General features: G+C 72.4%; 46 protein-coding genes and 3 pseudogenes (1 of these 49 cut by a window edge). 20 read left to right on the top strand and 29 right to left on the bottom strand.

Annotated features, from left to right (window positions below; genetic code table 11):
- Window positions 1–141: 141 nt before the first annotated feature.
- Window positions 142–975: pseudogene (locus tag AC0699_RS18680) on the bottom strand (lysozyme); the annotation flags it as partial.
- A 205-nt stretch (window positions 976–1180) separates the two neighbouring features.
- Here AC0699_RS18680 and AC0699_RS18685 point away from each other — a divergent pair.
- Window positions 1181–1672, top strand: a complete 492-nt coding sequence (locus tag AC0699_RS18685) for a MarR family winged helix-turn-helix transcriptional regulator (protein WP_453664371.1) — start codon at window positions 1181–1183, stop codon at window positions 1670–1672.
- Window positions 1673–1801: 129 nt separating this feature from the next.
- On the opposite strand, the gene AC0699_RS18690 is transcribed toward AC0699_RS18685, so the two are convergent.
- Complete coding sequence (locus tag AC0699_RS18690; RefSeq protein ID WP_478661306.1) at window positions 1802–2584, bottom strand: protein phosphatase 2C domain-containing protein; 783 nt, start codon at window positions 2582–2584, stop codon at window positions 1802–1804.
- A 359-nt stretch (window positions 2585–2943) separates the two neighbouring features.
- Here AC0699_RS18690 and AC0699_RS18695 point away from each other — a divergent pair, with 359 nt between their 5' ends.
- The 5 genes from AC0699_RS18695 to AC0699_RS18715 are packed head-to-tail and all read left to right on the top strand — an operon-like array spanning window position 2944 to window position 8824.
- On the top strand, window positions 2944–6039 hold the full coding sequence (locus AC0699_RS18695; protein ID WP_478661307.1) for a sensor histidine kinase: 3096 nt from the start codon (window positions 2944–2946) through the stop codon (window positions 6037–6039).
- On the top strand, window positions 6036–6518 hold the full coding sequence (locus tag AC0699_RS18700; RefSeq protein ID WP_478661310.1) for a roadblock/LC7 domain-containing protein: 483 nt from the start codon (window positions 6036–6038) through the stop codon (window positions 6516–6518). The genes AC0699_RS18695 and AC0699_RS18700 overlap by 4 nt, the downstream gene beginning before the upstream one ends.
- The gene (locus AC0699_RS18705; protein WP_478661312.1) at window positions 6515–6928 is read left to right on the top strand and encodes a DUF742 domain-containing protein; all 414 of its coding nucleotides are present in this window, start codon (window positions 6515–6517) and stop codon (window positions 6926–6928) included. Before AC0699_RS18700 ends, AC0699_RS18705 begins: the two co-directional genes overlap by 4 nt.
- Entirely contained in the window at window positions 6909–7532 is a 624-nt protein-coding gene (locus AC0699_RS18710; RefSeq protein ID WP_478661314.1) for a GTP-binding protein, read from the top strand. The genes AC0699_RS18705 and AC0699_RS18710 overlap by 20 nt, the downstream gene beginning before the upstream one ends.
- 47 nt (window positions 7533–7579) lie before the next feature.
- Window positions 7580–8824 carry a styrene monooxygenase/indole monooxygenase family protein gene (locus AC0699_RS18715; protein WP_478661317.1) on the top strand — a complete coding sequence of 415 codons (1245 nt, stop codon included), beginning with the start codon at window positions 7580–7582 and terminating at the stop codon, window positions 8822–8824.
- Window positions 8825–9151: 327 nt separating this feature from the next.
- On the opposite strand, the gene AC0699_RS18720 is transcribed toward AC0699_RS18715, so the two are convergent.
- From AC0699_RS18720 to AC0699_RS18755, 8 genes and pseudogenes are all read right to left on the bottom strand, one after another.
- Window positions 9152–9415: a hypothetical protein gene (locus AC0699_RS18720; RefSeq protein ID WP_478661320.1), complete on the bottom strand. Its 264-nt coding sequence runs from the start codon at window positions 9413–9415 to the stop codon at window positions 9152–9154.
- A gap of 186 nt (window positions 9416–9601) precedes the next feature.
- Window positions 9602–10501: a neutral zinc metallopeptidase gene (locus AC0699_RS18725; RefSeq protein ID WP_478661323.1), complete on the bottom strand. Its 900-nt coding sequence runs from the start codon at window positions 10499–10501 to the stop codon at window positions 9602–9604.
- Between the two features lie 80 nt (window positions 10502–10581).
- Window positions 10582–11298 carry a coiled-coil domain-containing protein gene (locus AC0699_RS18730; protein WP_478661325.1) on the bottom strand — a complete coding sequence of 239 codons (717 nt, stop codon included), beginning with the start codon at window positions 11296–11298 and terminating at the stop codon, window positions 10582–10584.
- A 133-nt stretch (window positions 11299–11431) separates the two neighbouring features.
- Window positions 11432–14227, bottom strand: a complete 2796-nt coding sequence (locus AC0699_RS18735) for an outer membrane protein assembly factor BamB family protein (protein ID WP_478661326.1) — start codon at window positions 14225–14227, stop codon at window positions 11432–11434.
- Window positions 14228–14264: 37 nt separating this feature from the next.
- On the bottom strand, window positions 14265–14540 hold the full coding sequence (locus tag AC0699_RS18740; RefSeq protein ID WP_478661328.1) for a hypothetical protein: 276 nt from the start codon (window positions 14538–14540) through the stop codon (window positions 14265–14267).
- 26 nt (window positions 14541–14566) lie between these two features.
- Window positions 14567–15310, bottom strand: a complete 744-nt coding sequence (locus AC0699_RS18745; protein ID WP_478661330.1) for a TetR/AcrR family transcriptional regulator — start codon at window positions 15308–15310, stop codon at window positions 14567–14569.
- A gap of 95 nt (window positions 15311–15405) precedes the next feature.
- A pseudogene (locus AC0699_RS18750) lies at window positions 15406–15561 on the bottom strand (LLM class flavin-dependent oxidoreductase); the annotation flags it as partial.
- Window positions 15562–15727: 166 nt separating this feature from the next.
- Window positions 15728–16099 carry a winged helix-turn-helix transcriptional regulator gene (locus AC0699_RS18755; RefSeq protein WP_478661332.1) on the bottom strand — a complete coding sequence of 124 codons (372 nt, stop codon included), beginning with the start codon at window positions 16097–16099 and terminating at the stop codon, window positions 15728–15730.
- A gap of 91 nt (window positions 16100–16190) precedes the next feature.
- Between AC0699_RS18755 and AC0699_RS18760 the strand changes: the two genes are divergently transcribed.
- On the top strand, window positions 16191–17030 hold the full coding sequence (locus AC0699_RS18760; protein WP_478661335.1) for an SDR family oxidoreductase: 840 nt from the start codon (window positions 16191–16193) through the stop codon (window positions 17028–17030).
- A 485-nt stretch (window positions 17031–17515) separates the two neighbouring features.
- Here AC0699_RS18760 and AC0699_RS18765 read toward each other — a convergent pair whose 3' ends face one another.
- Window positions 17516–18451 carry an AurF N-oxygenase family protein gene (locus tag AC0699_RS18765; protein ID WP_478661337.1) on the bottom strand — a complete coding sequence of 312 codons (936 nt, stop codon included), beginning with the start codon at window positions 18449–18451 and terminating at the stop codon, window positions 17516–17518.
- Between the two features lie 131 nt (window positions 18452–18582).
- Between AC0699_RS18765 and AC0699_RS18770 the strand changes: the two genes are divergently transcribed.
- Entirely contained in the window at window positions 18583–19689 is a 1107-nt protein-coding gene (locus AC0699_RS18770; RefSeq protein ID WP_478661341.1) for a ferritin-like domain-containing protein, read from the top strand.
- Window positions 19690–19799: 110 nt separating this feature from the next.
- On the top strand, window positions 19800–20408 hold the full coding sequence (locus tag AC0699_RS18775) for a Uma2 family endonuclease (RefSeq protein WP_478661343.1): 609 nt from the start codon (window positions 19800–19802) through the stop codon (window positions 20406–20408).
- A gap of 69 nt (window positions 20409–20477) precedes the next feature.
- On the opposite strand, the gene AC0699_RS18780 is transcribed toward AC0699_RS18775, so the two are convergent.
- From AC0699_RS18780 to AC0699_RS18805, 6 genes are all read right to left on the bottom strand, one after another.
- Window positions 20478–20942: a DUF3291 domain-containing protein gene (locus tag AC0699_RS18780; protein WP_478661346.1), complete on the bottom strand. Its 465-nt coding sequence runs from the start codon at window positions 20940–20942 to the stop codon at window positions 20478–20480.
- A gap of 132 nt (window positions 20943–21074) precedes the next feature.
- Window positions 21075–22538 carry a penicillin-binding transpeptidase domain-containing protein gene (locus AC0699_RS18785; protein WP_478661348.1) on the bottom strand — a complete coding sequence of 488 codons (1464 nt, stop codon included), beginning with the start codon at window positions 22536–22538 and terminating at the stop codon, window positions 21075–21077.
- On the bottom strand, window positions 22535–23929 hold the full coding sequence (locus AC0699_RS18790; RefSeq protein ID WP_478661350.1) for an FtsW/RodA/SpoVE family cell cycle protein: 1395 nt from the start codon (window positions 23927–23929) through the stop codon (window positions 22535–22537). Before AC0699_RS18790 ends, AC0699_RS18785 begins: the two co-directional genes overlap by 4 nt.
- A gap of 26 nt (window positions 23930–23955) precedes the next feature.
- On the bottom strand, window positions 23956–25383 hold the full coding sequence (locus AC0699_RS18795) for an ATP-binding protein (RefSeq protein WP_478661352.1): 1428 nt from the start codon (window positions 25381–25383) through the stop codon (window positions 23956–23958).
- On the bottom strand, window positions 25380–26084 hold the full coding sequence (locus AC0699_RS18800; RefSeq protein ID WP_478661355.1) for a hypothetical protein: 705 nt from the start codon (window positions 26082–26084) through the stop codon (window positions 25380–25382). The genes AC0699_RS18795 and AC0699_RS18800 overlap by 4 nt, the downstream gene beginning before the upstream one ends.
- A 708-nt stretch (window positions 26085–26792) precedes the next feature.
- The gene (locus tag AC0699_RS18805) at window positions 26793–28925 is read right to left on the bottom strand and encodes a HEAT repeat domain-containing protein (protein WP_478661358.1); all 2133 of its coding nucleotides are present in this window, start codon (window positions 28923–28925) and stop codon (window positions 26793–26795) included.
- Between the two features lie 161 nt (window positions 28926–29086).
- Here AC0699_RS18805 and AC0699_RS18810 point away from each other — a divergent pair, with 161 nt between their 5' ends.
- The gene (locus AC0699_RS18810) at window positions 29087–29899 is read left to right on the top strand and encodes a nuclease-related domain-containing protein (RefSeq protein WP_478661450.1); all 813 of its coding nucleotides are present in this window, start codon (window positions 29087–29089) and stop codon (window positions 29897–29899) included.
- A gap of 79 nt (window positions 29900–29978) precedes the next feature.
- Here the strand turns inward: AC0699_RS18810 and AC0699_RS18815 are convergent, their stop codons facing one another.
- Genes AC0699_RS18815 through ligD form a run of 3 tightly spaced genes read right to left on the bottom strand, consistent with a single transcriptional unit; the run spans window position 29979 to window position 32277 of the window.
- On the bottom strand, window positions 29979–30410 hold the full coding sequence (locus AC0699_RS18815; protein ID WP_478661359.1) for a nuclear transport factor 2 family protein: 432 nt from the start codon (window positions 30408–30410) through the stop codon (window positions 29979–29981).
- A gap of 59 nt (window positions 30411–30469) precedes the next feature.
- Window positions 30470–31396, bottom strand: coding sequence for an ATP-dependent DNA ligase (locus tag AC0699_RS18820; RefSeq protein ID WP_478661362.1), 927 nt, complete (start codon window positions 31394–31396; stop codon window positions 30470–30472).
- A complete protein-coding gene (gene ligD / locus AC0699_RS18825; protein ID WP_478661364.1) occupies window positions 31393–32277 on the bottom strand; it encodes a non-homologous end-joining DNA ligase in 885 nt (294 codons plus the stop codon). The genes AC0699_RS18820 and ligD overlap by 4 nt, the downstream gene beginning before the upstream one ends.
- 50 nt (window positions 32278–32327) lie before the next feature.
- Between ligD and ku the strand changes: the two genes are divergently transcribed.
- Window positions 32328–33440 carry a non-homologous end joining protein Ku gene (gene ku / locus AC0699_RS18830; protein ID WP_478661366.1) on the top strand — a complete coding sequence of 371 codons (1113 nt, stop codon included), beginning with the start codon at window positions 32328–32330 and terminating at the stop codon, window positions 33438–33440.
- Window positions 33441–33472: 32 nt separating this feature from the next.
- On the opposite strand, the gene AC0699_RS18835 is transcribed toward ku, so the two are convergent.
- Window positions 33473–34048 (bottom strand): TetR/AcrR family transcriptional regulator, encoded by a 576-nt coding sequence (locus AC0699_RS18835; protein WP_478661368.1) that lies wholly within the window; start codon window positions 34046–34048, stop codon window positions 33473–33475.
- Between the two features lie 54 nt (window positions 34049–34102).
- Here AC0699_RS18835 and AC0699_RS18840 point away from each other — a divergent pair.
- The 6 genes and pseudogenes from AC0699_RS18840 to AC0699_RS18865 all read left to right on the top strand — a co-directional run.
- Window positions 34103–34422: pseudogene (locus tag AC0699_RS18840) on the top strand (DUF2867 domain-containing protein); the annotation flags it as partial.
- A gap of 164 nt (window positions 34423–34586) precedes the next feature.
- Entirely contained in the window at window positions 34587–35852 is a 1266-nt protein-coding gene (locus tag AC0699_RS18845) for an ABC transporter substrate-binding protein (protein WP_478661370.1), read from the top strand.
- Complete coding sequence (locus AC0699_RS18850; RefSeq protein WP_478661373.1) at window positions 35849–36844, top strand: carbohydrate ABC transporter permease; 996 nt, start codon at window positions 35849–35851, stop codon at window positions 36842–36844. The genes AC0699_RS18845 and AC0699_RS18850 overlap by 4 nt, the downstream gene beginning before the upstream one ends.
- A complete protein-coding gene (locus AC0699_RS18855; protein ID WP_478661375.1) occupies window positions 36844–37674 on the top strand; it encodes a carbohydrate ABC transporter permease in 831 nt (276 codons plus the stop codon). The genes AC0699_RS18850 and AC0699_RS18855 overlap by 1 nt, the downstream gene beginning before the upstream one ends.
- On the top strand, window positions 37671–38393 hold the full coding sequence (locus tag AC0699_RS18860; RefSeq protein WP_478661377.1) for an amidohydrolase family protein: 723 nt from the start codon (window positions 37671–37673) through the stop codon (window positions 38391–38393). The genes AC0699_RS18855 and AC0699_RS18860 overlap by 4 nt, the downstream gene beginning before the upstream one ends.
- The gene (locus AC0699_RS18865) at window positions 38390–39142 is read left to right on the top strand and encodes an amidohydrolase family protein (protein WP_478661379.1); all 753 of its coding nucleotides are present in this window, start codon (window positions 38390–38392) and stop codon (window positions 39140–39142) included. The genes AC0699_RS18860 and AC0699_RS18865 overlap by 4 nt, the downstream gene beginning before the upstream one ends.
- Before the next feature lie 104 nt (window positions 39143–39246).
- Here AC0699_RS18865 and AC0699_RS18870 read toward each other — a convergent pair whose 3' ends face one another.
- On the bottom strand, window positions 39247–40230 hold the full coding sequence (locus AC0699_RS18870) for an LLM class flavin-dependent oxidoreductase (protein ID WP_478661381.1): 984 nt from the start codon (window positions 40228–40230) through the stop codon (window positions 39247–39249).
- Between the two features lie 82 nt (window positions 40231–40312).
- On the opposite strand from AC0699_RS18870, the gene AC0699_RS18875 reads away from it, so the two are divergent.
- A complete protein-coding gene (locus AC0699_RS18875) occupies window positions 40313–41278 on the top strand; it encodes a dihydrodipicolinate synthase family protein (RefSeq protein WP_478661384.1) in 966 nt (321 codons plus the stop codon).
- A 125-nt stretch (window positions 41279–41403) separates the two neighbouring features.
- Here the strand turns inward: AC0699_RS18875 and AC0699_RS18880 are convergent, their stop codons facing one another.
- Genes AC0699_RS18880 through AC0699_RS18890 form a run of 3 tightly spaced genes read right to left on the bottom strand, consistent with a single transcriptional unit; the run spans window position 41404 to window position 44083 of the window.
- Window positions 41404–42138 carry an amidohydrolase family protein gene (locus tag AC0699_RS18880; protein WP_478661387.1) on the bottom strand — a complete coding sequence of 245 codons (735 nt, stop codon included), beginning with the start codon at window positions 42136–42138 and terminating at the stop codon, window positions 41404–41406.
- Entirely contained in the window at window positions 42138–42950 is an 813-nt protein-coding gene (locus AC0699_RS18885) for a hypothetical protein (RefSeq protein WP_478661389.1), read from the bottom strand. Before AC0699_RS18885 ends, AC0699_RS18880 begins: the two co-directional genes overlap by 1 nt.
- The gene (locus AC0699_RS18890) at window positions 42947–44083 is read right to left on the bottom strand and encodes a DegT/DnrJ/EryC1/StrS family aminotransferase (RefSeq protein ID WP_478661391.1); all 1137 of its coding nucleotides are present in this window, start codon (window positions 44081–44083) and stop codon (window positions 42947–42949) included. Before AC0699_RS18890 ends, AC0699_RS18885 begins: the two co-directional genes overlap by 4 nt.
- A gap of 131 nt (window positions 44084–44214) precedes the next feature.
- On the opposite strand from AC0699_RS18890, the gene AC0699_RS18895 reads away from it, so the two are divergent.
- Window positions 44215–45450, top strand: a complete 1236-nt coding sequence (locus AC0699_RS18895) for a hypothetical protein (protein ID WP_478661395.1) — start codon at window positions 44215–44217, stop codon at window positions 45448–45450.
- Window positions 45451–45525: 75 nt separating this feature from the next.
- A complete protein-coding gene (locus tag AC0699_RS18900; RefSeq protein WP_478661398.1) occupies window positions 45526–46611 on the top strand; it encodes a mandelate racemase/muconate lactonizing enzyme family protein in 1086 nt (361 codons plus the stop codon).
- 65 nt (window positions 46612–46676) lie between these two features.
- Here AC0699_RS18900 and AC0699_RS18905 read toward each other — a convergent pair whose 3' ends face one another.
- The 4 genes in view from AC0699_RS18905 to AC0699_RS18920 are tightly spaced (at most 7 nt apart) and all read right to left on the bottom strand, a layout consistent with a single transcriptional unit that may run on beyond the window.
- Window positions 46677–47906: a cytochrome P450 gene (locus AC0699_RS18905; RefSeq protein WP_478661401.1), complete on the bottom strand. Its 1230-nt coding sequence runs from the start codon at window positions 47904–47906 to the stop codon at window positions 46677–46679.
- Entirely contained in the window at window positions 47903–50002 is a 2100-nt protein-coding gene (locus AC0699_RS18910; protein WP_478661404.1) for a beta-ketoacyl synthase N-terminal-like domain-containing protein, read from the bottom strand. Before AC0699_RS18910 ends, AC0699_RS18905 begins: the two co-directional genes overlap by 4 nt.
- On the bottom strand, window positions 49999–53535 hold the full coding sequence (locus tag AC0699_RS18915; RefSeq protein ID WP_478661406.1) for a non-ribosomal peptide synthetase: 3537 nt from the start codon (window positions 53533–53535) through the stop codon (window positions 49999–50001). Before AC0699_RS18915 ends, AC0699_RS18910 begins: the two co-directional genes overlap by 4 nt.
- 7 nt (window positions 53536–53542) lie before the next feature.
- Window positions 53543–57457 carry the 3' portion of a non-ribosomal peptide synthetase gene (locus AC0699_RS18920; RefSeq protein WP_478661410.1) on the bottom strand. It continues 195 nt past the right edge of the window, so 3915 of the gene's 4110 nt are visible here — the last part of the coding sequence; its start codon lies off the right edge, out of view; the stop codon is at window positions 53543–53545.

A 57457-nucleotide genomic window follows, 5' to 3' on the forward strand; every position in this document is an offset into this window, starting at 1 on the left:
TGAAACCGACGCCACCACAGGCTGCCCCACCCTTTCCCCCCCCCCCCCCCCGCCGCTCCCTTCCCCCCCCCCCCCCGCCCCCCCCGCCCCCCCCCCCCCCCCCCCCCCCCCCCTCGGGTCCCTGTCGTCGTATGTGGGCCAGCCGTTCGCGAGGGCCACCACCCGATCCAGCGCTCCATTGAACTTGTTGTGGTCGCCGACGATCGGGCCCGTCGAGGTGTACTGCCACATCGTGTAGTAGGCCCAGCCCGCAGGGAGCGTGCCCGGGGTGGTGTTGTAGCGGGCGATCCAGAGGGGGTTGGTCGCGGCGAAGCCGCTGTAGTTGCCGGTGCACTCGGTCCACCAGCTCGTCGCCGTGTAGATGACGGCGTCACGGCCGGTACGGGACTTGTAGCGGTTCAGGAAGTCGCGGATCCAGGTGACCATCGCGGACCGGGACTTGCCGTAGCAGGACGCGCCGTACGGGTTCCACTCGATGTCCAGCACGCCCGGCAGGGTCTTGCCGTCGCGGGACCAGCCGCCGCCGTTGTTCACGAAGAAGTCCGCCTGCGCGGTGCCGGTCGTGGTGTCCGGGGTGGCGAAGTGGTACGCGCCACGGATCATGCCGATGTTGTACGAGCCGTTGTACTGCTGCGCGAAGTAGGGGTTCTCGTAGTACGTGCCCTCGGTGGCCTTGACGTAGGCCCACTTCACGCCGCTGCTCCAGAGCGAGGACCAGTTGACGTTGCCCTGGTGGCTGGAGACGTCGACGCCTTCGGTCTGGACGGCGCGGCTGTCGCGCGGCAGACCGCCCTGGCCGTCGTGCGCGACGACGCCCGTGCCCATACGGGCCGAGCCGCGAGCCGGCGCGTCCGCGGCGGAAGCCGCGCCGGGGAGGGTGAGGAGGAGGGCCAGGACCGCGAGCAGGATGCCTGCCACGGTCCAGCGGGTGGTGGCCCGTCCGGGTCTGGTCGTTCCGGATCTGTGCACGGACATTGCGTGCCTCCGAAAGGCCTCGGTGGGGGAAGACCGGCATGGTGTGGACATGCCATAAATGAAGCTAAGGACCGGGAACCCACCGGCGGAAGAGGGGCCGGTCCCTGCCGTTGGTCTACGCCTGCGAAATACTGGGCGAGCTGCGACAACGGCAGCCGCAGAAAGAAACTTTCATCGACGGAGAAAGCGCGCGAGGGGTGCTGACGTGCACGGAAGCGGTACGGGGAGTGAAGCCGACCCGAAGGGTGGGAATGGTGTGGACCACGAGTTCCATGAGTTCCTGGCCCTTGAGCGCGAGTTGGCCGTCTTCCTGCGCCGCGCCCGTGCGTCGTCCGGGGAGATGGCCCGCGAGGTTCACCCGGAGCTGGAGCCCGCCGCGTACGGACTGCTCGTACGGCTGGAGGAGTCGGGCCCGCAGCGCGCGACCGACCTGGCCGCGTACTTCGGCGTCGGCAAGGCGACCATGAGCCGCCAGCTCCACGCGCTGGAGCAGCTCGGCCTCGTCGCCCGGGAGCCCGATCCGGCCGACGGGCGCGCCTCGCTCGTGCGGCTCACCGACGAGGGGCTGGCTCGCTTCCGCAGCGTGCGCAACGCCCGCCGCGACCGGTACGTACGGAAGCTGGCCGACTGGGACCGTGGCGAGGTCGCCGAACTGGCCCGGCTGCTGCACCAGCTCAACATGCGAGCGGAAGGCTGACCGTCGCGGGCTCGCAGGCCGACAGCTCCGCGGAGGCCGACCGTGCGCGGCCACCCGCCCGTGGGCACGGACAATCCGTGGGCGCCGACCTGCGGGCGCCCACTGCAGGCAGCCACCCGCGGCGCGCGGTTACAGCTCCGCGTAGACCGCCGTCGCGTCGTCGTGCGTCTTCCAGCGCAGGCTCCCGCCGCGCGCCGCGTCCGCGTTCTCCAGCGCCCGCACCCGCGCGACGAGCCCGTGCGGCCCCTCCTTGCGCAGCAGACCCATCAGGGCCGCCCAACCGCCCTCCTCGAAGAGGTCGGTCCAGCGGGACGCCCCGTCCGTGAGCGCCGCCATCGCCCGTACCTCCGGGCGCGGGGTGCGTCCCGTCACCGCGCGCTGTGCCACTTCGGGGTCAGCGGCCGCCGTGAAGAAGCCACCCTCCTGGTTGCGCAGGGCATCGGTGGCACTGAGCGAGCGCAGCACCTCGCGCGGGATCCGGTCCAGCCGGTCGTCCAGCACGGCTCGGACGACACCGTCCGGCGACTCCAGCAGCAGCGTCGAATCGGAGAGCACGAGATGCTCGACCGACTCCTCGTCCCACCGCGCGACGACCACCGTTGCCTGAGGCGTGCGCACGTGAGAAAGGTCACAGCTGTCGCGGTGGGCGTCCGCGGTGCGCCGGATGGACAGTGCAAGGATCTCGGCCAGGGGTATATCCCGCCGTGAACCGGACAGTTCGATCAGCGCTCCGCCGAGGCGCGCGGTGAACCACGGCACCCCGTGCTCACAACCGTCGTTCCCCTCGGGAGGGGTCACCCCGTCCAGGACGACCAGGGATCCTCCCTGGCCCGAGGCCGGGAGGGCGACGGAAGCCCAGTCTTCGTCGGGGCGTTCGGGGGCGCCGGGCACGCTGACGAGTTCGAAGCGCATGATCCTCAGTCTGCAGCACCTCGCACGAGTCCTTCACGAAGCCCGCCAGAACCTCAAATTGTTCTGTACCACCCGCGCGACCAGCAGCCTTTCGGGGAATGGCCGACTCCGGCGGGCTGCGGGCGCGCATCCTGCCAAAGCCCGCGCGGAAGGTCCAACCGACGCCCGGCGGGGGCGGGAGACGTACGGGCGAACGAGTTGTTCGCCAACTCCTGAGTGATGTTCACTCGTTCGTGTGGCGGAGCGGCCGATGCGCGTCTCCCTCCCATAAGCGCTGGAATGGTCATAGGCCGTGCCAGGGGTGGGGGCTCTCGTGATGACCGGCCATCACCTCTGCTTCAAGGGTGGACGAGTCAAGAATGCGAGCACCGGTGCAGAAGAAGCGGCCTCGGGGCAAGGGCGGCATGGGCGGTACGGCGTCTTCGGGGTCATCGGCACCTCTTCCGCCCCCGGCGCCCTCAGGGCTTTCCGGCGCAGGGCTTTCCGGACCTTCCGCGCAGTCTGCGCCTCCCGAGCCGGCGGCCGCACTGCCTTCAGCGCCCTCCACGCCTTCGCATGAGGCGCGCGCTGCCTCCGACCCCTCACTCGTCCCCGGCGGACGTCCCGTGCGCGTACGCCGCCGGCTCGTCGCCGGTGTCGCGGCCGTCTCCCTCACCGTCCTCGCCGCGGGCGCCCCGGCGATCCTCATCGCCTCCGACGAGCTGACGGAGTCCCAGCGACTCGTCACCCTCGCCGAACTCAATCTGCAGGCGGTCACCCTCGCCCACTCCCTCGCCGACGAACGCGACGAGGTCACCGCGTACATCGCGGCCGGCCGCGAGGAACAGCAGGGCGAGCAGAAGAACCGCCGCAAGATCTCCGGCAGCCGCAGTGCCCGCGTCGACCGCCAGATCGACGAGATCCGCGGCAACGTCCCGTCCGGCCACGCCGACCTGAGCCGCGACCTCGCCTCCGTGCCGTCCGTCCGGCGCACCGCGCTGACCGGCAAGGGCAACGCCTTGGAGGCGTACAAGGCGTACACCGAGATCATCACCGGGCTGCACGCGCTGGCCGACGAGCTTGCCGAGAAGACCCCGGCCCGCGCCGCCGACGGCACGCGTGGGCCCACCGCCCTCGGTCTCGCCGTCGAGCAGGCCTCCGCCGCCCGCGGGCTGCTGCTCGCCGCGCTCTCCGTACCCGCCCCGGCGAACGACGGCCCGTCCGTCGACCCGGTCACCGGGCTGCCCGTCGAGGCCGAGGACGACGAGAAGGCCGAGGCGGCCCGTAACGTCCTCAGTGCCGCCGCCCAGCAGGCCCGCGTCCGCGAACTCGCCGCGCTCGCCGACTTCGACCAGGCCGCGAGCAGCGAGGCCCGGAGCCGTCTCACCGCCACCGTCACCGGTCCCGACGTCAAGACCGCCGAGGCCTACCTCGCCCGCCTCACCGACCAGCCCGAGCTCTCCGAGAAGGACCGCAAGTCCAACCGCGAGAAGCTCGAGTCCTCGCTCTCCGCCCGGATCGAGCAGATGCGGGGTGTCGAGTCCTCGCTCGCCGCCGCCCAGGTCGAGCGGCTTGAGCAGCTCCGTGACGACGACGTCACCGCACTGGAGCTGCGCATCGCGCTGCTCGGCGGCTGTCTGCTCGTCGCCATCGGCATCTCCGCGGCCGTCGCCCGCACCCTCACCCGCCCGCTCGCCGTGCTGCGCATCGGCGCGGCCCGGCTCGCCGCCGCGCCCGAGGCCGAGGAGCCCATCCGCTTCACGGGCCGCAACGACGAGTTCGCCCAGGTCGTACGGTCCCTGAACACCCTGCACGGCAAGCTGCTCGACCTCGGCACCCGGACGCAGCGGCTGGACGCCGACCGGGGCGAGCTGACCGCCGCCCGCGAGGAGCTGGCCGCACAGCGCGCGGAACTCGAGGAGCGCACCGCCGAGGTCACCGAGCAGCTGGAGAAGCTGCGGCGCACCGTCAGCCACACCTTCGTCAACCTCGCCCTGCGCACCCTCGGCCTCGTCGAGCGCCAGCTCGGCGTCATCGAGAACCTGGAGGAGCGCGAGCAGGACCCGGAGCGGCTCGCCACCCTCTTCAAGCTCGACCACATGGCCACGGTCATGCGCCGCCACAGCGAGAACCTTCTGGTGCTCGCCGGCTCCGAGCACGGGCACGGCCACGCGGGCCCGGTGCCGCTCGTCGACGTCATGCGCGCCGCCGTCAGCGAGATCGAGCGGTACGAGCGTGTCACCATCCAGTCCCTGCCGCCGCACGCCCACATCGCCGGGTTCGCCGCGGACGACCTGAGTCATCTCGTCGCCGAACTGCTGGAGAACGCCACGTCCTTCTCGCCGCCGGACGCGCAGGTCCAGCTCTCGGGCTGGCTGCTGGAGAGCGGCGAGGTGATGCTCTCCGTGCAGGACGAGGGCATCGGGATGACCTCCGCACGGCTGGAGGAGCTGAACGCCAGGCTCGCCGACCCGAACCCCGAGGGCGCCGACACCGACCTCGACGTCGAGGGGGAGGGCCTGGGGCTGCGGGTGACCGCGCTGCTGGCCCGCCGCCACGGCGTACGCGTCCAGCTGCGCGAGCAGAAGCAGGGCGGCGTCGCCGCGGTCGTCGTCCTTCCGCAGGCTCTGCTGCCCACCGGGTCGCCGACCGCGGCCCCGCAGACGTCGCCCGTTCCGGGTGCCGCCCCTACGCAGAACCTGCCGGGCTCGGTCGCGGAGGCCAACTCCAACGCCCTCCCGGGCCGGTCGGCCGCCCGCGACCCGCTGGTGGCGGCGGCGGAGGAGGCGTTCCGACAGGCGGAGGCCGAGCCGCAGCCGGACGCCGATGTCGAGGCCGAGCCGCAGTCGGACGCCGAAGCCGAGGCAGCGCCGGACGCCGAAGCCGAGGCAGCGCCGGACGTCGATGCCGAGGCAGAGCCGGAGCCCGAGGCCGAGGGCGAGGCCCACGAGCCGCAGGACGAGGCGCGCGTGCCGCAGGACGAGGCGCGCGTGCCGCAGGCCCGGCTCGAGGCCCACCCCGAGCCCCGGCCCGAGGCCCAGTCCGAGGCCCAGTCCGAGCTCTCGGCGGCCCCCGCGCCCGCGCCCGCCCCCGAGACCACCCTCCAGGTCCGCCTCCCGCATCCCCCGCCGGAGCCCGACGCCCACGAGCGCAGCGAAGTGGGGGTTCCCTCGGGCCGAAGGCACTGGGGGAGCGTCGCCGACGGAGGCGATGCCGAGGAGCCGGTCACCGACAAGGGGCTGCCCAAGCGCACCCCCAAGGTCGTCGCGCCTGCCGCCGCGCCCAAGGAGCGCGCGTCTTCCATCGACGCCGAGGCGCTGCGCCGCCGGCTCGGCGGCTTCCACCAGGGAGCCAAGGACGGGCGCCGCGACGTCGAGGCGGAGCTGGCCGAGGCCACGCAGACGACGCAGCACATCAAGGAACAGAAGGCACAGAGCGAGGAATCGGGGGACACCGTCGAGGAGGCACGCCATTGACCGCGACCGGCACATTCGGGCTGAGCAGCGAAGCACGTAATCTCCACTGGCTGTTGGGCAACCTCGTGGAGGAGGCACCAGGAGTCCGCTCCGTCGCCGTCGTCTCGTCCGACGGACTCCTGCTGCTGTCGTCGGACCCCGCGCAGAACGCCGTCCCGACCGTCCCGCGGCGGCAGGACGGCCCGCGCGGCTCCAGCGCCGACCTCGCCACCATCGTCTCCGGCATCGCCAGCCTCACCATCGGCGCGGCCAAGCTGATGGACGGCGGCGGCATCAAGCAGACCATGGTCGCGATGGAGGAGGGCAGCGTCTTCGTCATGTCGATCAGCGACGGCTCGCTGCTCGGTGTGCACGCCACCCCCGACTGCGACATGAGCGTCGTCGCGTACCACATGGCGCTCTTCGTCGGCCGCGCCGGACACGTACTCACCCCCGAACTCCGCAGTGAGCTGCGCAAATCGATGGAGAGCACCCAGTGACGTCCGCCGCACAGCCCGCCCCCCGGCTCCCCGTGCGCGGCGAGGGCAAACGCCCCGCCCGGGTCCGGCCGTACTCGCTCACCGGCGGCCGCACCCGCTTCGGTCACGTCCTCCTCGTCGAGACGTTCGTCGCCGCGCTCGAAGCGGCCGACGAGCGCAAGGAGCTGACGAACGGAAACCTGGTCGCCCGTGTCATGCCGGAGATGCGGGCGATCGTCGAGCTCTGCCGCCGTATGCGTACCGTCGCCGAGATCTCGGCGCTGCTGAAGATGCCCCTGGGCGTCGTCCGGGTGCTTCTCAGCGACCTGGCGGACCAGGGAAAGATACGTGTGTACGGAACCGGGCACGGCGACGGCCGGCCCGACCGTGCGCTGCTCGAAAGGGTGCTGAGTGGACTCCGCCGTCTCTGACCTCCCCACCGTCGCGGAGGACGAGAACGTACAGGCCTGGCAGAACGACCGCACCCGCGCACCGATCGCCACCAAGATCGTGGTCGCGGGCGGTTTCGGTGTCGGCAAGACGACCTTCGTCGGGTCGGTCTCCGAGATCACGCCGCTGCAGACCGAGGCACTGATGACCCGGGCGAGCGAGGAGACCGACGATCTCACCGCGACGCCGGGCAAGCTCACCACGACCGTCGCGATGGACTTCGGACGGATCACCCTCGACGACGACCTCGTGCTGTACGTGTTCGGCACACCGGGTCAGCAGCGTTTCTGGTTCATGTGGGACGACCTGGTGCGCGGCGCGATCGGCGCGGTCGTTCTGGCCGACACCCGCCGGCTGAAGGACTGCTTCCCCGCGCTCGACTACTTCGAGAGCTGCGGACTGCCGTACGTCGTCGCCGTCAACCACTTCGAGGGGACCCCGGCCTACGAGGCCGAGGACGTACGGGAGGCCCTCTCCGTTCCGCCGCACGTCCCGGTTGTGATCATGGACGCACGCAAGCGGATCACGGTGATCGAGTCGCTGCTCGCGGTAGTGGGCCATGCGCTCGACGTCACGCCCGAATAGTCCCGAGTCCCGTTCCCCGCAGTCCTGATCAACGAAAGAGACCCGTCATGCGGAAGATCCTCATAGTCGGTGCCGGTCAGTCCGGGCTCCAGCTCGCCCTCGGCCTGCAGTCGCACGGGTACGAAGTCACTCTCATGTCCAACCGCACGGCGGACGAGATCCGGTCCGGCCGTGTCATGTCCACGCAGTGCATGTTCGACACGGCGCTCCAGCACGAGCGCGACCTCCAGATCGACTTCTGGGAGTCCCAGGCCCCGAAGATCGAGGGCCTCGGCGTCTCCGTCGCCGGCCCGGAGTCCCAGCGCGTGATCGACTGGGTCGGCAAGCTCGACGGCTACGCCCAGTCCGTCGACCAGCGCGTCAAGATGGCCGGCTGGATGGAGACCTTCGCGCAGCGCGGCGGCCAGCTCGTCATCCACGGTGCCGCCGTCTCCGACCTGGACTACTTCTCCCGCACGTACGACCTGGTGCTGGTCTCCGCGGGCAAGGGCGAGCTGGTCTCCATGTTCGGCCGTGACGCCTCCCGCTCCCCGTACGCCGAGCCGCAGCGCGCCCTCGCCGTCTCCTACGTCCACGGCCTCGGCCCGCGCCCCGAGCACCCCGACTACGACGCGGTCCGCTGCAACCTGGTGCCGGGCGTCGGCGAGCTCTTCGTCATGCCGACCCTCACCACGTCCGGCCGGGCCGACATCCTCTTCTGGGAGGGCATCCCGGGCGGTCCGCTCGATGTCTTCCAGGGCGTCAAGGACCCGGCCGAGCATCTGTCGCTCACGCTGGAGCTGATGGAGAAGTTCACGCCGTGGGAGTACGCCCGCGCCACGAAGGTCGAGCTGACGGACGTCAACGGCACCCTTGCCGGCCGGTACGCACCGACCGTGCGCAACCCGATCGGCCGGCTCCCGGGCGGCGGTCTCGTTCTCGGTGTCGCGGACGTCGTCGTCGCCAACGACCCGATCACCGGACAGGGCTCCAACTCCGCTTCCAAGTGCGCGGCTTCCTACCTCGCGTCGATCACCGAGCACGGTGACAAGCCGTTCGACGAGGAGTGGATGCAGTCCACCTTCGACCGTTACTGGGACACCGCCCAGCACGTCACCAAGTGGACCAACGCGATGCTCGGCGTCCCGCCGGAGCACGTCCTCAACCTGATCGGCGCGGCGGGCGAGCTCCAGCCGGTCGCCGACCGGTTCGCGAACGGCTTCGACAACCCGGCCGACTTCGAGAACTTCTTCTATGAGCCCGAGAAGACCAACGCTTACCTCGCGGAGGTCGCGGGAGCTGCGCAGGCCTAGGCCGTGTTTGAGAACTCCCGCCTGGCTCGCGACGCCTGGCACGCACTCCCCCGTAGCCCTTCGGGCACGGGAGGTGCCCCCACGCTGCGTTGTCGGAGTCATCCACGTACGTCCAGTACGAGGATGATCCTCCGCCTTGCGATTGCACGCACCAGACGCCTCGAGCCCCGCCCTGCGGGCGGACGGCGCTAGTTCTCAAACACGGCCTGGGGCCTGTCCGGGCGCGGCTCATGGGTAGCGGGGTGCGAGCCCCGCTACCCATGAGCGTCGGTCGACCGCTCGGTGCCACCGTTGCCGGCGTCACTCGCAGAAGACCGCGTTTCAGAATCAGTCGTCGGAATCCTCCCAGCCGGATTCCTCGTCGTCGGAATCGTCGTCGTCGTCGGGATCGTCGTCGTCACCCCACCAGTCGAAATCTTCGAAGCCGAAGTCATCGTCGGTGGAAAATGCGGTGGCGGAATCCGCCACCGTGACTGCACTCTCGGGCTGTGGCAGCGCCGGGGCGGCGAATGCGTTGGAGGACAGCGAGACGGACCCTGCCGCCAGGGCGGTCGCGGCGGTGAGCAGAACAATACGTCGGGTACGGGACATGGGAGTACTCCTCGTGAAAAGGGTGAAATCGCGCCGTCGGGGCTGTTCCCGACGATGCCGGTGGGCCACCGGTTCTGCGTGAACCCGTGTATCCATTGAGCCCCGTCGGGCGAATCCCGTCATGCCGCTGAAATTCGGGACTTGACAGTTTCGACGCCATCGGCTGCGAGATCGGGAGCGCAGCCGCTACGACCACTCGTGAGTGACCCAGTACTGCCGCATGCAGGCCAATGGATGACCGGCGTCGTAGCCCAGTTTGAAAGCACTGGTGCGTTCGTCCGCGGTCCCGTGAGGACGCTCGGGGCCCGGTACCAGGTCACCCGCATCGGCCAGGGCCTCGACGGCCTGCCGGATGTTGGCGGGGGTCACGTCACCCTGCCGGTATGCGGACCTGACCCAGGTGCCGGCGAAGCAGTCGGCGAGCAGCTCGCTCTCCTTCACCCGGACGGTGTCGCCGTCCTCCAGCACCGGCTCGTCGTCCTTCATCGCCACGATGTCCGGCAGGCCTGCCTTTTCCATGAGCTCCTGCTGGATGTCGTGGCCGTACTCGTGCGCCGCGATGACGGCGATCGCGAATTTGCTCGTGCTGTCCTTCACGAGGGTCGTCGGCGGAAAGTAGACGGCGCCCGTGTGGGTGTTTCCCTCGGCATCCGTTCTGACGTCCAGAGGGCAGTAGAAGGCGCCCTGTGGCGTGTCGTGCACGACCGGTGTGTCCAGGCATTCCGTGGTGATGCTGTCCCCGGGGAGCGGGGTGTAGTACACGACGGACGGCTTTTCCATGTCATTGGCCCGGAAGTAGCCCGTCCAGTAGGTATGGATGTCGTCCAGAACGGCCCTGAGATACATGGCGAGCCCTTGAGCCGTCCGGGGGTCCACGCCGGAGTTCTCCCACTGCGTACTGCCCTCGCCGGGCTCCGGCCGGTACTGCCCGAGCCGCTCCTCCATATCTCCGGACGCTGTGGGGCCCGGGTCGGTGGGCGTCGGCGGGGGCTCGCCTGCCACGCTCCCGCCCGCGCCCGTGGAGACGAGGACCAGCGCCGCGGCCAGCGCTGTGAGCGAAGCCGTCAGCCGACCGGGTTGTCGCATCACCAGCTCCCGAGCACTCTGCGCACCCTCTATCACCTTGCGCCCGCCCCTGCACCCCGGCAAACGCAGGACAGCCCTGCTTACGGCGTGCCGATCCGGCGCTCCAGCGCGCCGAGTGCGGCCAGCTCCTGGGCGGAGAGCGAGGCCAGCATCGCCTCGACCTCCTTCAGCCGGGCCTCCATCGTGTCGCGCCGCTCGCGCCGCTTCTCGGTCAGCGCCTGCTGGAGGTCGAGCGCCTTGCGGGAACGCGTAGCCAGCGCGTTCGCGTACTGCGCAGTGCTCTCCAGCCGGGCGATCGTCGCCCGCTTGCTGCTGGCCGCACGCTCCATCAGATGGCTTTGGTCCAGGGCGCGCTGAGGGTCGCGAGCCAGCAGGAGGTGGAGATACACCGACAGTTCGGAGCTGCCCTGGTACTGCCGGCTGGCCAGCAGTCCGGCGTCACCACGGCTGCGGGCGACGGCGACGCGGGCTCTGGCCAGATCGGTGTTGAGCCGCCGCGTCTCGGCGGTCTGTGCCGTGAGCTGCTCCTCGGTCGCGTCGTACGCCTCGCCCGCCTCCTCCACCTGCCGGTACAGCTCCTGGAGCTCGGTGAGGAGCTGGGCGATGCCCTCCGGAGCCGCCGCGTCGGGCGCGGACGCTTCGGGCCCCCTGGGCCCCCCGGGCGCCCCGGGCGTCGCGTGCGCCGTCGTCGACGGAGGGCCGGGGGGCCGGGCGGCCGCCGGTGTGGTCGCGAGTGCCATTGCCAGCGCCGTCGCCAGCGCGGCCGTACGGACGGACCGAAGCACTGTGCCCGACATGCGATCACCTCCGGTGGGTTCCACAGGAGATGATGCGGCCATACCCGTATGACGACCGCACGAGTGGCCGAACCGGCCCAACGCGGTCACCCGCGACGGGCCGACCGGACCCTTGCCCGGCGTGGCGGCCTTGCTATCGGCCGGCCGGCAGCGCGTAGAAGGTTCGGTCGCGCCACACCACGGCGGTGCCCCCGGCCACCACCCCCCGGTAGCCGGAGGCGGGTGCGCGGCCACCCGCGTCCTGGAACTTCCACAGCCGACTGCCGTCCGCCGCGGCGAAGGCCGTGACCTGTGTGGACTCCAGGACCAGCGCGGTACGCCCGCCCGTGGGGAGCAGTACACGCGGCCGTCCGTCGCCGCCGGCCTCCGTGGACTGCGTCCAGCGGGTGGCGCCCGTCGCCGCGTCCAGCGCGAGGAGCTGATGCCCGGCGGTCGGGACGTAGAGCGTGTCGTCCTGGACCACGCCTTCGCCGGACGCGCCGGCAGCCCGCCACAGATGCTTGCCGCTGCCCGTGTCGTACGCGTGGAGAGCGTCGTCCGCCGCCGCGTACAGCCGCCCCAAGGGATCGCCGGACACGGAGGCGCCCTGGTGGACGGCGCCGAAGTACTTGCCCCAGCGGCGGCTGCCGGTGGTCCGGTCGTACAGGGCGAACAGCGACCTGCCCTTGTTCACCTTCTGCTGCTGCGGGGTGAGCGAGTCGCTGTCCTGCCGTACGAGGATCCCGTCGGGGCGGACGGCGATGCCCTGGTAGCGCGGGACGGCGTTCCTGCCGCGGCCGTTCGGGACCTGGGCACGCCACAGCTCCTTGCGCGCGACGACGTCGTACGCGAAGAGGTACGTCCGGGAGCCCGCGGTCCCGGTGAACCAGACGAACGGGCCCTCGGCGGCGGCCACGGCGCTGACGTGGGCCGGGGCGGGCACGCGGTGCCGGACCGTGCCGTCCTGCGGGGAGAGCCACACGAAGTGCGTGGCGCCGATGACGAACAGGCTGTCACCCGCGACGACGGGACGGTGCGCGGCCGCGGCGGCGGGCTGCGTCCACAGCCGGCGGCCGGTGCGCAGATCGACCCCGGTGCTCTGCCGGGCGTCGGTCACGACGAACACGCGGTCGCGCCATGCTGCCGCCTGCAGCGACCCGGCGGTGGGGTGCCGGTACGCCCACAGGGGCCTGGGAGGCACTCCGGGCACCGGCTTCGCCGCGGGCACCGGTCCGGCGGCGGCCGGTGCCGCGGCCTCTCCGTCCCCGCCACCCAGGGCCAGGCCCAGCCCACCGCCGACCACCAGCCCGACGGCCCCGGCCACGGCCCCGACCACCACGGCCCGCCGCTCGGCCCCGGCCTTGGCGGCGAGCACGGAGGCGGTGAGGGCGGATTTGGGGGCGGCGGGGTGCGCCTCGTTGCCCGGCGGGGCGCTGTCCGGCTGCCTCACCCAGCCGGCGAGACCGGGCGCACCCGCTCCCGGGGCCGCCACACCGGCCTCCGCGGCAGGCCGGGCCCTCGGGACACCCAGGGGCGCGGTGACCCTGTCGGCGGCGCGCGCGCCGACGGCACCGAGCGCCAGGGTGCTTCGGCCACTCCCCGCGCCGGGCGGCAGCGCCGGCGCGCCGACAGCATCGGCGGGAGCCGCGGTGCCGGCGGCCGGGGCGTCCTGGGGCTGCGTATCCCCGGTCTGTGCCGGCGGCCGCGGCTCGGCGGGCCCGCTTTCGGTCTGCGCGCTCTCGCCGTGCGGTGCGCCGTCGGCGGGTGGGAAGTGTTCGGGTGCGGGTGTTTCGACGGTGCTGGTGGGCCCTGTGTCCTCGGTGGGCGTGCCTTCGGTCTGCTTGCCCTCGGCGCGCGGTGCGCCGTCGGCGGGTGGGAAGTGTTCGGGTGCGGGTGTTTCGATGGCAGTGGCGGGCCCTGTGTCCTCGGCGGGCGAGCCGTTGTCCAGCTCGCTCTCACCGTGCGCCTGCGCGAAGGCGCGGCCGGCGGGTGCGGCTTCGCTGCCCGGCGCGGGCGTCCCGCCGGCAGACGCGTCCTGGCCGGGCGGCCCCAGATGGGAGGACACCGCGGCCGCCTGGTCCGCCAGGGCCGTCAGCAGCGGCTCCGGAAGCCACCCGTCCTTGGCCAGGGCCGCCGCTCCCTCCAGGGCCAGGGTGGCCGCGGCGCTGCCGGCCGTCGGGCGTGCCGCCGGGGACTTGGCCAGGCAGGAGGCCACGAGGTCGCGCAACCCCTCGGGGACGGCGTCGAGTTCGGGCTCCGCGTCGGCGATGGCCGTGCCGCCGGCGAGCGGAGTCGCACCCGTCGCCGCGTACGCCAGCAGCAGGCCGAGGACGAAGATGTCGGACGCCGTGCCGGGCTTCTCGCCCGCGAGCTGTTCCGGAGTGAGGTAGCCGAGGCGTACGGACAGCTGTCCGCCGGGGCCCGCTTCGGCGTGGGCGGCCGCGCCCAGGGCGCCGAAGGCCGCGAGCCGGGGGCCGTCCGCCGCCAGCAGGACGGTCTGCGGGGCGAGGCCGTGGAGCACGGTGCCGGTGGCGTGGACCCGCGAGAGCGTCTCGGCGAGGCCCGCGCCCAGGGTGCGTACCGCGTGCTCCGGGAGCGGGCCCGCGAGCGCGATCGCCTCGCCGAGCGTGATCGCCGGGACGTACGAGGCGGCCGTCCACAACTGTGGCCCGTCCCCGCCGGTGGCGACGGGTGCGAGGACCCAGCCGCCGCTCAGCCGATCCGCGGTACGGGCCTCCGCCTCGAAGCGGTGCCGGAACGCGGACAGCCCGGCGAGCCCGGGCCGGGCGAGGGAGACGACGACGGTGGCGCCGTCGGTCCCGGACCGCGCGAGGTACTGGACGGTGCTCGCGGTCTCCCGGAAGCGCGACAGCGTGTCGTACGGGCCGATGCGCGGTGGATCGCCGTCCTGCAACGGCTGCGGCGACTCCAACGGCTGCATCGGCTGCATCGGCGAGCTCCCCCCTGGCGGTGCGGTGGGCTTGATCCTATTCGGCCCGCTTCGGCTTGGACCAGGGCCAGTTGAGCGTGCGGCGCTCCCGGCCGCCCGGAGCGTACTCGTACTTCCAGCCGCGCGGCAGCCCGAGCCGCTTGGTGTGGCCGGAGGGGACGCGGCGGTACGCGTACACGGTGGGTTGCCCGCCGTCGTCGTCGGGCACCGGCACCTCGTACCAGAGCGGAGGGTTGCCGGTGGGGCCGACGAGCACGGGCAGTACCCGCCCGTCCAGGGGCCCGCCGACGAAAGGGGTGTTCTCGCTTCTCACCCGCCCAGTCTCGCTCAGGCCCGCGGTCACGTCTCTTCGCGCAGCAGGTGGTCCGCGTCTTCCAGGACGGGGATCACCCGGCGGGCCAGCGTCCCGACGGGCCCCGACGGACCCTCCATCGCCAGCAGCGCCCTGACGACGCCCGCCGTCTCCTCGTCGGTCGCGGCCGTCGCCGCCAGCAGGCCGACGAGATGGTCGACGAGCCAGTCCCGCAGCTCCCCGACCGGTGGGCGCTTCTCCTCGTCGAGCCAGATCAGCGAAGCCGCCTCGACCGCGGCGATCCAGGTGCGGACCATCATCCGCAGCCGGGGCCCCGGTTCCGGGACACCGAGGTGGACGAGGATCTGCTCGGCGGCGGCGCGGCGAACCTCGTCGACGATCGCGCCGGTACGGGATGTCTCGGCGACGCTGCCGCCCTGGAGAAGGGCGCTGAACCCGGCGTCGTGTTCGTCGACGAAGACGAGATAGCGGTCCAGGACCCGGCCGAGGCGTTCGGTGGGAGGGCCGGCGGAGGGCTCGGCGAAGCAGAGCACGAGCGCGTCCGCGGAGCTGCGCAGGGCGGCCTCGTACAACTGCTGCTTGCCGCCGGGGAAGTACCGGTACACGAGCGGCCGCGAGACTCCGGCGGCCTCGGCGACGTCGTCGAGCGACACCTCTTCGGGCGCCCGGTGCGCGAACAGCGTCAGGGCGGCGCGCAGGAGCTGGCTGCGCCGCTCCTCGACGCTGAGGCGCCGGTACGCGCGATTCGCGGCGGGAGCACTCGGGGTCATACCCGCAGCGTAACCGCCGCCCCCGCGCGCCCCATCGCGGAATACCGCCCTCCGCCCCGGGGTCGGGGTGCGGTCGGCCCCGGCACGGATGCGGACTCGCGGTGCGCAGCGGGGTGGCCGGGGCGTGAGCCGGCGCCGGTACCGAAGTCGAGGCGTCCGCCGGAAACGGTGTCGACGGTCGCGGCGATCCTGGCGAGCAGCGCCGGCGGCCGGAAGCGGTTGCTGGTGACGAGCATGCCCAGGCGCAGGCGCAGGCGCAGGCGTCGGCGTCGGGTGTGGGGCGGGGGTTGCGTCATGTGACGTTGAGTTCCTTTCCCTGCCGGGTGGCGCTCACGTGCGGAAGGGCGGACCGGTCGTGTCGGCGGTCCCCGGGCCCCGGCTGCCCGGAGACGGCGGCTGTCCGGAGACGGCGCGTGCCTATCCCGCCTTGCGCGGCGCCAGTCGCCGTGTGATCCGGTCGAACAGCTCCTCCAGCGGCTCGCCGACCTCCCGACCGAACTCGGTGAGCCCGTACGTGACCTGGGGCGGCGCCGTCGGCTGGACCGCCCGCCAGACCAGGCCGTCCTGGACCAGCGCGCGCAGGGTCTGGGCGAGCATCTTCTCGCTGATGCCCTGGATGCTCTCGCGCAGCTCGTAGAACCGGAGGTCGTTGCTCCGCAACGAGATCAACACCCAGACGCCCCACCTGCTGGTCACATGGTCGACCACATCGCGCGCGGGGCAGTCGGTGTGAAACACCTCATACGTCTTCCCCGTCTCGGCCTGTATGAGCTGCGCGCCTCCCGTCATGTGAGGAGCTTACCTCAAGGTATGTCCTTATCAAAAGTTAGCCCGGCTCCTAGCGTGAAGGTCACACAGGACACCGGACAAGGAGCTGATCATGATCGTGGTGACCGGGGCTACCGGCAATGTGGGACGGCCGTTGACGCGGGCGCTGGCCGAGGCGGGCCAGCAGGTGACGGCGGTGTCACGACACGCGGCGGCGGTGCCGGACGGCGTCCGCCATGTGGCGGCCGACCTGGCCGAGCCGGCCGGCCTCCAGCCCGTGCTGGCCGGGGCGAAGGCGCTGTTCGTGCTGCTGTCCGGCGACATGCACGCCGCCGGAGCCGGCCCGGCCGGCATCATCGGCGAAGCCGCAGTCAGCGGGGTCCGCCGGGTCGTCCTGCTCTCCTCGCAGGGCGTGGCGACCAGGCCCTTCGGCCCGACGCGGATCGCGATGCGCGCGGTGGAGGACGTGCTGCGGGCGTCCGGCCTGGAGTGGGCCATCCTGCGGCCGGGCGGCTTCGCCTCCAACGCCCTGTGGTGGGCCGAGTCCGTCCGCGCGCGGCGCGTCGTCGCCGCGCCCTTCGGTGACGTCGGGGTGCCGATCATCGACCCGGCGGACATCGCCGAGGTCGCGGCGGCCTGCCTGCTGAATGACCGACACACCGGCGGCGTGTACGAGCTGACCGGCCCGGAGGTGATCACGCCGCACCAGCAGGCGGAGGCCATCGCCGCCGCGCTGGGCTCGCCAGTACGGTTCAACGACCTCACCCGCGACGAGGCCAAGGCCGCCATGGCCCGAAGCATGCCGGTCGAACTCGCCGAGGACACCCTGGACATCCTCGGTTCCCCGAGCCCGGCCGAGCTGCGCATCAGCCCGGACGTCCAGCGGGTCCTCGGCCGTGCCCCGCGCCCGTTCGCCGACTGGGCCGCCCGCAACATCGCCGCGTTCCGCTGAGACTGGTCAGCGCCGCCGGAACCGCTCGGCGTGCTCGGCGATCCACTGCCGATGGTCGAGGAGCCTGGTCCGAAGCCGACGTCGGCGCTGTGGCCCGGGACTGACACTCCGGACAACCAGCTTCGTGCGCTACTCGTTCGGCAGGCTGACGACGGCGCGAACGATGTCGTGGCCGAGCTGCTGACGCAGGCCCGGCACGGAAGGAACCGCGAGTGATCCCGATGCCGCCGCACCGTACGGAGGGCCGGGCGTCCCGGGCGCCGCCGAACCGGCGAGACAGGGCCGTCGCAGCCTCAGGCAGGGTCGCTGGTCCAGATATCCGTATGCGCCTGACTGCCGATGAAGGGGCTGCGTCGGCTCGTGACATGCAACATCGTGCGGTCGTGTTCGCTGCCGCCCTGCTCCTCGGTGAAGAGCGGCGGGAAAGCTGGAACACCCGATCTCGTCCGTGGGACGGGGCGGTCCCAGGGTTCCTGTGCGCCTGCTCAGGCCAGCAGCCCCGAGCTCTTCCACAGCCTGCGGCCCGCCCCGCGCAGCACACCGATCTCGTCCAGGAAGTCCGTGAGTCGCTTCGCGCCCGTCTGCATCACCTCGCGGCGGTGGCCGCTCGCCTTGACCTGGGCCACGGCCTGCCGCCGGTCCAGGCCGACGTTCTCGTACACCTGGGGGTTGATGAAGCAGACGGAGAAGACCCGCGCCGCCTGGCCGCAGCTGATCCGGGTGAACTCCTGCTCCCAGCGGGGCGCGGTCACCATCTGGCGGCGCAGTTCCTCGCGGGCGTACCGCACATGCCGCGCCTCCTCCACCACATGGATCCGTGTCACGCCCCGCACCAGGGTCTGGACGCGCTCGTCCGGGAAGGTCAGCCGCTGCATCCAGTCGAGGATCTCCTCGCCGAGCAGCGTCGCCGCGAAGGAACCGGGCGTCGTGGAGACGGTCTTCAGGACGCGCGCCAGGTTGTGGTAGACCCGCGGCACGGGATACGCGGGGGCGCCGCCCTTCTGGATCATCTTCGCGAACATCATCGAATGCCGGCACTCGTCCGCTATCTCGGTGAGCGCGTACCGCACATGATTGCTGGTCACCGACTTGTCGTAGATGTGCCGCACCAGCAGCTGCATGAGGATGATCTCGAACCAGATGCCGAGCGAGGCGAGTGACGCCGCCTCGTGCCGCGCCAGGTCCATCCGCTGCTCCTCGGACATCCTCTTCCACAGCGGGGTGTCGTACAGGGACACCAGCTCCGGCGGCCAGAACCATTTGCCGTCCTCGATCGGGGCCTCCCAGTCGAGCTCCTTGTCGGGGTCGAAGGAGTGCTTCGCGGAGGACTCGAGCAGGCGGGCGGCGACCTGTTCGCGGTCCCGCAGCGGGCCGAGGGCGTCGCGGAGGGCGGTGAGATCGCGTGGTGGCACAGTCGTCATGGTCCTTATGAGACTGCGCGTCAGTAACGCCGTCAATCCCTTGCGCGGGACTTGTTGACTGAGCGTCTACCAACGTGTGAGCCTGCCAAGGGACGTCAGACGGACCGTCAGCTGAGGCGAAGGAGCCGTTCGTGCCGACACGTGACCTCTACACCCACACCCCCGACGACCCCATCTGGTCCGTCCCGGCCTCCGGAGCCGCTCGCTTCAGCTGGGAGTACGACGACGGCCGCGACCGCCTCCTCGCCCTCTACCAGAAGGGCAAGGACAAGCAGTGGGACGGCGCCAAGCGGATCGACTGGGACCTGGAGGTGGACCCGTACGACCCGCTCGGCACCCCCGACGAAGCCCTCAGCCTCTACGGCACCCGCCACTGGTCGAAGATGACCGAGAAGGACAAGGGCGAGCTGCGCCGGCACTACTCCGCCTGGCAGTTCAGCCAGTTCCTCCACGGCGAGCAGGGCGCCATGGTGTGCGCGGCGCGGATCGTCGAATCCGTGCCCGATCTCGACGCGAAGTTCTACTCCGCCACCCAGACCATGGACGAGGCCCGGCACGCCGAGATCTACGGGCGCTTCCTGCACGAGAAGATCGGCATGCTCTACCCGATCAACGACAACCTCCAGGGTCTGCTCGGCGACACCCTGCGCGACTCCCGCTGGGACATGCCGTACCTCGGCATGCAGGTGCTCATCGAGGGCCTCGCTCTCGCCGCCTTCGGCATGATCCGCGACACGACCGATAAGCCGCTGCCCAAGCAGATCCTGGCGTACGTCATGCAGGACGAGGCCCGGCACGTCGCCTTCGGACGGATGGCGCTGCGCGACTACTACAAGCAGCTCACGGTCGCGGAGCTGCGCGAGCGCGAGGAATTCGTCATCGAGGGCTGCTACCTGATGCGCGACCGCATCCGGGGCCTGGAGGTGCTGGAGGACTTCGGTATCCCGCGCAAGGAGGCGGAGGAGTACACCGAGCAGTCCGAATTCCTCCACCTCTTCAGGAAGCTGCTCTTCAGCCGGATCGTGCCGTGCGTGAAGGACATCGGCCTGTGGGGCGAGCGGCTGCAGAAGGCGTACGTCGACATGGGCGTCTTCGAGCTCGGCGACTCCAACCTCGACCTGCTGATGACCCAGGACGAGGAGCTCGCGGAACAGTTGGACCGGGAGCGCTTCGCGGCCGAGGAGGCGGAGCGGGTGGCCGAGGTGGAGGAGGCGATTGAGGCAGGCGGGGCGGCCTGAGTTGCTCCGGGGCCTTGCCTCGACCACTGATCACCCGTTCGGAGGACGATCTCCGGTTCCGGCTGGGTACGCTGGTGGTACCAGGCAGACTCCGTCGCATGGGAGCAACCATGAGCGCCGCACGCGAGTACGGGCTGGACGAGGACTATGAGTGGGCCCGTCCGCCGGGTGGCGGGTGGACGGCGGACGACCTCGACGGGCTTCCGAATCTTCCTCCGCATACGGAGCTGATCGACGGGAGCCTCGTTCTCGTGAGTCCGCAGACTGTCTTTCACATGCGTACCGTCCGTCTGCTGGACTCGTCCCTGTTCGACCAGGCACCTGACGAGTTCGATGTGTACCGTGAGTTCACCGTCACGCTCGGCGACCGCAACCGCCTGGAGCCGGACGTCCTGGTGACCCGTGCTGATGCCGACACCGGCCCCAAGCGGACCCGGCTCCTGCCCGAGGACGTCATCCTGGCCGTCGAGGTCGTTTCCGAGGAATCCGTGGAACGTGACCGGGACGTGAAGCCTCGCAAATACGCGCAGGCAGACATCCGGCACTTCTGGCGCGTGGAGGAGAACGACGGCCTTCCTGTCGTGTACGTCTACGAACTCGATCCCGCAACCCTGTCGTACGGCTTGACCGGCATCCACCACAATCAGCTCAAGCTCGACCGTCCCTTCCCCATCGAGATCGACCTGACCGCGATCAACCGGCGGAAGCCCCGCGCCTGACCGGCCGAGGGTCGGCATGCCTGCCGGCCCGGACCGGCCGAGGCAGCCGCCCCTCGAAGCCGAGGCGCCTCACTCGGAGCCCGGCGGGAATGTCGTGCGCAGCGTGAACGCGTGCGGTGTCGGGCCGTGCTCCCGCAGATGGAGGAGGCGCTTCTCGGCCTCCTCCACGGTCGGGCGGTGGCCCGCCTCCACCCACCACATCGTGGTCATCGCCTCTTCCACCCGCTGGAACCACTCGTAGCGGCGCGACAGCAGTTCGCGGTGTTGTCCCTGGTACATGAAGGCGGTCAGCGCATGGGTGTCGCGCCATACCGACATGTTGACGATCAGCCACTCGTCGCCGAAGACGGGCACGTCCGTCGCGTTGCCGGAACCGCTCTGGAGCCGCCAGATGAAGCCGTCGGCCTCGTCGGCAACGGCGTTCACCGGGTCGAGGGCGTCGACGAAGTCCTTCAACTCGGGGGAGTCCAGCGGGAATGTGAGCCGTGCGATGTTCACCTGGGCCAGCTCGTAGGGCGGTTGCTCAGTCGTCATGGCCGCACGATAAGCGGCCGCAGCCCGGCCGTCCGCCCCGTTCCGAGGACCGAGACCGACCGCACCCCGCCTCCGCACTCGCCTCCGCACTCGCATCGCATCCGCGCTCGCATCCGCAGACCGGCAACCCGGTCAGGGCTTCCGCAGCGCCGCCACCATCACCGCTCTCGCGATCGGCGCCGCGTCGCCCCCGCCGCTGATCTCGGCGCCGGCCGCCTCCGGGTCCTCGACGACCACCGCGACCGCCACCACCGGGCGGCTCACCTCCCGCTTCTGCGAAGCCCAGGCGATGAACCAGGCGTACGGCGTGCCGCGGTTGCCGACGCCGTTCTGGGCCGTGCCCGTCTTCCCGCCGACCGTCACTCCGGCGATCTGGGCGCGCGTGCCCGTCCCCTTCTCGACCGCCTCGACCATCAGCCGCTGCAGCTCCTGCGCCGTCACCGGGTTCATCGCCCGCTGATACGACCGCCGCGGTGTCTCCCGGACCGTGTCGCCGTCCCAGGTCGTCGTCCGCTCGATCAGATGCGGGTACGGCAGCTCCCCTCCGTTGGCGACGGCCGCCGAGACCATCGCCATCTGCAACGGCGTGGCACTCGTGTCGAACTGGCCGATGGACGACAGCGCCAGCTGGTCCACGCTCATCCGCCGGTCGAAGTTGGACATGGCGACCCGGGACGGAATCCGGAGTCCGCCGTCGTTGAACCCGAACCGGCCCGCCGTCTCCAGCATCCCCGCCAGCCCCACCTTCGTCCCCAGGTTCGCCATCACCGTGTTGCACGACCACTTGATCGCGTACACGAGCGACGCCTTCTCGCAGCCGGGCACCGGATTGGGGAGCTCCGTCCGCGTGCCCGGGATCCGATACGGATCAGGCGTGTCGGTCGGGGCGTCCACATCCGTGACGACGCGGGCCTCCAGCGCCGCCGCCGCCGTCACGATCTTGAAGGCGGAGCCGGGCGGATACGTCTGCCGGATGGCCCGGTTGAGCATCGGACGGCTCTCCGACCCGTTGAGCCGCTTCCAGGCGGCCGTGACGGCCGCGCTGTTGCCGGAGAGCACTCCGGGGTCGTACGAGGGGCTGCTGACGAGCGCCAGGATCCTGCCGGTCGACGGCTCGAGCGCGGCGACCGCGCCACGCCGGCCGCCGAGGCCGTCGTACGCGGCCTGCTGCATCGAGGCCCTGATGGTGGTGACGACCTTGCCGCCGGGCCGCTCGGAGCGGGTGATGTCGTTCCAGAAGGGGAGCGGGGCGAGCAGCGGATCGGTGCCGGACAGGACCGGGTCCTCGGCGTGCTCCAGCAGCGTCGTGCCGTACGTCTGGGAGGCGAAGCCGGTGACGGGCGCGTACATCGGGCCGTGCCGGTACGTGCGCTCGTACCGCAGCTGCTGGCCGGTGTCCTTGGAGCCGGTGATGCGCTGCGAGCCGACCATGATGTCGCCGCGCGGCTCGTCGTAACGGGCGATCTCCGGGCGTCGGTTGGCCGGGCTGGCGTTGAGCTCGCCGGCCTGGAGGACCTGTACGCGCACGGCGTTCACGAGCAGCGCGACGAGCAGCAGCAGGCAGAGCGCGGCCGCACGCCGGATGTAGCCGGTCATCGTGCCTCCTCGGGGGTGCCCGGCGTGGCGGCGGGCGCGATGACCCCGGTCTCGACGGGCTCGGGGTGCGGGGCGCGTGCCGAGTCGCTGACCCGGATGAGCAGCGCGACGATGATCCAGTTGGTGACGACGGAGGAACCGCCCTGCGCCAGAAACGGCATGGCCATTCCGGTCAGCGGGATCAGCCCCATCACCCCGCCCGCGATCACGAAGACCTGGACGGTGAGGATGGCGGCCAGACCCACGGCGAGGAGGCGTCCGAAAGGATCGCGCAGGGCGAGGCCCGCGCCGTAGCCGCGGGCCACCAGCAGCGCGTACAGCAGGAAGACGGCGGTGAGTCCGGCCAGCCCAAGCTCCTCGCCGGCGGTCGCCAGGATGAAGTCGGACTTGGCGGCGAAGCCGATGAGGACCGAGTGGCCCGCGCCGAGCCCGGCGCCGAAGACGCCTCCGGCGGCGAACGAGAACATCGACTGGGCGAGCTGGCTCGGCCCCTGGCCCGCGTCGATGGAGGCGTACGGATCGAGCCAGTCCTCGACACGGCTGTGCACATGCGGTTCGAGGGCGCCGGCGGCGAACGCCCCGACGCCCGCGAGCAGCAGCCCCACGGCGATCCAGCCGGTCCGGCCCGTCGCGACGTAGAGCATGATCACGAAGAGCCCGAAGAACAGCAGCGAGGTGCCGAGATCCCGCTCCAGCACCAGGACGGCGACGCTGACCAGCCAGATCGTGACGATCGGGCCGAGCACCCGGCCGGTGGGGAGCTGGAGCCGCCAGATCCGGCGGCCGGTGTGGGCGAGGGCGTTGCGGTTGGCGGCGAGATAGGCGGCGAAGAACAGCGCGAGCAGGATCTTCGCGAACTCGCCCGGCTGGAAGGAGAATCCGCCGATCCGGATCCAGATCCGGGCGCCGTTCACCGCCGGGAAGAGGATCGGCACGATCATGAGACCGAGCGCGGCGGCGACCGAGAGATACGCGTACCGCTGCAGGATCCGGTGGTCGAGCAACAGGACGACGACCGCGATGAAGAGCGCGACGCCGAGCGTGGACCAGATCAGCTGGGTGGGGGCGGCCCGGTCGCCGGGTGTCTCCAGGTCGAGCCGGTAGATCAGCACCAGCCCCACGCCGTTGAGGAGCACCGCGATCGGGAGCAGGAGCGGGTCCGCGTACGGGGCGCGGATCCGCACGGCGAGATGCGCGAGCAGGGCGAGCAGACCGAGGCCCGCGCCGTAGGCGACGGCATCGGACGGGACGGCGCCGTTCCTGGCGAGGCCGACACCGACGTAGCCGTAGACGGAGATGAGGACGGCGCAGACCAGGAGCGAGAGCTCCACACCCCGCTGCTTCGGCGGGTGAAGTGCGGGTGGGGGAGCGTCCGCTGTCGTTGCGGTCATGTCCCGCAACGTAGCAAGAGGGCGTCTTATGTCCGCTTATCCATGGACGTAATGGGTTCCATGTCGGCGGCGGGGTGGTCGGCGCCGGCGCCCTGCGCGGCCGGTCCGTCGTTCTTCGAGCAGCCCGACGAAGTCGCGAAGCCCGATGGAGCAGTGGAGTCCGGGCAGTCCGCGAGGTGGACGTACTCGGGAAGTCTCAGCCTGGCGACCGCCCCGCCTTCCGACGCGTTGGCGAACACCAGCTCCGCGCCGATCACCGCGGCCTGCCCCACCGCGATCGTCAGTCCGAGGCCGTGGCCCTTGCCGCCCGACTCCGTACGGAACCGCTGCGGGCCGTGCTCCAGCAGATACTCCGGATAGCCCGTGCCGTGGTCGCGGACCGAGACCACCGGCCCGTCCACCGACACCGTCACCGGCTGCGCCCCGTGCTTGTGAGCATTGGTGATCAGATTGCCGAGCACCCGCTCCAGCCGGCGCTTGTCGGTCTCGACCCGTGCCGGGTTCACGATCCGCAGCTCCGTCTCCGCACCGGAGGCCCGCACCATCCGCACCAGCCGCTCCACCAGCGGAGCCAGTTCGTGGATGTCGAGATCGACGGTCTCACCGCCCGCGTCCAGGCGCGATATCTCCAGCAGATCCTCGGTCAGCGCCCGCATCGTCCGCACCCGGTCCTGCACCAGTTCGGAGGGGCGGCCCGGCGGCAGCAGCTCGGCCGCGGCGGACAGCCCGGTCAGCGGGGTGCGCAACTCGTGCGCCACATCGGCGGTGAAACGCTGCTCGCTCAGCAGCTTTCCCTGGAGCGTGGAAGCCATGGTGTCCAGCGCGCCGGAGACCGTGGCCACTTCGTCCTCGGGGCGTGAAGGGTCCTTCGTGCGGGGATCGTTGACACGCGCGTCCAGATCGCCCGCGCTGATCCGCCGCGCCACCTGCGCGGTCAGATGCAGCCGCCGGGTGACCCGGGTCACCGCGAACGCCCCCACCAGCAGCGTGGCGCCGATCGCCAGCACCGAGGAGCCGAGGATCGCCCGGTCCAGGCCGGAGATCGTGCTCGCGCTGAGCGTGTAGTCGATGCGCACCGCGATCGCGCGGCCGTCGGCCGGGCCCGCCGCCCACATCGTCGGCCGCCCCCTGAAGTCGGCGACCACCGTGCCACGCTGCCCACGCAGGGCGAGAGCCCGCAGCTCGCCCGGCATCCCCGGCGGATCCACCGCGCCGAACCGCCCGACCGGCTCGCCCGCCTCGTACGCCCGCGTCACGTCCTCCAGTCGGGCCAGGGCCTTCTCGCGGGCCTGGTCCACCGTCTGCTGGGTCACCGACACATGCACCAGCGCGCCGAGCAGTGCCGCGAGCGCGCAGCACATCACGGTGATGAAGACCGCGGCCTTCCAGGTCAGCGTCGCGGTCCAGGAGGGCAGCCGCGGCCGCCTGCGCCGCGGGGTGGAGCGACGGGTCATCGGGCGTCCGCCGACGGCTTCTGCCTGCCGGGCTTGGCGGGCTTGACCCGGACGATCTCGTCACGGGTGGGGAGCATCGTGCGCTGCTGCTCGTCCCAGGACCAGGCGGTCCGGTACTCGTAGCCGGGGATGCCCGCCGAAACGGCGCGCGTGATCAGGTTTCGCCCGGCCAGTTCCACGCTGACGATCGGCTCCGTGTGCGCCATGATGCGCGTCAGCCCGCCCTTTTCCGGCATGTAGATGCGAATCGCGGTCTGTTGTTCGGGCAGGGTGATGCCGACGATCAGCTCGTCCTTTCCGTCGCCGGTGAGATCCCGGTAGTACGGCTTGAGTATCGGGCAGGCCTTCGGCTTCGTTCCGCAGTCGCGGATCTGCCGGGCGGTCCGGGCGTAGAGCCCGTCGACGCCGGTGACCTCGCCGGGGTCGGCCTTCACCTCGGCCTGGACGACGGCGACCGGGTCCACGGTGCGGACATCGCCGTCCGGCACCTTGATGCCGGGCACGTGTTGAGTGTCACTCTCGCCGTAGTCGACCGGAGGCGCGGAGATCGGCGGCAACTCGGGCCACAGCTCGACCGGGCCGATGGCGGTCGGGGTCGCGCCCGCGCTCTCCAGCCCGCCCGCGTCCTGGCAGCCGGACAGCAGCAGTGCGGCGGCCGTGGCCGCCAGCGCTGCGCCGATGACGGTGCGGAACGGGCTCAAGGGGCTCCCTGCTGGTGCTGCGTGTCACATCACTTCACGCGGCCGGGACGAGGCCGCGAGGAAGATGATGTCGTCCGTGCGGTGACCATTCTCGGCCGGGCCACCGCAGATGGCCGGACGGGGCTCCGGCCGCTCGGTCGTCCCGCAAACCTTATTCGTACGGAAGTCGAGGGTGGCCCGACCGCCTACGGGCCCGCACCCGGCATCCGAGCCGGACCCGGGCCGAAGCGGACCCCTCACCCACGGCCCGCACCCGGCATCCGAGCCGGACCGGGCCGATCCGGAACCCACCACCCACGACCCGCACCCGGCATCCGAGCCGGACCGGGCCGAACCGGAACCCACTACCCACGACCCACACCCGGCATCCGAGCCGGACCCGGGCCGAACCGGAACCCACCACCCACGACCCGCAGTCGGCGGACGGTCCGGGGCGGGGCCGTGCAGGGTCGGCCCCGCAGGGACCGGCGGAAGTACCGGGTGCTCCCGCGGTACCGGGCAACCCGCCGGTCCCGAGGAGTCGAGCCCGGAGGGGCCCCGCCCCACCACCCACCGGCACACCCCGAGCCCGTCCGGCGATTGAGGACGGACACACCGGATGCCGCCACGGCACCGGGCACACCGTCACCGCGCCCCCGCCGGAGGCACCCCGCGCCCCCGCCGGAGGCACCCCGCGCCCCCGCCGGAGGCACCCCGCACCGTACCGCCCTACAGACCCGCCCCCGCCCGGCCGCCCCGCCCCGACAGCGCCGCACGGCACAGCGCAAGCAAGCGCTCGTCCTGTTCGATGTCGTGGCTCCCGGAGCCGCCGTCCAGGACGTTGTGGCGGCGCGGACGGGAGAGCTCGGCGCGAAGGAGCGGCGCCGCGTCCGATGCCGCGCGGCCCATCTCGGCCAGGCACTCGGCCACCTCGACGCGCCCGTACCGGTTCTCCTCCCAGGCCGTGCGCAGCACCGGGAGTGCCTCCCCGGCATCCCCGGTGACCCGCCACAGCGCCACCGCCGCGTCCATGCGCAGCCAGCGCTCCCGCGAGCTGAGCAGCTCGCGCAGCGCGGGCGCGGCGTCCGCCGCCCGCGGGCCGACGAAGCCCAGCGCCGCCGCGGCCGCCCGGCGCTCGTCGGGGCCGTCCGCCATCAGCAGCTCGCGCAGCACCCGCAGGACGGCACCGGTGTCACCCGTGGCGCCCCCGTCGCCCGCGTCGCCCGCGACCGCCCACAGCGCCCGCGCCGCGGCCGTCGCCACCGACGAGTACGGGCTGCGCAGCAGCTCGCGCAGCTCCGGTGCGGCCGGAAGCGCCGCGCGGCCGAACGCCGTGAGCGCCCGCAGCGCCGCCTCGGTCGCCCACTCGCCGCCCTGCGCCGGGGTGCCGCGCAACACCCGCAGCACCTCGGGCAGCGCCTCGACGGCCCGCAGAGCGGCCAGCCCGTGCAGCAGCGGGGCGGCCCGGTCCGAGAGTTGTTCGTCCAGCGCGACCTCGCCGAGCCGGCGTCGCAGCACCGGCGCGAGCGGCGCGGCCGCGGCGCCCAGATAGGACACCGCGAACGCCACGTCACGCGGCAGGTCCGGTTGCTCCAGCGCCACGGCGAGCGCCGGGACGGCACGCAGGTCGCCGAGTCTGGCCAGCGCGACCAGGGCGTGGTGGTCGCCCTGACCGCGCTCACCACCCTCACCGCCCTCGCCACCCTCACGGAGCAGCCCGCTCTGCGCGACCCGGTCCGCGAGCGCGTCCGCCGCGGGCATGGCCAGCCCGAAGAGGCTCTCCAGCAGGATCGCCGCGGCGGCCCGCAGCCGCGGGTCGGGGTCGCCGAGCTGCGCCCCGACGAGCCGTACGACCTCGTCGTACGAACCGCGCCAGGCCCGGATCAGGCTGTGACACATCCACACGGCGTCCGTGCGCTGTATCGGGTCGGCGCTGGTCAACTGGCCGGTGAGCAGGGCGATCCGGTCGCCGACGCGGTCGCCGAGCGCCGAGTGCAGGGTCCGCAGCAGATCGTCCGCCCACAGCGCCCCCGGCCCGCCGCCCTCACCGCCCGGGCCCGCACCCCCGCCCGAACAAGAGCCCGACACCGCGCCTGCGCCCGAACAAGAGCCCGCACCCGCGGCCGTACCCCCGCCCCCGTCCGCCGCCCGCAGCAGCGCCGTCGCCGTCGAGGCGATGTCGTCGGGGAGACGTCCCGGGGCGCACCGCGCCAGCTGCGCCAGCGCGGACAGGCGCAGCCCCGGCGGGTGGTGCGGGGCCAGCAGTGTCGTCAGCCACCGGACTGCCTCCGCGCGCAGCGACTCGTGGCGCAGGGCGATCCGCCCCACCGCCTCGACCAGTGCGAGCCGCACCTCCGTGTCCGGCTCCGCATCCAGCCGGTCCCGCAGCAGGGCGAGCACCCGCGCCGGCTCGCCGTGCAGCATCGCCAGCGCGCACGGCGCCTCCAGCCGCACGCCGGGGTCCGGGTCGCCGAGCAGGCCGAGGAACACATCCGCGCCCGCCGCCACCGCGGCCGCCGCCATCGCATAGTTCGCGGCGTCCTCGAACTCCTCGTCCTCCGGGTCGAGTTCGTCGTCACCGTCCAGATCGATGCCCCCGATGCTCGTGAGCAACTCCACGACGGCGCCCCGGTCCTGGACCTCGGGACTGGCGACGAGCTCCAGCAGAAAGGGGATGCAGGCCAGCGTCGAGTCGTAGACATCGCCCTGGTGGTGCACCGCTGCGTACATCCCGTCGAGCGCGCTCTCCCGCTCCGCCGGATCCGCCGAGGCAAGCCCCCGCAACAGTCCCGGGACATCGTCCGCCGGACCGTACGCATGCACCATCGAGGCCCAGTCGACCTCGTCGATCCCCGTGAACACGCTGTTCCCTCCCGCGAGCCAGGTACTTGGGGAGAGTGTGCACCACGACTGCGACAACCACGCTGTGCGTGTGAGCCGAAGAAGCGCCGCCGCGCCTCGGCAGGCCTCTTGCCCCCGCCGTGCCGTGGCTGCTCCCATGGTCGAGGGGGGTGATGACGGGGATGATCGGACTGCGCGTCACACCGGTACGGACGTACGGCCGTTCGCGGCTGTACGTCAGCCTTCCCGGCGGGCGGAACGTGGCCTGGTACGACCAGGAGTCGCACCGGGTCAGTCTGGTCCTCGGCGAGTTCCGCGACGAGGTCCTCGCCGCGCTCGCCCCGTATGTCACCGGCGAGGTGACCGTCGGCCCGCCGCCGGTGCCGACCGCCGACGAGCTCGCGCGGCTGTCCCTCGATCCCGACGACGATCTGGCGCCCAACCGGCCGGGGGAGGCGCTGCACCTCGCCCTCGCCCGGGCGGGCGGCGGCGGGGAGCGGCGCCGGGACCCGAGGCGCGCCGAGCTGGCCGCGCACGAGCTGCTGGGCGCGGAGTTCGACCGGCTGGAGGACACCGGCTGGCGGGTGATCCACTCGGTGCCGCTGCCCGGTGATGTGAGCCGCGCGGGACGCATCGACCATCTGGTGATCGGCCCGGCGGGGGTGCTGGCGGTACGGACGTTCGCGGCCCGGAAACGACGCGTACGGATCTCCGGAGAGCTGGCCGCCGCGGGCCGCGACGAACCTCGGCCCGAGCTCCGCTGGGCCCGCCGCGGCGCCGAGCGGGCCTCGCTCGCGCTGGCCACGGCGGTACGCCCGGTGCTCGCCGTCGTCGGAGCGACCCGGCTCGAAACCGTCCCCGCGCCGCCGGACGTCCGGATCCTCTCCGAGGGAGAGGTGGCCTCCTTCGCCCGGCTCGGGGGAGTGCTGAAGCCCGCGGACGTCGAGTCGCTGTACGGGCATGCCCGCAACCGCAGAACCTGGCTGCGGGCATGACACCGTCATCGGCGGTGGCGGCGCGCACAGCCCCGCCACGACCAGGAGCGGCTGCCACGACCAGGAGCCGCTGCCGGAACTAGCGGAGGTTGTCCCCCCAGCCGCCCTGCAGCATGGTCTGGAACGCCCACTTTCCGTCCCGCTTGATCAGGATGTCGGCGTACCGCAGCTGCTGCGTGGTGTCGCCCATCCTCATGGTCGAGTCGGTGAAGACGACGGCCATGGCCGGGCTGAGGAAGACGGGCGTCCGCACCGACTCGAAGCCGATGTCCGCTGAGCCGTCTCCCATCACATGGGTCATGGTCTCGACGAACTGCTTGCGGTCCCACTGCGCGGCCGCGCCGTTGCCCGTGGAGTCGTCGCTGACCAGATTGAGCGGGAAGACCGCCAGATCGGCCATCCGCTCGATGTCACGGCGCGCACTGGCCGCGTCGTAGTCGGCGAACCACGCCTCGATGTCGGCGAGTTCATCGGCAGTCGGGGTGTAACCGGTGTCGGGCAGCTGGGTCACGCATTCTCCTCTTCAAGTTTGACTAGTGAGGAGAATGTACCTCGGTCGTGTCGAGCTAGTCAAACTTGATTAATCAAATCGTCCCGGAGCCTCAGTACGGTCGCCACGGTGTGCCGCGCCGTGCCGCGCTCGACCTCGGCCAGGAGCCCCGGCGCGACCGCGCGGTACGGCACCTTGCCCACGCCGATCGCCATCGCCGTCCCCGCAGGGGCGCCCGTCTCGCGGCCCGCCAGCACACCGCCCGCATGCGCCCGCAGGGCAGGCGGCAGCGGGCTCGACACGACGGGGGTGTCGTCGTCCGCCAGGACCAGGACGAGGGCGGCAGGCCGGTCCGCCGGACCGGTGAAGCCGACCACCGCGGCGTCATGGACGTCCGTGTGCCGCAACTTGCGCCAGTCGCGGGAGCCGGCCCGGTAGGGCTGCCGGAGGTGCTTGACCACGAGTCCCTCGATCCCGGCCGCCGTGAGCGTCTCGTACCAGGTGGCCGCGGTTTCCGGGTCCGTCGTCATCGGCACCGGCTGGAGCGGCGGCCCCAGCGGGTCGAGCAGCCCGACCAGCCGCTCCCTGCGCAGGCTGTACGGCGCGGAGCGCAGATCCTCGCCCTCCTCGGCGAGCAGGTCGAAGGCGGCGTACGAGGCGGGCAGCCGGCGGGCGAGGATTCCGGCCCGTGCCGCCGTGGCCGCGGCGCGGCGCTGCACGGCCGCGAAGTCGATCCGGCCGCCGGTCCAGATCACCACCTCGCCGTCGAGCACGGTGCCGTCGGCCAGCGGTTGCGCGGCCTCCGCCAGATCGGGGAAGGCGCCGGTGACGATCCGCCCCGAGCGGGCCTGCAGTACGGCCGCTCCCTCCAGCTTGAAGATCAGCATCCGGTGGCCGTCGAACTTCGGTTCGTACGCCAGTCCTTCCCCGCGCGGCAGGGCCGGCACCGGTTCGGCGAGCGCCACCTTCAGCGGGGGGCGCAGCGTGCGCATGGCGTGGGTGCTCATGGCAGCGTGCCCGCGGCGGCGGGGTCCATCAGGGGCCCGAGGAGATCTCCGTACAGGTCGAGCCGCTTCGCGATGTCGCCGAGCCGGAAGACCAGCGCCTCGGGAGAGTCGCAGCCCTCGACCTCGGCCCAGGTCACGGGTGCGGACACGGTGGGTTCGGGCCGCGCGCGCAGGGTGTAGGGCGTGGCGGTGGTCTTGGCCGCAGCGTTCTGGCTGTGGTCGACGAAGACCTTCCCGGGGCGCAGGGCGCGGGCCATCCGGTGGACCACCAGCCCCCCGAGCCCGGCCTCGGCCTCGACGGCCAGCCTCTTGGCGTACGCCGACGTCTCCTCCGCCGGGGTCGGCTCCAGCGGTACCAGCAGATGAAGGCCCTTCGAGCCGGAGGTCTTGGCGTACGCGTCGAGGCCGTCGGCGGCCAGCCGTTCGCGCAGCCACAGGGCCACGTCACAGCACTCCACGACGGTGGCGGGCGGCCCGGGGTCGAGGTCGAACACCATCCGGTCCGCCCAGGCCGGCCGGGCCACCTGCCACTGCGGGGTGTGGAACTCCACGACCAGGTTCGCCGCCCACATCAGGGACGCCAGGTCCTGGACGACCACCTGCTCGCCGGTCTCGCGCGAGGAGCGCGGCACCTCGGCGACCGTCACCCAGGAGGGGGTGCCGGGCGGCGGGTTCTTGGTGAAGAACAGCTGGCCGTCCGGGCCGTCCGGGTAGCGGAGGAAGGACAGTGGGCGGTCCCGGAGGTGGGCGAGCAAGGCGTCCGCGGTGATGGCGTAGTAGTGCAGGACCTCGCCCTTCGTGGTCCCGGTGGCGGGGTAGAGGACCTTCTCCAGATTGCTGAGGGACAGGCGCCGCCCCTCCACCTCTGTGATGGGCGTCATACGATGAGAATCCCATGAATCATCTCTATATCTAACGAAAGGGATGAAACGTGCGATCCATCTGGAACGGCGCGATCTCCTTCGGGCTGGTCAGCATCCCGATCAAGCTCGTCAACGCCACGGAGAGCCGCTCGGTCTCCTTCCGGCAGATCCACACCGCGGACGGCGGCCGGATCCGTTACCGCAAGGTCTGTGAGCTGGACGACGAGGAAGTGGCGACGGCGGAGATCGGCAAGGCGTACGAGGACGCCGACGGGACGATGATCCCGATCACGGACGAGGATCTCGCCGCGCTGCCGCTGCCCACGGCGAAGACGATCGACATCGTCGCCTTCGTGCCGGCCACGGAGATCGATCCGCTCCAGATGGACGCGGCGTACTACCTCTCGGCGAACGGGGTGCCCGCGGCGAAGCCGTACACGCTGCTGCGTGAGGCTCTCAAGCGGAGCAAGAAGGTCGCGGTCGCCAAGTTCGCGCTGCGCGGCCGCGAGCGCCTCGGCATGCTGCGGGTCGTCGACGATGTGATCGCCATGCACGGACTGCTCTGGCCGGACGAGATCCGCCGGCCGGAGGGGGTCGCTCCGGAGACCGAGGTGACGATCCGCGACGCCGAACTCGACCTGGCGGACGCCCTGATGAACACGCTCGGTGAGGTCGACCTCGAATCGCTGCACGACGACTACCGGGCGGCGGTCGAGGAGATGATCGCCGCGAAGGCGGAAGGCGTCGAACTCGAACCTCTGCCCGCTCCGGCGGGCGGCGGCAAGGTCATCGACCTCATGGCCGCGCTCGAGAGCAGCGTCCGCGCGGCGAAGGAGGCGCGCGGGGACGAGGCGGAGGACGTAGCGGCCGTCACGGAGCTTAAGGCCCGCAAGAAGGCGCCGGCCAAGAAGGCCCCCGCCAGGGCGCCGTCCAAGGCCACGGCCAAGACCGCCGCCAAGGCCACGACCACGGCTGCCCCCAAGGAGACGGGCGCGAAGAAGTCGACGTCGACGGCGAAGAAGACGGCCGCGGCCAAGTCGGCCAAGTCGACGGCGGCGAAGACCACTGCCAAGACCACTGCCAAGTCCACCGCCAAGTCCACCGCCAAGTCCACCGCCAAGTCCACTGCCAAGAAGACGGCGGCCAAGAAGACGACCTCCCGCAGGCGCGCGTCTGCCTGACGCCCCAGCGGCACCGGCACACGCGGATGACGCTACTTCGAGGACACTCCCTCGTCGCTCCGCAGCAGGGCGTTCAGCGCCGCGTCCAGATACGCCCCCCTGTCCGGCCCGGAGGGCAGCGTCTCGGGGACCGCGTGGGTCAGTTGGGTGTGCCCGAGGTAGCTCGTGTACGCGAGGAGACCGCGAAAGGCGGCCGCATCCGGCGGAAAGCCGAGCTCCTCGAAGAGCGCCGTGAGGTATCCGACGCGCCGGTCCGTCACACGGCGGAGCACTGCCGCGACCTGGGGGTGGTCGGCCGTGGCCAGGAGGGAGACCTCCAGGGTGTCGTCCGCCGCGGCGGCCGTCGCCTCGGCGAAGAGCAGGCGGAGCCGTTTCTCCGGGTCCGGCTCGCGCTCGACCAGGGTGATGATCTCCTCCGTGCAGATCTCCTCCCAGCGCTCCAGCGCCGCCTCGACGAGTGCGTCCCGGTTGCGGAAGTGCCAGTAGAAGCTGCCCTTGGTGGTCCCCAGTCGCACCGCGAGCGGTTCCACCGCGACCGCGGCGAGCCCGCGCTCGCCGATTGCCGTCAGCGCCGCGTCCGCCCAGTCCCGTGCGGTGAGTCGTGCCATGTTCCGTACGGTACCGTACGGAGAGAAACATACGCTGCCGTATGGAGATGTGCGATGCGCACGGTACGGAACGTCCACGAGCGGATCGTCCAGGCCCCTGCCGACGTCGTCGGCGCCCTGATCGACCGGCTGTCGGCCGACGACGACCCGCTCTTCCCCACCCCCGCCTGGCCCCCGATGCGCTTCGACCGCCCGCTCGGCGTCGGCGCCGAGGGAGGCCATGGCTTCGTCACGTACAAGGTCGGCGCGTACGAGCCGGGCCGCAGCATCCGCTTCGACTTCACCCCCCGGGGAACGGCTACCACCGCGTCGACGTGGAACCGGCCGCTGCCGGCCGCTGCCGGGTCGTCCATGCCTCGGCGCTCCGTCAGCCGCCGAGCGGCATTACGCCTTTCGGGCGATGCCGTAACACCCCTGTGCGGAGCAGGTGTTGAGGGAGCATTGACAGCCCAAAACAGCCCGGCTACTTTCGGCCCAGGCCGAAACTGCCGGACTCTTCGCTCGTTTCCCCAGGTCCCCAGGGCTTCCGGAGGCCCCCATGAAGACAGGGTTCAAGCGCGCCACCGTACCTCTCGCACTGCTCACGCTCACCACGCTCACCGCCGCGGGCTGCAGCGACGGCGACAGCGGCGCCGGATCGAAGAAGGTCACCGTCTGGATGTACCCGGTGATCATGGATCCGAAGGCCAACACCGCGTACTGGGACGGCATCGAGAAAGGCTTCGAGGCGGCGGAGAAGGGCGTCGATCTCACCATCGAACAGCTCCCCTGGGAGAACAGGGACCAGAAGCTCGCCACCGCCTTCGGCAGCGGCAAGGGCCCCGACGTGGTCCTGCTCGGCCCCGACCAGATCCCCCAGTACCAGGCCAACGGGGCGATCCAGCCCGTCGACCGGGCGATCGAGGACGCGAAGAGCGCCTTCCGCCCGGCCGCCCTGGAAGCCATGACCCAGAACGGAAAGATCTACGCGGCGCCGATCTACCACACCGTCACCAGCACGCTGTACAACAAGAAGCTGCTGGACCGGGCGGGCATCACCGAGCCGCCCGCCACCTGGGACGCCATCAGGGCCGCAGCCCCCAAACTGAAGAAGGCCGGCGCGACCACGCTCGACTACTCCGCGAGCAACGAGGCCTCGCTCAACATGAGCTTCTACCCACTGCTGTGGCAGGCGGGCGGCAAGGTCTTCGACGACAGCGGCAAGAAGGCCGCGTTCAACAGCGCCGAAGGCGTCGAGGCGCTCAGCTTCCTCGTCGACCTCTACAAGGGCGGCTCGGTACCGAAGTCCGCGATGAACAACGCCAACCTCTTCACCGACCAGGCCCTCGGCAAACAGCAGGTCGCCATGGGCTACACCAACACGCCCGCCGATGCGGTCCTGGCCGAGAAGACCTGGGGGAAGGGCAACGTGATCGTCGGCCCCGCTCTCACGGGACCCAAGAAGCAGGTCTGCTTCGGCATGCCGGGCGGACTCGGCATCAACGCCAGGTCCAAGAACGTGACAGGGGCCGAGAAGTTCATCGCGTACATGACCCAGCCCGCGCAGATCGAGTCCATGGGCAAGGCAGGCGGCTTCTTCTCCCCGCGTACGGATGTGACGGTCCCCAACGACAGCGCCTACGCCAAGGAGTACCAGGAGGCGCTCAACCACACCTATCCGGGTGAGCCCAACCCGGCAGCCCGTCAGCTGATGGCGCTGATCAGTCCGGAGATCCAGGCCGCGCTGACCGGCAAGAAGAGCCCGAAGGCCGCGCTGGACGCGGCCGCCGCGGAAGCCGACGACCTGCTGGCGCGTCAGCGTTGAGCAAGGTCGTCACCGACGAGGTCGCACCGGACGAGGGCCTGCCCGGCGAGGGCGGCGCACCGCGGAAGGGCAAGTCCCGCACGCCCCGCGAGGGCGTGCCCGGTGCGGCCGCCGCCCGGAGCCGGATCGCACGGCGGCGCGAGGCCCTCGCCGGCCTCGCGTTCGTCGCGCCGATGCTGGTGCTGTTCGTCGTGTTCCGCTTCGGGCCGACGCTCGGTGCCGCGTTCCTGTCACTCACCGACTACCGGCTCAGCGGCGAGTGGACGTTCATCGGGGCCGGGAACTACACGCGCCTCCTCGAGGACGACCTGTTCTGGGAGAGTCTCGGCGTCACCGCCGTCTACACCGCGCTGTACGTCCCGATGACCGTCGCCCTCGCCCTCGGCACCGCCGTCCTGCTGCACCGCACCCTGTGGCTGCGCGGCTTCTTCCGCGGGCTGTTCTTCCTCCCGTACGTCACCAGCATCGTGCTGGCCGCGGTCATCTGGAAATGGCTCTACGAGGTCGAGGACGGGCTGCTCAACGCCACCCTCCGCGTCCTGGACCTCGGCCCCGTCGACTTCCTCGGCAGCGAATCCCTGGTCCTCCCGTCCATCGCCGCCGCCTCCGCGTGGAAGGGCTTCGGCTACTCGATGCTGATCCTCCTCGCCGGGCTGCAGTCCATCCCCCGCGAAGTCACCGAAGCCGCGACCATCGACGGCGCGAGCGGCTGGCAGCGCTTCCGCTGGGTCACCCTGCCGCTGCTGCGGCCCGTCCTCTTCTTCGTCCTCGTCATCGAGGCGATCCAGGCCTTCCAGGTCTTCGACGCGATGTACGTCATGACCGCCGGCGGCCCCGTGCGCGCCAGCTACTCGCTCGTCTACTTCCTCTACGACTCCGGCTTCAAGTTCTTCGACTTCGGCTACGCGAGCGCCGTCGGCCTGGTCCTCTTCCTCGTCGTCCTCGTCTTCTCGCTCATCCAGCGGCGGCTCATCGGAAGGGACACGGACTGATGGCGGCACCCTCCGCGCAGAAGGCCGCGGCCCGGCTCAGGCTCCCCGTCCTACTGGTCCTGGTCGCGTTCGTGACCGTCACGCCCTTCGCGATCATGGTGCTCGTGGCGTTCGCGCCGTCCGGCGGGCAGACCCTGCCGGGCGCCTTCGACATCACCCGGGCGACGCTGAGCAACTTCACGGACGTTCTGGAGAACGCCGACATCACGCGCTGGGCGGTCAACTCGCTGGTCTACTCGCTCGTGTCGGTGCTGCTGATCCTGCTCTTCGCCTCCATGGCCGGATACGCCTTCGCCAAGAAGCGCTTTCCCGGCCGCGAGCTGCTGTTCTGGTCGTTCCTGGCGACGCTCATGGTGCCGTTCCAGGCCACCCTCATCCCGTACTACATCCTCGTCTCGGAGCTGGGCGGCGTGGACACGTACTGGGGACTGATCGTGCCGACGCTCGCCAATTCCCAGGCCGTGTTCCTGATGCGGCAGTTCATCGTGCAGCTGCCCGACGAGCTGTTCGAGGCCGCGAAGATCGACGGGGCCTCGGAGTGGCGCATCTACACCACGATCGTGGTGCCGCTGATCCGGCCCGTGCTCGCCACGCTCGGCGTCTTCGTCTTCCTCTGGCACTGGAACGACTTCCTCTGGCCGCTGGTCATCGGCCAGTCGGAGCAGATGCGCACGCTCACCGTGGGGCTCGCCACGCTGGAGGGCGAGAACGTGACGATCAACCAGATCATGGCCGGTGCGACCATCACCGTCATCCCCTGCCTGCTCGTCTTCGGGCTGCTCCAGAGGTATCTGACCGACTCGATCGCGACCTCGGGGCTCAAGTCGTGACGGCCGCGACGGCCGGCGTCGTCGACATCAACCGGATCCTCGGCCCGCTGCCCCACGACGACGTACCCAGCCGCGACGAGAGCGGCCTCGTCAAGGAGCTGGAACGGCTGAGGATCGACGCGGCCTGCGTCGTCCACTCCCACGCCGTGTACGGCGACCCGCGGGACGGCAACGCACCGCTGGACCTCATCGCCGACGAGCGGCTGCGGCCCGTCCCCGTGCTCGTCCCCGGGCCGCTGGGCACCGGCCACTGGACGGGCGGCGGGGCCCCGCTCGTACGGCTCTGCCCCGACCGGCACGGCTGGTCCGCCACCGGTCCGCAGGCCCTCTGCCTCACCGCCGCGTTGTCCCGGGCGGGAGTCACGGTGCTGCTCGGCTGGGAGGCCGTCACCGCCGCCGACGTGGATCTGCTGGCCGGCACCCGGCCCCGGCTGCGGATCGTCCTCACCGGCACGGGCTACCGCAGCCTGCGCGAACTCACCGAACTCCTCGACACGCACGAACTGCTGTACGTGGACACCTCCACGCTCGCCGGACACCGCCAGGTCGAGTGGTTCGCGCAGCGGTACGGCGCCCACCGCGTCCTCTTCGGCACCGGCGCCCCCGTCACGGACGACGCCGGCCCCCGTCATCTCCTCGACACGCTCGATCTGCCCGACGACGACGCGGCCCTCGTCGCCGGCGGCAACGCCCTGCGGCTGCTCGGCGGGGAGCCGTGATCACCGACGCCCACGGACACATCGGACGCTGGCACGCCTTCGCCATCCCCGACGGCTCCGCCGACAGCCTGGTAGCCATGATGGACCGGTGCGGCGTCGGCACCGCCTGCGTCTCACATCTGCTGGCCGTGGGCCCCGACGCCCGAGCCGGGAACGCCCTCCTGCTGGAGGCCCTCGCCGCCCACCCCGGCCGGCTCCTCGGATACGCCGTCTACAACCCGCACGACCGGGAGGCCGCCCCACGGCTGCGCGAACTGCTCGACGTGCCCGGAGTCATCGGCGTCAAACTCCACCCAGAGGTCCACGAAGTCGCCCTCGACCACCCCGGCTACACCCCCGCCTTCGAAGCGGCCGGAGACCACGGCCGTATCGTCCTGGCCCACAGCCAGCACGGCAGCCCCTGGGCCGACGCCCGGCACTTCACGGCCGTGGCGCCGCGCCACCCGGACGTGCCACTGCTCATGGGCCACTCGGGACTGTTCCCGCAGGGCCACGGCCCGGCCGCGGAAGCCGCCGCCCGCTGCCCCAGCCTGGTCCTGGAGACCTGCGGGTCCCGGATGACGGCCCGCCACCTCGCCCGCCTGGTCGCCGAGGTCGGCGCGGACCGCATCGTCTTCGGCTCGGACGCCGTCTTCCTCGACCTGCGCATCGGGCTGGGCCGGGTGCTGCTCGCGGACCTCGACGAGAAGGACCGGGAGCAGATCCTGCACGGCACGATGGATGCCCTGCTGAACGGGATTCGCCCATGAGACGGACGCCTGGAGGGACGCGGCGGTGAGCGGGCCGGAGTGGCCGGTGAGTCCGAGCGGTGAGTCCGAGCGGTGAGATCGGGCGTTGGGTCCGGGCGTTGCGCCTAGGCGTTGAGGTCCCCGAACGCCTCGATCGCCCGCAGCGCGTCCGCCTGAGGCATCCCCGGCGGCTGGACCCGCAGGATCAGCCCGTCCGCGCCCATCTCCGCGTACCGCCCGATCCGTTCCCGGCACTCCTCGGGCGAACCGATCACCGACCGCGCCACGATGTCGTCCCACTGCTGCGCATAGCGCGCGGCATCCATCGATGTGCGCTTCCAGTCGCCGTACGCGTCGTACAGACCCCGCAGCGGCCGCTCCAGGGCCGCCCGCGCCTGCTGCGTCGTCGCCGCGGCGTATCCCTCGCGGCAGACGATGACCTCCGCGCCCAGCGAGCGCGGCCCCTGCGGATACGAGCGGTACGCGCCGATCTTCTCCGGCAGTTCCTCGTCGGTCTCGTTGAACGACGTGGTCCAGCCGTCGCACACCCGGGCCGTGCGCTCCAGCGCGGCCGGCACCCGCCCGCCGTTCCAGATCCGCGGCCGGGGGGTCTGCACGGGCCGCGGCGAGAGGTACGCGGCCTCCACCTCGCTCCAGCGGCCCTTGTAGGTCACCTCGTCCTCGGTCCACAGCCGGGTGAGCAGCTCCAGACACTCCTCGAAACGCGGCACCCGCTCCTTGGGCTCCGTGCCGAACAGCGTGAATTCCTCAGGCCGGTAGCCCAGCACGAACCCGGCCGTGAGCCGCCCGCCCGACAGCACATCGATGTGCGCCAGCGTCTCGGCGAGCCACACCGGCTGATAGACGGGCGCGATGAGCCCGGCCGTCGCCAGCCCGATCCGGTCCGTGTACGCGGCGAGATACGCGAGCGAGGTGAGCGCCTCGTGATAGCCGGGCCGGTGCAGATGGCGCTCGCCCAGAACGACCCAGGCGAAACCGGCCTGTTCCGCCAGCCGCACCTGCTCCACCGCGTCGGCGAGCCGCGGCCGGTCGGCCTCGTCCGCGTAGAGGTTGACGTACAGGCCGAGGCGCATGTGGCGCTGTTCCATCGCGACGAGGCCCTTCCTTTACGGTCCGGGCCGTAAAGGCTAGCGTAACGGCCACGACCGCAACAGACGGGAGAGAACGCCCATGTCTGCGACGGACCTTCTGGTGCGCCGGCTGCGCGGCACCGTGCTGCCCGCAGTGGCAACTCCCATGAACGCGGAGGGAGTAGTGGACCTCGAAGCGCTGCGCGGTTACGCGGAGCGCATCGCCGAGGGCCCCATCGGCGGTGTCGCCGTATGGGCGCACACAGGGCGCGGGCTGTATCTCTCCGAGGCGGACCGCCGGCGTGTCCTGGAGGTGTGGCGCGCGGCGGTCGACGGGCCGGTCGTGGCAGGGGCGGGGGTGCCGCGATCGGCGCGCGTCGCGGGACTCCGCGACGCGGTGGACGCCACCGTGGCGATGGCGGTGCAGGCGGCCGAGGGCGGCGCCGACGCCGTCATGGTCTATCCGCTGGCGCAGCTGGACGGCGACGGCGACGCGGCGGTGGCCCTGCACGAGGAGGTCGCCGCCGCCAGCGGGCTGCCCGTGCTCGGGTTCTTCCTGCACGGTGAGGCGGGTGGCTACCCGTACCCGCCCGAACTCGTGAGCCGGCTGCTCGCACTCCCTTCCGCCGCCGGCATCAAACTCGCCACCCTCGACCGGGCGATGGCCTGCCAGGACGCGATCCGCGCGGCGCAGCCGGGCGGGAAGCTCGTCGTCACCGGCGAGGACCGGATGTTCGGGCCCTCACTGATGTGGGGCGCGGACTCGGCGCTCGTCGGCATCGCGGCGGCCCGGGTGCCGCTGACGACCGCGGTGCTCGACGCGTGGCGGGCGGGTGACCACGACGGGTTCGTGCGTGCCTCGGGCCGTCTCGACGCCTTCGCGGAGGCGACGTTCCTCGCGCCGATCGAGGGCTATGTGCAGCGCATGCTGTGGGCGGCGGTGTGGGAGGGGCTGATTCCGGAGGAGGCGGGGCATGATCCGTACGGGCCGCGGCTGCCGTCGGCGGAGCGGCGGGCTGTGGTGGACTGTCTGGAACGGCTGGCGAAGGAGCCGGACGCGTCATAGTCTGGCGGCCGGTGTCGGGGCGCCTGCGCGAAGCTTCGCCCCGGACCCCGCGCCTCGATCTCCCTCCACGCCCCGCGGGCGTGTGTGCGGGGGATCCCGCCGGGGCTCGAAATGAGCCCCGGGCGTCAGACCTTCAGGTCGAACAGCTCCGCCGCGTTCCGCCACAGCACCCGGTCCAGTTCGTCGTCCGTGAACTGCGCGTCGCGGATCACGCCCAGCGACCAGCACGGGTCGATCAGCGTCGCATCCGTACCGAACAGCATCCGCTCCACCGGCACCCCGGCCTCGCGCGCGTACGCGATCCGGCCCGCGTCCGCCGCCGTGCGGCAGTGCTCCAGGTACAGGCCGTCGCAGGCGGCCGCGGCGTGTGCCGCCTCGCGCCAGGCGTCGCCGCCCGCGTGGCCCATGATCACGCGCAGTCCTGGCCGGGCCGCCAGCAGGTCCGGCAGCAGGGTGACTTCACGACCCCAGGTGTGCAGGAGCAGCGGTACGCCGGCCTCCGCGACGACGTCGAACGCCTCGGCCATCTCACGGGAGCCGGGAAGCCGCCCCGGGTAGTGGGTGTGGATCTTCGCTCCGACGAACCGCCCGGAGTCCAGGCAGCGCCGCAGGTCCGCCGCGCTCTCCTCGATCCGGTTCGGGTTCACCACGGCGTAGCCGTACAGCCGCGGCCGGGAGGCCAGTTCCTTCAGCAGTGCCGCGTTGCCCGCGACCGCGTCGTACACGACCGCCTCCGACGCCGACACCAGCTGCAGATCGATGCCGTAGCGGTCCATCTGCCGCAGATTGGTGTCCGCGTCGCCGCAGGTCAGGTGGAACTGCCAGCGACCCACATGGGCATGCACATCGATGATCGGCATCAGGCGAGCAGCTCCTCGACGTTCGTGGTGGCGATGGCGGCGCGGTCGTCGTCGGAGATGGCGGCGTACCGCAGCCGCAGTGTCAGCGGAGAGATGTCCATGAAGGGCGTGCGGGAGCCGAAGACGAGGTGGCGGGCGCCCACCGAGTCCACGACCCGCTCGATGGAGTCGGGCCCGGACAGCAGCCGCGTGGTGACCTTGAACCCCGGCTCCTCGCGGGCCAGCAGCAGGAAGTCCGCCAGCAAGTAGGCGTGCAGATCCAGGAAGATCACCGTGGCGCCGCGGCCCGCGAGCGGCGGTCCGTAGCGGCGCGGGTCGCCGTCGTGGAGCAGCACCATCCCCCGGTCGAGGGCGAGATCCACCACGCGCCGGTAGCCGGGGAAGCCGGGGTCGGTGGCCTGGTCGACCGTGAACAGCCGCAGGAAGCGCACGCCGGCGGACGTCAGCTCGTCCAGTCGTTCCTCGGCGGTCAGCGCGTCCCGGACGTCGACCGTGCCGACGGGCAGCAGCTCCGGACAGTCCGCCAGATCGCGCAGCGTCTCCTCGTTGCCAGCGCCGTCGTCGAACAGCGGACCGCGGGTGGACAGTGCCAGCGCCCCGGCGACGGTGGAGCGGGCGAGCCGGTCGCGGACCTCGGCGAGCCCGGTGTCCCGGTGGTGCCGGGGCCAGGGCCCGTACAGCACGTCCACGTCCCAGCCGATGTGCTCCTGCGGGGCCGGCGTCAGCCAGTCGCACGCGCGCAGCCAGTCGTGCCGAGCCGTCGTGCCAGGGCCTGTCCCAGGGCCTGTCCCAGGGCCTGTCAGGGTGCTCATGGTGCTCCCACCTCGCCCAGCGCGCGGGCGATCCGGTCCACATCGCCTTCGGTGTACGCCTCGTTCCACTGCAGCACCAGCAGCGTACGGTCGATCAGTGTCTCCGCACGGGGACACAGGCCCGGCGGATGGCCGGACAGTGCCGGATTGGCGTACAGCGGCCGCTCCAGATAGCCGGGGAGAGCCGGGACGCCCGCCGCCTGAAGTCCTTTCGCCCAACGGGAGTTGTCGTCGACGAGGAGCGGCACCACCCACCAGGCGTGCCCGGCGCGGCTCTGCCGCGACGGCATCCGTGCCTCTCCGGACAGCCGTCCGTCGATCGCCGCCGCGAGCCGCTCGGCCCGTTCGCGTCGTACGCGTACGACCTCGGCGACCCGGGTCAGCTGGACGCGGGCGACCGCCGCGACGAGTTCCGTCATCCGGTAGTTGAGGCCCATGGTGCGGTGGATGCGGCCTTCGGTGCGGTCCCAGCCCTTGTCCATGAACAGCCGCATACGACGGGCCAGTTCCGGGTCGTCGGTGATGCTGAGCCCGCCGTCGCCCGCCGTGATGTGCTTGTACTGCTGGAGACTGAAGCAGGCGATGTCGCCGACGGTGCCGAGCAGACGCCCGGAGGGGTCCTCGCCCAGCCACGCCTGTGCGCAGTCCTCGATCAGCAGCAGCCGGTGCCGGTCGCAGATCTCCCGCAGCCGGGCGATGTCCGCGGCCCCGCCGAAGAGATGGACGGCGATCACCGCCCTGGTGCGCGGGGTGATCGCCGCCTCCACCGCGTCCGGGTCCAGATTCCCGTCCTCGGGCCGTACGTCCGCGAACACCACCCGTCCGCCCTGTGCGAGGACCGGCGCGACGGTGCCGAAGTCCGAGATCGGTGTGGTGATGACCTCGTCACCGGGGCCGACGCCGGCCGCGGCGACCGCGAGATGGACCGCGGCCGTGCCGGAGCTCGACGAGACGGCCTCGGAGCGCCCGTGCAGCGCGGCCATCTCCGCCTCCAGCGCCCGGGCTTCCCGGCCGAACGCCCCGCACAGGACCGCCGAGTCGAGGACGCGCAGCACGGCGGCGCGTTCCTCCTCGCCGAAGGTCCTGCCGCGAGGTTCGAGAACTGTGGGCAGTGGCATTTCCCGTTGCGGCATCGGGGGATTATCCTCTCGGCAGCACGCGATTATGGCCTGGGCCGAAAGTAGAACTCCCGTCAGCGGCCGTCAATCGGGCGTCAACCTCAGCTGATCGTGCGTCAACCCCCCAGCAGAACGGAGACCGGGCCATGCCGCTCACGGTCGGCGTGATAGGCCCCGAGGACCTGGTCCACAAGGTGGTCGCCGTGGCCGGTGGCCAGGCGGGAGCGGCCCAGCTGCTGCCGCTTCCGTACCGCCACGAGGACGAGACGGCGGACGTCGTCACCGCGGCCCGTTCCTCGGCGGACGCCCTGCTGTTCACCGGCGTGGTCCCGCACTCGCTCGCCACCGCGGCCGGCATCCTCGACCGCCCCGCGATGTACGTCCCGTACAGCGGCGCCACACTGCTGCGGGCCCTCGTCGAACTGCTCAGGCTCGGTCACGACGTGTCCCGCGTCTCCATCGACACCCTGCGCCGCGACGAGGTGCTGGAGACGCTCACCGAGGCGAAGCTGCCGACCGAGCACGTGCGGGTGCTGCCGTACCGGCCCGGGCTCACCTCGCAGGACCTGGTCGACTTCCACCTCGACGCGCGGGACACCAAGGAGTCGAGAGTCGCGATCACCTGCCTCGGCTCGGCGTTCCATGTGCTGGAGCACCAGACCCACGCGGTACGGCTCGCCCCGTCCCGGCACTCGATCCTGGCCACCTTCCAGGCGCTCGTCCTGGCCACCGCCGGACAGCACAGCGGGGACGCGCAGGTCGCCCTCGGCATCGTCGACCTGCCGGGCGCGGACGACCGGCTGGCCGAGGACGTACGGATCCTCGGCGGCAGCCTCGCCGATCTCCCGGACGGGCAGCGGCTGGTCGTCACCACCCGCGGCGTGCTGGAGAAGGCGACCGGGCAGTTCACCCGCATCCCGTTCCTCGACGCCCTCGCCGCCCGGCACGGCACCGCGCACGTCGGCTTCGGGCTCGGGCGTACCGCCGCCGAGGCGGAGGCGCTCGCCCGCCGCGCCGTGAACCGGGCACGGTCGGTCGGCGCCGCCGCGGCCGTGGTGTCGATGGCCGACGACGTCGACATCGTCCTCGACCCCGGCACCGGCGACCTGGAGGCACAGCCCGCCGCGCCCGAGAGCGCGGTGCTGCTCGCCCGCCGCGTCGGCCTCAACCCCCAGACCCTGGACCGGCTGCGCGAACTGGCCGCCGCGGACCGGGGCGAGGGCCTCACCGCCCACCTCGTCGCCGAGCACCTCTCCGTACAGCAGCGCACGGCCCGGCGCATACTCAAGCGGCTGGAACGGGCGGGCGTGGCCGTCCCGACCGGAAGCCGCCAGGAGGGACAGACAGGCAGGCCCCCGATCGTGTACCGGGTCCGGCTGTAGCTCGTTTGCGGACGGCCGCCGCACGGGAAGTTACGGTCCGGACCGAAACGAAGTATTCGAAGGAGCTGAGCCGGCTTGAGGATCGCCTCGTTCCACACCCGTGTCGTCCGTGCCCCCTACCGCCGCCCGTTCGCGATCAGCAGCGGCACCAGCCCCGAACTCGTCACCCTGCTCGTCGAGGTAAGGACCACCGACGGGGCCTGCGGCTTCGGCGAGGCCTCCCCGATGACCGCGTACACCGGCGAGACCCTCGCCGGTCTGCGGGCCGCCGTCACCGAGCACGCCGCCCCCGCCCTCATCGGCCGCGATCCTCGCGACCTGGCCGGAGCGCACACCGCGATGGACGCCGCGATCCGCGGCCAGCACCTGGCCAAGGCCGCCCTCGACCTCGCCCTCCACGACCTCGCCGGGCGCTCCGCCGGCTGGCCCGCGCACCTCCTCCTCGGCGGCGCCGTCACCCGCCGGGTCCCCACCACCTGGGTCGTCGGCCTCGGCAGCCTCGACGAGACGGCCGAGGAGGCCGCCCGGTACGCCGGGCTCGGCTTCCCCCACATCAAGCTCAAGGGCGGCGAGGACCCGGAGCGGGACGTCGAACTCGTCGCCGCCGTACGGAAATCGATCCCCGACACGGTCGAGCTGTCCCTGGACGCCAACGAGGGCTACGAACCCGGCAGCGCGGCCCGTACCGTCGGCCGCCTCGCCGACGCCGGACTCGACCTCGTCGAACAGCCCCTGCCCCGCTGGGACCTGGCCGGGCTCGCCGCCCTGCGCGCCCAGGGCGGAGTACGGGTCATGGCCGACGAGTCCCTCCAGTCGCTCCACGACGCACTGGAACTCGTCCGCCGGGGCGCCGCCGACGTGCTCAACATCAAGATCCTGAAGGTCGGCGGCCTCTACCGGGCCCGCCAGATCGCGGCCCTCGCGGAGGCCGCGGGCCTCGCCGTGAAGATCGGCACGATGCCGGAGCTGGGTGTGGCCACCCTGGCGGCCGCACACCTCTCCGCGGCGCTGCCGCACGCGACGGTCCCGCCGGACCTGGTCGGCCCCCTTCTCGTCGAGGAGGAGCCGCTCGCGCCGGAGGCCTTCGCCGCGACGGCGGACACGGGCCATGTGGAGCTGACGGACCGGCCGGGACTGGGCCACGGGCTGACGTCGCTGTGAGGCGGCGCGGGGTCAGGGCCCTGTCCGGCGGATCCTGCTGATCCGGCCCGATCCGAAGAAACCTTCTAGCCCGCCGGTGCGAACGACACCGGAAGCGACCCCACCCCCCGGATGAAGTTCGACTCCAGCCAGGTCACCGGGCCCGTCACCGCGAAGGAGGCCACCTGCCGCCGTAGTTCGCCGAGCAGCGTCCGGATCTCCACCCGGGCCAGTTGCGCCCCCAGGCAGAAGTGCGGGCCGTGGCCGAAGGTGACGTGCCGGTTCGGGTCGCGGGCGAGGTCGAAGACGTACGGGTCGTCGAAGGCCCCCTCGTCGAAGTTCGCCGAGGCGCACCACAGCGTCACCGCGTCCCCCGCCGCGATCCGGACTCCGCTCAGCTCGGTGTCGGCCGTCGCCGTGCGCCCGATGTGGGCGACCGGGGTCGTCCAGCGCAGGATCTCCTCCGTGGCCGTCGTGACCAGGTCCGGGTCGGCGCGCAGCCGTTCCCACTGCTCGCCGTGCGAGGCCAGCGCCAGCAGCCCGCCCGCCATCGAGAGCCGGGCGGTCTCGTCGCCTCCGATGATGAGGTTGTAGCAGTTGAAGAGGACCTCCTCCTCGGACAGCGGTTCCCCGTCGACCTCGCTGCTCACCAGCAGGCTGATGATGTCGCTGCCCGGCGCCTCCCGCCGCTCGGCGGCCAGCCGTGTGTAGTACTGCATGATCTCGCTCTGCGCGATGCGCGCCTCGATACCCGCGACGCCACCGTCATCGCCGTGCTCACCGAGCATCGCCGCGCTCGTCAGCTCCAGCACCCGCGCCCGGTCGGCCGCCGGCACCCCCAGCAGCTCACAGATCGCGCGGAGCGGGATCTGGGCGGCGACCTCGGCGACGAAGTCGCCCTCGCCGCGCGCCACCAGCTCCGCGAGCAGCTCACGCGTGGAGACGGCGATCGACTCGGTGATCGGGCCGAGGGCGCGCGGGCCGAAGCCGCCGGTCAGGAGGCGGCGCAGGGCACCGTGCCGCGGTGGATCGGTGACCACGAGCATCTTTCCCGCGCCGTGGTCGTACCCCTTCAGCAGCGTGCCGAGCATGTTGCCGCCCTGCGAGCTGAACGTGCGGGTGTCGCGCAGCGCGCGCTGCACGTCGGAGTGCCGGGTGACCACCCAGAACGCGTCGACGGCCGCGCCGAGAGCCGGGTCGACGCGCTGGCGGCGGACCGGATCGGTGCGGCGCAGCGCGTGCCAGAGCGGGCCGAGGTCCTGCCGGACGTGCAGCCGGGGATCGAGCAGGTCGACGTCCTCGATCGCGTACGTCATGCCCCCGCCTCCGCCTCGAACTCGTCCAGGAGCGCTTCGAGCGAGCCCGCGCCACCGGACCCGGCCGTGGCGCGGTCCGCGACGATCCGGTCCACCATCTCGTTGAGCGTCAGCTGCTCCAGGAACAGTTCGATGGGTACGTCCAGACCGAACTCGTCACCCAGCCGCCCGACCAGATGCACGGCCGTGAGGGAGTCGCCGCCCACCGCGAAGTACGTCGCATCGAGGTCGCCGGGCCGGCCGTCGAGCCCGAGGGTCTCGCGCAGGACCGCGGAGACGGCCGCGCGCAGCCCGCCGTCCGCGGGAGCGGCCGCCTCGGGTACGCCGGGTACGCCGGTTGCGTCAGCCACGCCGGACACTCCGGGCGCCCCGGGAGCGGAGACCGGCACGGGAACCGGGCCGAGCCGCAGCGAGCCGAAGCTGTCCCCGGCGAACGGATACGCAGGCAGGCTCACCCTCCGCACGCCGGTGCCCGGGTCCGGCTCCGGCCAGTCGACCTCCTCGCCCTTCAGCCATGCCTCGCCGAGCGGGTGCGGCGCGCCCACCGGTGCCGCGCCCCGGGCGAGCCGCTCCAGCTCGGCGACCGCCTCGGGAAGACCGGTCGCCGTCACATACGCACGGGCGGCGAGCGGGGTGCGGCCGGTGCGCAGGGTGTGGGCGGCGTCGGCGAGGGCGGGCGCGTCCGGTGCCCCGAGGGCCCGGGCCAGTTCGCCTGCCAGCGAGGCGAGTCGGTCCTCCGTACGGGCGGAGAGCGGCAGGACCTCGACGGTGTGCCCGGCCGGCTCCGGCCGGGCCGGCCGGCGTGGTGCCTCCGCCAGCACCACGTGCACGTTCGTCCCGCCGATCCCCACCGAGCTGACCCCGGCCAGCCGCGGCCCGCCGCCCGCCGGCCGTGGCCAGCTCTCCGCCCGCTCGACCAGCCGGAACGGCGAGGCCGGCAGATCGGGGTGCGGGCGGGTGACGTTCACCGTCGGCGCGAGCGTGGCGTGCTCCAGCATCAGCACGGTCTTGATCAGTGCGGCGACCCCGGCCGCGGCGTCCAGATGCCCGATGTTCGACTTCACCGAGCCGATCCGGCAGTCCGCCGAGCCGGCCAGCGCCGCCGAGGCCGCGGCGATCTCGATCCGGTCGCCGAGCTGTGTCCCCGTGCCGTGCGCCTCCAGATACTGGGCCAGGGCCGGTTCGAGTCCGGCGGCGGACCAGGCCTCCGCGATCGCCGCGGTCTGCTGGTCCACACCGGGCGCCGTGAAACCGACCTTGGCCGCCCCGTCGTTGGTCACCGCCGTACCGCGCAGCACGGCGCGCACCGGATCGCCGTCCGCCAGCGCGTCCTCCAGCCTGCGCAGCACGACCACACCGACACCGTGGCCCGGTACGGTCCCGGCCGCGCGCTCGTCGAACGGCCGGCAGCGGCCGTCCGGCGAGAAGATCCCGCCCTCCTGGTGGACGTACCCGTGCTTGTGCACGGAGCCGACGGCGACGCCGCCCGCGAGCGCCGTGTCGCACTCCCCGAGCAGCAGTGCCTGCGCGGCGAGATGCACGGCCGTGAGGGACGTCGAACAGGCCGTCTGGACGGTCATGCTGGGGCCGTCGAGCCCGAGCCGGTACGACACCCAGGGCGCCAGGAACTCGCGGTCGGTGAGGATCCGCACCTGCATCGCGCCGATCGACGTGGCCAGCCCCCGGTCGGTCTGCGCGGCCAGCATGTGCTCGGTGGGGCTGCCGCCGACGTACACGCCCGTACGGACCGGCGCCGCGTCCCGCGGTCCGTGACCCGCGTCCTCCAGTGCGGCCCACGCGGTCTCCAGCAGCAGCCGGTGCTGAGGGTCGAGCGCGGCGGCCTCGGTGCGGTTGAAGCCGAACAGCTCGGCCTCGAAGCGGTCCGCGTCCGGGAGATGGCCCTGGGCGGGCACGTAGCCGGGCAGTCTCGCCTCGTCCGGGTCCACACCTGCCGCGTCGAGTTCGCCGGGGGTGAAGTCCGTGAGGGAGCAGACGCCGTCCCGCAGATTCCGCCAGTACGTGCGGAGGTCGGGGGCGCCGGGGAAGCGGCCGCTCATTCCGGTGATCGCTATCGCGCCTGCGGTCACTTCGGTCATCGCGTGGTGCCTTTCCTGGATCGGAGCCGCTGGGCGGCCGCGGCCTGTCGTGCGCGTCGGTCGGCGCCGCGTTGCGCGTGGCCGGCGGGGCCGGTGTCGGGTGTCGCGTCCCGTTCGAGCCGGGCGGCGAGCGCGGAGACGGTGGGATGGCGGAAGAGGTCGACGAGAGCGATGTCCGGGCCCGTGCCCGATCCCGCCTCGGGGCCCGTGTTCGTGCCCGCGTCCGTGCTCGCGTCCGGGCTCGCGCCCGCGGACCGCTCCCTGCCCGGGCCGGCGCCGGTGTCCGGGCCCCCGTCGGCACCGGAGAGGGACTCGGGTCCCGATCCGGGTGCGACGGCGATTGCCGGCGGTCGGCCGGGCCTGGTGGACGGGTCCGGCTCCACGCTGACGGCCGGGTACGCAGCGGGCCCGGTGGACGGCTCCGATCCCGCGGAGTACCCCCGCCCGGCGGAAGGGTTCGCTCCGCCGGAGCGGGCCGCTCCGGCGCCGGGAAGACCCGCGCGCAGGGCCGCGAGCACCGCGAGCAGCCGTACCGAATTGCCACCCAGCTCGAAGAAGTTGTCGTGGACGCCGACCCGGTCGACGCCGAGGACCGAAGCCCAGACCCCGGCGACGAACTCCTCCACCGCGGTGCGCGGCGGGGCGTACGACTCCGCCAGCTCCGGGCGTACGGAGCGCGGTTCGGGCAGCCGGGACCGGTCGATCTTCCCCGAGCGGTTGAGCGGCAGCTCGGCCAGGCGGACGAAGACCTCCGGAACCATGTACGCCGGCAGCTGCTCGGCGAGACGGGCGCGCAGCGCGCCGTCCGGCGTGTCCTCCGCCCCGACGACATACGCCACGAGCCGCTGTTCCCCGCCGCTCCCGCGGACGGTGGCCGCCGCCACCGTCACACCGGGGCACGCGGCCAGCGCCGTCTCGATCTCGCCGAGTTCGACGCGGAAGCCACGCAGTTTCACCTGGGTGTCGGTGCGGCCGAGATAGTGCAGCACACCCTCCGAGTCGAACCGGCCCAGATCGCCCGTGCGGTACATCCGCGAGCCCGGCGGCCCGTACGGATCGGCCACGAACCGCTCGGCCGTCAGCCCGGGCCGCCCGAGGTAGCCCCGCGCGAGCGAAGCTCCCGCGACGTACACCTCCCCGACGACCCCGGCAGGCACCGGCCGCAGCCGCGCATCGAGCACGTACGTCCGGTCGCCGGGCACGGAGTCCCCGATCACCACCGGCTCACCGGGCCGCAGTTCGGCGGTCGTCGAGTAGACGGTGGCCTCGCTGGGCCCGTACGCGTTCAGCACCCTGCGGCCGGGCGCGCTCAGCCGCGCGACCAGCTCGGCCGGGCACGCCTCGCCGCCGACCGCGATCGTGCGCAGATGGGGGAGCCCGGTCAGGGGCGAGGGCAGCAGCATCGCGGCGGACGGCGGCAGGAAGACATAGGTGATCCGCGAGTCCCGCAGCCGCGCATGGAGCGCGTCGCCGAGCCGCTCGTCCTCCTGCGCGATGTGCAGCTCGGCGCCGGCGGCCCAGGCGAAGAACAGATCGGACACGGCGACGTCGAACCCGAACGACACGTACTGCAGCACCCGGTCGTCACCCGTGACCGGGAACCGCTCCCGCACCGCCACGGCCAGATTCGCCAGCGCACGGTGCTCCACGGCGACGCCCTTCGGGACACCGGTGGAGCCGGACGTGAACAGCACGTAGGCGAGGTCCTGGGGCGCGGGTGCGGGTGCGGGCGCGGGCGCGGGCCATGACGGCCCGCCGCGCGCAGGGTCCGGTCCGGTCCCGTCCGGCATCCGCAGGACCTGAGGGCCGAGGCCCGCCGCCTTCGCCTCCGTCTCCGCGTCCGCGAGGAGCAGCGTCATGCCCGAGTCGCGGGCCATGACCGCGAGACGCGCTTCGGGGTGGCCGGGGTCCAGCGGGACATAGGCGGCGCCCGCGCGGAGGACGGCGAGTGCGGCCAGGGCCATGTTCGCCGAGCGGGGGAGCAGCAGGCCGACGCGCGTGCCGGGGCGGGCGCCCGAGGCGTGGAGGCGGGTGGCGAGGGTGTCGGCGCGGGCGAGGAGTTCGCGGTACGTGAGGACGACGGACCCGCACACCAGGGCCACCGCGTCGGGGCGTTCCGCGGCCCGCGCCGCAACCAGGTCCGGGACGAGCAGCCCCGTGGCCGCGGCCTCGGCGGAGCGGTCGGCGCCCGCCAGGACGGACCGGCGCTCGTCCTCGGGGACCGCGTCCACCGTGGACAGCGGCGCGTCCGGCCGCTCCAGCAGCCCGTCGAGCAGCGTCCGGAAGTTCCGCACCCAGCGCCGTACCGTCGACGGCTCGAACAGCTCGCTGCGGTGGATCAGCTGGGCCACCAGCTCGCCGCCCCACCGCTCCACATGCAGATGCAGATCGAACTTCGCCGTGTCCAGCGCCAGCTCGATCCGCTCCGACTCCGCACCGGCCAGTTCGAGCACCGGCTCCGTGTCGTCGTCGTACGCGAACACCGCCTGCACCAGCGGGTCATGACTCGTCTCCCGCACCGGCGCCACCGCGTCGACGACCGCCTCGAACGGCGCGTCCTGATACGGCTGCCCCGCCAGCAGCCGCTCCCGCAGCCGCCCCACCAGCTCGCCGAACCCCGGGTCCCCGGACAGGTCCACACGCAGCGCGAGGGTGTTGGTCAGCATTCCGACCATGTCCTGGAGCTCCGCCCGGTCCCGGCCGGAGACCGGGAACCCGATCACCAGGTCCTCGCCCCCCGACAACCGGCCCAGAAACGCGGCGTAGGCGGCGAACAGCACCATGAACGGCGTCGCCCCCTGCTCCGCCGCCACTTTCGCGATCCGCTCCCGTACACCCGCGTCGAGCACGAACCGCACCGCGGAGCCCGCCGCCGACGGAGCCGACGTACGCGGCCGGTCCAGCGGCAGCGCCATGGCCTCGGGCGCGCCGCTCAGCTCGTCGGCCCAGTGCGCGACGGCCGCCGCGTACTCCCCGCGCCCGAGCCGATCGCGCTGCCAGGCGGCGAAGTCCGGGTACTGGAGCGGAAGTTCGGCAGGGGAGCGCGGCAGGCCCTCGAGCTCGTCCTCGTACGCCGCCGACAGCCCGCGCAGCATGATCTGGAGCGACCAGCCGTCGCACACCAGATGGTGCGCGACCAGCAGGACCCGGTGGCTGCCGTCGGCCACCGCGTACACCGCGCCGCGCAGCAGCGGCCCGGTGCCCGTGTCGAACGGCCGCCCCGCCTCCGCCCGCATCAGCCCGGCCACCTCCGCGGCCGCCACATCCCGCTCCACCCGCAGCTCGGCCCGCGCCTCGGCGGCGACGATCTGCACCGGTTCGCCGCCGGGCCCCGCCCTGAAGACCGTACGCAGCGACTCGTGGCGTTCGACCAGCGCGTCCAGCGCGCGGCGGAACGCGGCCACGTCGAAGGGCCCGCGCACGGCGAAGGCGGCGGGCACGTTGTACTGGGCGGTGCCGGGGTTCAGCTGGTCCAGGACCAGCAGCCGCCCCTGCGCGGCGGAGACGGGAAACTCGTACTCCTCGATGTCCATGGCGCGCTCATTTCCCCCGTAGTGCGGTTTCGAGGACCGCGGCGATCCGCGCCGCCGGTCCGGCAGTCAGTACGTCCTTGTGCGCACAGGCAAGTTCATGGACGTCGACGGCCGCCGAGCAGCGGCGCCAGGCCGCTGTCTTCTCCGCCGTCGGGATGCCGTCGGCGTCCCCGGTGGCCGAGAACAGCGTCAGGGCACCGTCGTACCGGTCGAGGCCGGGCGACGGCACCCACCGGTGGGCCAGCCGGATGTGCGTGGCGCACCGGTCGGCCAGCGTGCCCAGGTCGTCGTCGCCGAGTTCCGCGAGGACCCCGCCCGCGTCGCGCACCAGCCCGAACACCTCGGCCCGGTCGAGCCGGCCCGGTGGGACCGGAGTGCCGGGTGCCTGGCTCTGCAGCAGGATCTCCATCACCTCCCGCTCGACCCGGTCGCTCGCGGCCGGTGGCGGGGTGTACGGCGAGTCGGGGTAGCGCGGCAGCGCGTCGAGGACGCACAGCAGCCCGATCTCCTCACCGTCCCGCCGCAGCCGCACGGCGACCTCGTAGGCGAGCGGCCCCCCGAACGACCTGCCGATCAGCAGATAGGGGCCATGGGGGCGGACGCTGCGGATCTGCTCCAGGCAGGCCTCGGCGACGGCTCCCATGCTGTCGGCCCGCGGGAACGCCGCCGTCTGCACGGCGTACACCGGTCGGCCGGGCGGGAGATGGGGCAGCAGCGCGGCGTACGACCATCCGATGCCCGAGCCGGGCGGCAGACAGAACAGGGGTGTGCTGCCGTTCATGCGCTCGTCGCTCATGGCGGTGCGTGTGACGGTGCTTCTGGCGTTGCTTGTGGCGGCGTCGCCCCTACGGTGGTCGCCCGTGCCGGGCGGAGGGCGCAGGGTGAGCAGCGGGTCGAGCATGGCGCGGGGGGTGGTGGCCGCGCCGCCCGCGCCGACGGGCCGTTCCGTCGCCTCGTCGGGCCGGGCGAGCCGTGCCGCCAGCGCGGCCGGAGTCGGAGCGGCGAAGAGCGTGGCGACCGGGACGGACACGCCCAGCGTCGCCTCGATCCGGGCGCACAGCCGGAGCGCGAGGAGGGAGTGCCCGCCGGAGGCGAAGAAGTCCGTGTCGGGCGAGGCGGCCCCGCCGTCTTCGAACAGGACCTCGGCGAACAGTGCGCACAGCTCCTTCTCCCGCGCCGTGCGGGGCGGCCGCACCGGTGACGGCGCGGCGGCGGGCACCGGATCCGGCAGGGCCGCGCGGTCGGTCTTGCCGTGCGGAGTGAGGGGGACGGCGTCGATGGTGCTCCAGAGGGACGGCACCAGATGGGCGGGGAGCCTGCGCGCCAGCTCGTCGCGTACCGCGTCGAGCCGGCCGCCCTCGGCGAGGACGACATGCGCCGCGAGGACCTTGCCCCCGGCCGGTCCCGGCCGGGCGGTCACCACCGCGCGCGCGACGCCCGCGGACGTCTCCAGTGCCGCCTCCACCTCCGCCGGCTCGATCCGGAACCCGCGTACCTTCACCTGGCCGTCGGTGCGGCCGAGGAAGTGGAGGACTCCGTCGGGGGTACGGCGTACCAGATCGCCGGTGCGGTACATCCGGGAGCCGGGCGGGCCGTACGGATCGGCGACGAACCGCGAGGCGGTGGCGGCCGGGCGGCCCAGGTAGCCGCGGGCCAGACCGGTCCCGGCGAGATACAACTCCCCGGCGGTGCCGTCGGGCACGGGCCGCAGCAGGCTGTCCAACACGTACGCGCGCACACCATCCAGGGGACGGCCGATCGCCACGGCGTCGTCGTCCGTCCCGGCCGTGGCGAACACGGTGGTCTCCGTGGGGCCGTAGCCGTTGACGACGCGTGTGCCGGGGCAGTGCTCCCGGACCCGCCGCACCGCCTCGGGCGACACGACATCGCCCCCTGCCCACACCTCGCGCAGTCCGCCGAGCACCCCGGGCGCCAGGTCGGCGACCGTACGCAGCAGCTCTGCGGTGAGCCAGAGCGCGCTGACGTCCTCGACGACCAGCAGCCGCCCGAGGACCTCCGGCGAGAGGGGTCCGGGCGGGGCGACGACGACGGTGCCGCCGTTCAGCAGCGGCACCCACACCTCGTACGTGGCGGCGTCGAAGGTGTGCGCGCTGTGGAAGAGCACACGCCGGTGGGCCCCACCGCGCAGCCGGGTGTCCTCCGTGAGCGCGACGACCGCGCGGTGCGGGACGACGACGGCCTTTGGCTCCCCGGTCGAGCCCGAGGTGAACATGGTGTACGCGGCCGAGTCCGGGGAAGCGGCCGCCGTCTTCGGTCCGGCCGCCCCGCCCTCGCCCGGCGCGAGCCCGCGTACGCCGCCGTCCTCGCCGATGACCGCCCGCGCTCCGGAAGCGGCGAGCAGCCGCGCGGTCCGGTCGGCGGGCTGCGCGGGGTCCAGCGGCAGATAGCAGGCCCCGGACTTGAGTACGGCCAGCTGCGCGACGATCAGCTCCGCCGAGCGGGGCAGCAGCACCCCGACGACGTCCTCGGCGCCGGTCCCCGCCGCCGTCAGCCGCTCCGCCAGCTGCTGTGCGGCGGTGTCCAGTCGGGCGTAGGTGAGGTCCCGTCCACCGTCCCGTACCGCAACCGCGTCCGGGGCACGGCCCACCTGGTCGGCGAACCGCGCGGTCACGGTGCCGGGCCCCGACGGCCCGGACGGAGCCGACGGCCCCGACGGCGCGGTCGCGCCCGCGGACGCGGCGAGCAGCTCCGCGCGCTCCCGCTCCGGCAGGACGTCCACGCGGCCGACCGGTCTGCGGGGATCCCCGGTCAGCTCCTCCAGAGCGCGCACGAGACGCCCCGCGATCCGGTGCGCGTCGATGCCGCGGCAGCTCAGCCGCAGCAGGGTGCGCGGGCCGCCCGCGGCGACCGCGACGGTCACCGGGTAGTGGGTGGCGTCGCGGACCTCCGTCAGTCGGAGGCCGCTGGAGTGTTCCGCGTCGCCGCGCGGGAAGTTCTCGAAGGCGAGGACCGTGTCGAAGAGTTCACCCGCCCCGGCCCGCCGCTGGATCTCCGCCAGCCGCACATGGTGGTGGGACACGAGACGCAGCTGCTCGTCCTGGATCCGGGCCATCAGGGCGCCGACCGGTTCGTCGGTGCGCAGCCGTATCCGTACCGGAAGGGTGTTGATGAAGAGGCCGACCATCGACTCGACACCGGGCAGATCGTGCGGGCGGCCCGACACGACCGCGCCGAAGACCAGATCGTCCGAACCGGTCATCCGGGCCAGGACGAGGGCCCAGGCGGTCTGGGTGAGGGTGTTGAGGGTGACGCCCGCGTCGGCGGCCGCCCGGCCGAGCGCGGCGGTGAGCTCTTCCGTGAGCCGGACGTCGAGTTCGTGGACGCCGGGCGCGCGGGCGCCGCGTTTCTGCGCGTCGGGCTCGTGGGCGCTGCGTTCGTGGGCGCCGCGTTCGTGGACGCCGGGCTCGTGCGCGTCGCGTTCGTGGACGCCGGGCTCGTGGGCGTCGATTTCCCGGGCGTGGACGTTCGCCGCCGCGCCGAGCAGGGCAGGGCGCTCCAGGCCCGCGAGCGCCTCCGCCCAGGCCTCCTCCGCGGCTCCCGGTTCGCGCCGCCGCAGCCACTCCAGATAGCGCCGGTACGGGATGGCCGGCGCGGTGGGCCGCCCGCCCGTGCACAGCGCCGCCAGATCCCGTGCGAGCACCGGCATCGACCAGCCGTCCAGCAGGATGTGATGCAGGGTCAGCACGAGTTCGGCGCCCTCGTCGTGCCGTACCCACAGGCACCGTACGAGCGGTGGCCGGGCCGGATCGAAGCGGACGGCCCGGTCCTCGTCCATCAGCCGCCGCAGCCCGGCCGTGACCTCCTCCGGGGGGAGACCGGTGAGGTCCGCCTCCGACCAGGGCACCGTCACCCGCGCCGGAATCACCTGCACGGGCTGGTCGAGCCGGTGGTGCCGGAAACA

This window comes from Streptomyces sp. NPDC043870, assembly GCF_056435785.1.

Coding starts and splice junctions, on each gene's coding strand:
- AC0699_RS18885 (WP_478661389.1), bottom strand. CDS start 42,950: ATGAGCACCCTGACAGGCCCTGGGACAGGCCCTGGGACAGGCCCTGGC.
- AC0699_RS18810 (WP_478661450.1), top strand. CDS start 29,087: ATGATCGGACTGCGCGTCACACCGGTACGGACGTACGGCCGTTCGCGG.
- AC0699_RS18890 (WP_478661391.1), bottom strand. CDS start 44,083: ATGCCGCAACGGGAAATGCCACTGCCCACAGTTCTCGAACCTCGCGGC.
- AC0699_RS18730 (WP_478661325.1), bottom strand. CDS start 11,298: ATGTCGGGCACAGTGCTTCGGTCCGTCCGTACGGCCGCGCTGGCGACG.
- AC0699_RS18775 (WP_478661343.1), top strand. CDS start 19,800: ATGAGCGCCGCACGCGAGTACGGGCTGGACGAGGACTATGAGTGGGCC.
- AC0699_RS18760 (WP_478661335.1), top strand. CDS start 16,191: ATGATCGTGGTGACCGGGGCTACCGGCAATGTGGGACGGCCGTTGACG.
- AC0699_RS18780 (WP_478661346.1), bottom strand. CDS start 20,942: ATGACGACTGAGCAACCGCCCTACGAGCTGGCCCAGGTGAACATCGCA.
- AC0699_RS18690 (WP_478661306.1), bottom strand. CDS start 2,584: ATGCGCTTCGAACTCGTCAGCGTGCCCGGCGCCCCCGAACGCCCCGAC.
- AC0699_RS18820 (WP_478661362.1), bottom strand. CDS start 31,396: ATGAGCACCCACGCCATGCGCACGCTGCGCCCCCCGCTGAAGGTGGCG.
- AC0699_RS18895 (WP_478661395.1), top strand. CDS start 44,215: ATGCCGCTCACGGTCGGCGTGATAGGCCCCGAGGACCTGGTCCACAAG.
- AC0699_RS18790 (WP_478661350.1), bottom strand. CDS start 23,929: ATGACCGCAACGACAGCGGACGCTCCCCCACCCGCACTTCACCCGCCG.
- AC0699_RS18915 (WP_478661406.1), bottom strand. CDS start 53,535: ATGGACATCGAGGAGTACGAGTTTCCCGTCTCCGCCGCGCAGGGGCGG.
- ligD (WP_478661364.1), bottom strand. CDS start 32,277: ATGACGCCCATCACAGAGGTGGAGGGGCGGCGCCTGTCCCTCAGCAAT.
- AC0699_RS18905 (WP_478661401.1), bottom strand. CDS start 47,906: ATGACGTACGCGATCGAGGACGTCGACCTGCTCGATCCCCGGCTGCAC.
- AC0699_RS18735 (WP_478661326.1), bottom strand. CDS start 14,227: ATGCAGCCGATGCAGCCGTTGGAGTCGCCGCAGCCGTTGCAGGACGGC.
- AC0699_RS18795 (WP_478661352.1), bottom strand. CDS start 25,383: ATGACCCGTCGCTCCACCCCGCGGCGCAGGCGGCCGCGGCTGCCCTCC.
- AC0699_RS18720 (WP_478661320.1), bottom strand. CDS start 9,415: ATGTCCCGTACCCGACGTATTGTTCTGCTCACCGCCGCGACCGCCCTG.
- AC0699_RS18765 (WP_478661337.1), bottom strand. CDS start 18,451: ATGACGACTGTGCCACCACGCGATCTCACCGCCCTCCGCGACGCCCTC.
- AC0699_RS18715 (WP_478661317.1), top strand. CDS start 7,580: ATGCGGAAGATCCTCATAGTCGGTGCCGGTCAGTCCGGGCTCCAGCTC.
- AC0699_RS18745 (WP_478661330.1), bottom strand. CDS start 15,310: ATGACCCCGAGTGCTCCCGCCGCGAATCGCGCGTACCGGCGCCTCAGC.
- AC0699_RS18910 (WP_478661404.1), bottom strand. CDS start 50,002: ATGACCGAAGTGACCGCAGGCGCGATAGCGATCACCGGAATGAGCGGC.
- AC0699_RS18725 (WP_478661323.1), bottom strand. CDS start 10,501: ATGCGACAACCCGGTCGGCTGACGGCTTCGCTCACAGCGCTGGCCGCG.
- AC0699_RS18880 (WP_478661387.1), bottom strand. CDS start 42,138: ATGCCGATCATCGATGTGCATGCCCATGTGGGTCGCTGGCAGTTCCAC.
- AC0699_RS18695 (WP_478661307.1), top strand. CDS start 2,944: ATGCGAGCACCGGTGCAGAAGAAGCGGCCTCGGGGCAAGGGCGGCATG.
- AC0699_RS18855 (WP_478661375.1), top strand. CDS start 36,844: ATGGCGGCACCCTCCGCGCAGAAGGCCGCGGCCCGGCTCAGGCTCCCC.
- AC0699_RS18835 (WP_478661368.1), bottom strand. CDS start 34,048: ATGGCACGACTCACCGCACGGGACTGGGCGGACGCGGCGCTGACGGCA.
- AC0699_RS18845 (WP_478661370.1), top strand. CDS start 34,587: ATGAAGACAGGGTTCAAGCGCGCCACCGTACCTCTCGCACTGCTCACG.
- AC0699_RS18785 (WP_478661348.1), bottom strand. CDS start 22,538: ATGACCGGCTACATCCGGCGTGCGGCCGCGCTCTGCCTGCTGCTGCTC.
- AC0699_RS18870 (WP_478661381.1), bottom strand. CDS start 40,230: ATGGAACAGCGCCACATGCGCCTCGGCCTGTACGTCAACCTCTACGCG.
- AC0699_RS18875 (WP_478661384.1), top strand. CDS start 40,313: ATGTCTGCGACGGACCTTCTGGTGCGCCGGCTGCGCGGCACCGTGCTG.
- AC0699_RS18755 (WP_478661332.1), bottom strand. CDS start 16,099: ATGACGGGAGGCGCGCAGCTCATACAGGCCGAGACGGGGAAGACGTAT.